The 57671-nt window shown below is 72.1% G+C and carries 47 protein-coding genes and 2 tRNA genes (1 of these 49 running past the window's edge); 29 read left to right on the plus strand and 20 right to left on the minus strand.

What is annotated here, in order from left to right; translation table 11 throughout:
- Window positions 1-59: 59 nt before the first annotated feature.
- Window positions 60-767, minus strand: coding sequence for a nucleoside/nucleotide kinase family protein (locus GJR97_RS04925; RefSeq protein WP_324613172.1), 708 nt, complete (start codon window positions 765-767; stop codon window positions 60-62).
- A 244-nt stretch (window positions 768-1011) separates the two neighbouring features.
- On the opposite strand from GJR97_RS04925, the gene GJR97_RS04930 reads away from it, so the two are divergent.
- Window positions 1012-1740, plus strand: coding sequence for an SDR family oxidoreductase (locus GJR97_RS04930; RefSeq protein ID WP_154345420.1), 729 nt, complete (start codon window positions 1012-1014; stop codon window positions 1738-1740).
- Here the strand turns inward: GJR97_RS04930 and GJR97_RS04935 are convergent.
- The 3 genes from GJR97_RS04935 to GJR97_RS04945 all read right to left on the minus strand — a co-directional run bounded on the left by GJR97_RS04935 (window position 1725) and on the right by GJR97_RS04945 (window position 4271).
- Window positions 1725-2606 (minus strand): alpha/beta hydrolase, encoded by an 882-nt coding sequence (locus tag GJR97_RS04935; RefSeq protein WP_154345421.1) that lies wholly within the window; start codon window positions 2604-2606, stop codon window positions 1725-1727. The genes GJR97_RS04930 and GJR97_RS04935 overlap by 16 nt on opposite strands.
- A 100-nt stretch (window positions 2607-2706) precedes the next feature.
- Complete coding sequence (rhaI, locus tag GJR97_RS04940) at window positions 2707-3873, minus strand: L-rhamnose isomerase (RefSeq protein WP_324613173.1); 1167 nt, start codon at window positions 3871-3873, stop codon at window positions 2707-2709.
- Entirely contained in the window at window positions 3870-4271 is a 402-nt protein-coding gene (locus GJR97_RS04945; protein WP_154345422.1) for an L-rhamnose mutarotase, read from the minus strand. Before GJR97_RS04945 ends, rhaI begins: the two co-directional genes overlap by 4 nt.
- Window positions 4272-4412: 141 nt before the next feature.
- Here GJR97_RS04945 and GJR97_RS04950 point away from each other — a divergent pair, with 141 nt between their 5' ends.
- Complete coding sequence (locus GJR97_RS04950) at window positions 4413-5420, plus strand: LacI family DNA-binding transcriptional regulator (RefSeq protein WP_154345423.1); 1008 nt, start codon at window positions 4413-4415, stop codon at window positions 5418-5420.
- 55 nt (window positions 5421-5475) lie between these two features.
- Here the strand turns inward: GJR97_RS04950 and GJR97_RS04955 are convergent, their stop codons facing one another.
- The 3 genes from GJR97_RS04955 to GJR97_RS04965 all read right to left on the minus strand — a co-directional run bounded on the left by GJR97_RS04955 (window position 5476) and on the right by GJR97_RS04965 (window position 9247).
- The gene (locus tag GJR97_RS04955) at window positions 5476-7131 is read right to left on the minus strand and encodes a M28 family peptidase (RefSeq protein WP_154345424.1); all 1656 of its coding nucleotides are present in this window, start codon (window positions 7129-7131) and stop codon (window positions 5476-5478) included.
- A gap of 170 nt (window positions 7132-7301) precedes the next feature.
- On the minus strand, window positions 7302-8774 hold the full coding sequence (locus GJR97_RS04960; RefSeq protein ID WP_154345490.1) for an MFS transporter: 1473 nt from the start codon (window positions 8772-8774) through the stop codon (window positions 7302-7304).
- 5 nt (window positions 8775-8779) lie between these two features.
- Window positions 8780-9247, minus strand: a complete 468-nt coding sequence (locus GJR97_RS04965) for a MarR family winged helix-turn-helix transcriptional regulator (protein ID WP_154345425.1) — start codon at window positions 9245-9247, stop codon at window positions 8780-8782.
- A 102-nt stretch (window positions 9248-9349) separates the two neighbouring features.
- Here GJR97_RS04965 and GJR97_RS04970 point away from each other — a divergent pair, with 102 nt between their 5' ends.
- Genes GJR97_RS04970 through GJR97_RS04985 form a run of 4 tightly spaced genes read left to right on the plus strand, consistent with a single transcriptional unit; the run spans window position 9350 to window position 13731 of the window.
- The gene (locus tag GJR97_RS04970; RefSeq protein WP_154345426.1) at window positions 9350-11077 is read left to right on the plus strand and encodes a circularly permuted type 2 ATP-grasp protein; all 1728 of its coding nucleotides are present in this window, start codon (window positions 9350-9352) and stop codon (window positions 11075-11077) included.
- Window positions 11071-12000 (plus strand): alpha-E domain-containing protein, encoded by a 930-nt coding sequence (locus GJR97_RS04975; protein ID WP_129233549.1) that lies wholly within the window; start codon window positions 11071-11073, stop codon window positions 11998-12000. The genes GJR97_RS04970 and GJR97_RS04975 overlap by 7 nt, the downstream gene beginning before the upstream one ends.
- Window positions 11997-12842 carry a transglutaminase family protein gene (locus tag GJR97_RS04980; RefSeq protein WP_154345427.1) on the plus strand — a complete coding sequence of 282 codons (846 nt, stop codon included), beginning with the start codon at window positions 11997-11999 and terminating at the stop codon, window positions 12840-12842. The genes GJR97_RS04975 and GJR97_RS04980 overlap by 4 nt, the downstream gene beginning before the upstream one ends.
- Before the next feature lie 40 nt (window positions 12843-12882).
- Window positions 12883-13731, plus strand: coding sequence for an alpha/beta fold hydrolase (locus GJR97_RS04985; RefSeq protein WP_154345428.1), 849 nt, complete (start codon window positions 12883-12885; stop codon window positions 13729-13731).
- A 50-nt stretch (window positions 13732-13781) separates the two neighbouring features.
- On the opposite strand, the gene GJR97_RS04990 is transcribed toward GJR97_RS04985, so the two are convergent.
- A complete protein-coding gene (locus GJR97_RS04990; RefSeq protein ID WP_154345429.1) occupies window positions 13782-14444 on the minus strand; it encodes a histidine phosphatase family protein in 663 nt (220 codons plus the stop codon).
- Window positions 14445-14534: 90 nt separating this feature from the next.
- On the opposite strand from GJR97_RS04990, the gene GJR97_RS04995 reads away from it, so the two are divergent.
- Both GJR97_RS04995 and GJR97_RS05000 read left to right on the plus strand, forming a co-directional pair.
- On the plus strand, window positions 14535-15584 hold the full coding sequence (locus GJR97_RS04995) for a lipoate--protein ligase family protein (RefSeq protein ID WP_154345430.1): 1050 nt from the start codon (window positions 14535-14537) through the stop codon (window positions 15582-15584).
- 82 nt (window positions 15585-15666) lie between these two features.
- Window positions 15667-15987, plus strand: coding sequence for a hypothetical protein (locus GJR97_RS05000; protein WP_154345431.1), 321 nt, complete (start codon window positions 15667-15669; stop codon window positions 15985-15987).
- 54 nt (window positions 15988-16041) lie between these two features.
- On the opposite strand, the gene GJR97_RS05005 is transcribed toward GJR97_RS05000, so the two are convergent.
- Both GJR97_RS05005 and GJR97_RS05010 read right to left on the minus strand, forming a co-directional pair.
- Window positions 16042-16545, minus strand: a complete 504-nt coding sequence (locus GJR97_RS05005) for a hypothetical protein (RefSeq protein WP_154345432.1) — start codon at window positions 16543-16545, stop codon at window positions 16042-16044.
- Between the two features lie 117 nt (window positions 16546-16662).
- Window positions 16663-17283 (minus strand): TetR/AcrR family transcriptional regulator, encoded by a 621-nt coding sequence (locus GJR97_RS05010; RefSeq protein ID WP_154345433.1) that lies wholly within the window; start codon window positions 17281-17283, stop codon window positions 16663-16665.
- Window positions 17284-17406: 123 nt separating this feature from the next.
- Between GJR97_RS05010 and GJR97_RS05015 the strand changes: the two genes are divergently transcribed.
- From GJR97_RS05015 to GJR97_RS05025, 3 genes are read left to right on the plus strand one after another with little or no spacing between them, the layout of a single operon-like run.
- Window positions 17407-18855 carry an APC family permease gene (locus tag GJR97_RS05015; protein ID WP_154345434.1) on the plus strand — a complete coding sequence of 483 codons (1449 nt, stop codon included), beginning with the start codon at window positions 17407-17409 and terminating at the stop codon, window positions 18853-18855.
- Window positions 18837-20579, plus strand: coding sequence for an amidohydrolase (locus GJR97_RS05020; protein ID WP_324613174.1), 1743 nt, complete (start codon window positions 18837-18839; stop codon window positions 20577-20579). The genes GJR97_RS05015 and GJR97_RS05020 overlap by 19 nt, the downstream gene beginning before the upstream one ends.
- A gap of 35 nt (window positions 20580-20614) precedes the next feature.
- Window positions 20615-21529, plus strand: a complete 915-nt coding sequence (locus tag GJR97_RS05025; protein ID WP_324613175.1) for a DNA-methyltransferase — start codon at window positions 20615-20617, stop codon at window positions 21527-21529.
- 15 nt (window positions 21530-21544) lie between these two features.
- On the opposite strand, the gene GJR97_RS05030 is transcribed toward GJR97_RS05025, so the two are convergent.
- From GJR97_RS05030 to GJR97_RS05050, 5 genes are all read right to left on the minus strand, one after another.
- Window positions 21545-22570, minus strand: coding sequence for a LacI family DNA-binding transcriptional regulator (locus GJR97_RS05030; protein ID WP_154345435.1), 1026 nt, complete (start codon window positions 22568-22570; stop codon window positions 21545-21547).
- Window positions 22571-22632: 62 nt separating this feature from the next.
- The gene (locus GJR97_RS05035) at window positions 22633-24114 is read right to left on the minus strand and encodes a GH1 family beta-glucosidase (RefSeq protein ID WP_154345436.1); all 1482 of its coding nucleotides are present in this window, start codon (window positions 24112-24114) and stop codon (window positions 22633-22635) included.
- Window positions 24111-25028, minus strand: coding sequence for a carbohydrate ABC transporter permease (locus GJR97_RS05040; protein ID WP_154345437.1), 918 nt, complete (start codon window positions 25026-25028; stop codon window positions 24111-24113). Before GJR97_RS05040 ends, GJR97_RS05035 begins: the two co-directional genes overlap by 4 nt.
- Complete coding sequence (locus GJR97_RS05045) at window positions 25025-26056, minus strand: carbohydrate ABC transporter permease (protein ID WP_407643574.1); 1032 nt, start codon at window positions 26054-26056, stop codon at window positions 25025-25027. The genes GJR97_RS05040 and GJR97_RS05045 overlap by 4 nt, the downstream gene beginning before the upstream one ends.
- 80 nt (window positions 26057-26136) lie before the next feature.
- The gene (locus GJR97_RS05050) at window positions 26137-27402 is read right to left on the minus strand and encodes an ABC transporter substrate-binding protein (protein WP_154345494.1); all 1266 of its coding nucleotides are present in this window, start codon (window positions 27400-27402) and stop codon (window positions 26137-26139) included.
- A gap of 276 nt (window positions 27403-27678) precedes the next feature.
- Here GJR97_RS05050 and GJR97_RS05055 point away from each other — a divergent pair, with 276 nt between their 5' ends.
- The 4 genes from GJR97_RS05055 (at window position 27679) to GJR97_RS18685 (ending at window position 32259) form a co-directional block, all read left to right on the plus strand.
- Window positions 27679-28413: an amidase domain-containing protein gene (locus GJR97_RS05055; RefSeq protein WP_154345438.1), complete on the plus strand. Its 735-nt coding sequence runs from the start codon at window positions 27679-27681 to the stop codon at window positions 28411-28413.
- On the plus strand, window positions 28413-29213 hold the full coding sequence (locus GJR97_RS05060) for a M15 family metallopeptidase (protein WP_154345439.1): 801 nt from the start codon (window positions 28413-28415) through the stop codon (window positions 29211-29213). Before GJR97_RS05055 ends, GJR97_RS05060 begins: the two co-directional genes overlap by 1 nt.
- Complete coding sequence (locus GJR97_RS05065) at window positions 29206-30543, plus strand: MFS transporter (protein ID WP_154345440.1); 1338 nt, start codon at window positions 29206-29208, stop codon at window positions 30541-30543. Before GJR97_RS05060 ends, GJR97_RS05065 begins: the two co-directional genes overlap by 8 nt.
- 129 nt (window positions 30544-30672) lie before the next feature.
- Window positions 30673-32259, plus strand: coding sequence for an amidase domain-containing protein (locus tag GJR97_RS18685; RefSeq protein ID WP_154345441.1), 1587 nt, complete (start codon window positions 30673-30675; stop codon window positions 32257-32259).
- Between the two features lie 30 nt (window positions 32260-32289).
- On the opposite strand, the gene GJR97_RS05075 is transcribed toward GJR97_RS18685, so the two are convergent.
- Window positions 32290-33489, minus strand: a complete 1200-nt coding sequence (locus GJR97_RS05075) for a polysaccharide pyruvyl transferase family protein (protein WP_154345442.1) — start codon at window positions 33487-33489, stop codon at window positions 32290-32292.
- A 127-nt stretch (window positions 33490-33616) separates the two neighbouring features.
- On the opposite strand from GJR97_RS05075, the gene GJR97_RS05080 reads away from it, so the two are divergent.
- Complete coding sequence (locus GJR97_RS05080; protein ID WP_154345443.1) at window positions 33617-35773, plus strand: glycosyltransferase; 2157 nt, start codon at window positions 33617-33619, stop codon at window positions 35771-35773.
- Complete coding sequence (locus GJR97_RS05085; protein WP_154345444.1) at window positions 35770-37065, plus strand: nucleotide disphospho-sugar-binding domain-containing protein; 1296 nt, start codon at window positions 35770-35772, stop codon at window positions 37063-37065. Before GJR97_RS05080 ends, GJR97_RS05085 begins: the two co-directional genes overlap by 4 nt.
- Here GJR97_RS05085 and GJR97_RS05090 read toward each other — a convergent pair.
- The 3 genes from GJR97_RS05090 to GJR97_RS05100 all read right to left on the minus strand — a co-directional run bounded on the left by GJR97_RS05090 (window position 37014) and on the right by GJR97_RS05100 (window position 40778).
- Window positions 37014-37724, minus strand: coding sequence for a hypothetical protein (locus GJR97_RS05090; RefSeq protein WP_154345445.1), 711 nt, complete (start codon window positions 37722-37724; stop codon window positions 37014-37016). The two genes, GJR97_RS05085 and GJR97_RS05090, sit on opposite strands and share 52 nt — an antisense overlap.
- 77 nt (window positions 37725-37801) lie before the next feature.
- Complete coding sequence (pgm, locus tag GJR97_RS05095; protein ID WP_154345446.1) at window positions 37802-39433, minus strand: phosphoglucomutase (alpha-D-glucose-1,6-bisphosphate-dependent); 1632 nt, start codon at window positions 39431-39433, stop codon at window positions 37802-37804.
- Window positions 39434-39491: 58 nt separating this feature from the next.
- Window positions 39492-40778 (minus strand): DUF445 domain-containing protein, encoded by a 1287-nt coding sequence (locus tag GJR97_RS05100; RefSeq protein ID WP_154345447.1) that lies wholly within the window; start codon window positions 40776-40778, stop codon window positions 39492-39494.
- A gap of 85 nt (window positions 40779-40863) precedes the next feature.
- On the opposite strand from GJR97_RS05100, the gene pheA reads away from it, so the two are divergent.
- A complete protein-coding gene (gene pheA / locus GJR97_RS05105) occupies window positions 40864-41823 on the plus strand; it encodes a prephenate dehydratase (protein WP_154345448.1) in 960 nt (319 codons plus the stop codon).
- Window positions 41824-41827: 4 nt separating this feature from the next.
- On the opposite strand, the gene GJR97_RS05110 is transcribed toward pheA, so the two are convergent.
- Complete coding sequence (locus tag GJR97_RS05110; RefSeq protein ID WP_154345449.1) at window positions 41828-43090, minus strand: diacylglycerol/lipid kinase family protein; 1263 nt, start codon at window positions 43088-43090, stop codon at window positions 41828-41830.
- 93 nt (window positions 43091-43183) lie between these two features.
- Here GJR97_RS05110 and serS point away from each other — a divergent pair, with 93 nt between their 5' ends.
- The 11 genes from serS to treZ all read left to right on the plus strand — a co-directional run.
- Complete coding sequence (serS, locus tag GJR97_RS05115; RefSeq protein WP_324613176.1) at window positions 43184-44452, plus strand: serine--tRNA ligase; 1269 nt, start codon at window positions 43184-43186, stop codon at window positions 44450-44452.
- Complete coding sequence (locus tag GJR97_RS05120; RefSeq protein ID WP_154345450.1) at window positions 44449-45261, plus strand: HAD family hydrolase; 813 nt, start codon at window positions 44449-44451, stop codon at window positions 45259-45261. Before serS ends, GJR97_RS05120 begins: the two co-directional genes overlap by 4 nt.
- Window positions 45262-45353: 92 nt before the next feature.
- A complete protein-coding gene (locus GJR97_RS05125) occupies window positions 45354-46772 on the plus strand; it encodes an LCP family protein (protein WP_154345451.1) in 1419 nt (472 codons plus the stop codon).
- A 151-nt stretch (window positions 46773-46923) separates the two neighbouring features.
- Window positions 46924-47008, plus strand: a tRNA-Ser gene (locus GJR97_RS05130).
- A gap of 50 nt (window positions 47009-47058) precedes the next feature.
- The gene (locus GJR97_RS05135) at window positions 47059-48366 is read left to right on the plus strand and encodes an LCP family glycopolymer transferase (RefSeq protein ID WP_324613177.1); all 1308 of its coding nucleotides are present in this window, start codon (window positions 47059-47061) and stop codon (window positions 48364-48366) included.
- A gap of 102 nt (window positions 48367-48468) precedes the next feature.
- Window positions 48469-48557, plus strand: a tRNA-Ser gene (locus GJR97_RS05140).
- Between the two features lie 152 nt (window positions 48558-48709).
- Window positions 48710-50761 (plus strand): acetate--CoA ligase, encoded by a 2052-nt coding sequence (gene acs / locus GJR97_RS05145; RefSeq protein WP_154345452.1) that lies wholly within the window; start codon window positions 48710-48712, stop codon window positions 50759-50761.
- A 108-nt stretch (window positions 50762-50869) separates the two neighbouring features.
- The gene (locus tag GJR97_RS05150) at window positions 50870-51322 is read left to right on the plus strand and encodes a hypothetical protein (RefSeq protein ID WP_154345453.1); all 453 of its coding nucleotides are present in this window, start codon (window positions 50870-50872) and stop codon (window positions 51320-51322) included.
- A gap of 177 nt (window positions 51323-51499) precedes the next feature.
- On the plus strand, window positions 51500-53707 hold the full coding sequence (gene glgX / locus GJR97_RS05155; protein WP_154345454.1) for a glycogen debranching protein GlgX: 2208 nt from the start codon (window positions 51500-51502) through the stop codon (window positions 53705-53707).
- The gene (gene treY / locus GJR97_RS05160; protein ID WP_154345455.1) at window positions 53704-56214 is read left to right on the plus strand and encodes a malto-oligosyltrehalose synthase; all 2511 of its coding nucleotides are present in this window, start codon (window positions 53704-53706) and stop codon (window positions 56212-56214) included. The genes glgX and treY overlap by 4 nt, the downstream gene beginning before the upstream one ends.
- On the plus strand, window positions 56211-57671 hold the 5' portion of the coding sequence (gene treZ, locus GJR97_RS05165; RefSeq protein ID WP_154345456.1) for a malto-oligosyltrehalose trehalohydrolase. 306 nt of this gene lie beyond the right edge of the window; only the first 1461 of its 1767 coding nucleotides appear in the window; its start codon is at window positions 56211-56213; its stop codon lies beyond the right edge, outside the window. The genes treY and treZ overlap by 4 nt, the downstream gene beginning before the upstream one ends.

Raw genomic sequence — 57671 nt, forward strand, 5'->3', positions numbered from 1 at the left:
ATGCCCGAACTGACGCGAAAGCCCCCGCGCCTGCAGCACCGGAACCGAAGAAGCGATACTCATGCCTGCTCTCCTTCCTGAGGGGCGGAGGACTCGTCCACGCCCGTATCGATCGATGTGACGCGAACGATGAGGTCGGCTCGCTCGCGCGCCCGCTGGACGAGCTCCGCGTTGCGTTCATCGACGTCCCGCACCCAGGCGGCCGCCTCGTCGGCGGGATGCCCGAACGAGCGCCGCCGCGCCAGCAGCCGCTCGCGTCGCTGGTCCGGATCGACGTCGAGGTACCAGACCTCGTCGAGCCGGGAGGCCACCTCGTCCCAGCCGTGCTCGTCGTGCAGGAGGTAGTTGCCCTCCGTGACCACGAGCGGGACCTCGCCGCGCACGGCGATCGCGGAACCGATGGACTCCTCGAGCGAGCGGTCGAAGCGGGGTGCGTAGATGACGCCCTCGCCCTGCACGGACAGTCGACCGAGCAGGGCGACGTAGCCGTCGACGTCGAAGGTGTCGGGTGCGCCCTTGCGGTCGCGCCGGCCGAGTCGCACGAGTTCGGCGTTCGCGTAGTGGAATCCGTCCATGGGGACCCCGACGGCCCGGTCGCCCAGGGCCGCCAGCAGCGCCTCGGAGACGGTCGACTTCCCGGCGCCCGGGGTGCCCGTGATGCCGAGGATCCGGCGCCGACCGGGTTCCGCGAGGGAACGCGCGCGTCGGACGAGCGCCCCGAGGCTCTCGCTGACGGTCTCTGGCGGATTCGAATGGGTGCTGAACACGGCGATGTGATCTTCCTCGGTCGATGCGGAGCATCAGGGGTGCGTCGAGCGACGCCCGGGCCCGGCGGTGGGTCCGCCGTGACCTGTGAAACTACGCCGACATGTCACCGGTGTCAAGGTCTATGGGACAATCGCCATGACACCGGAGACATCCCCGGAATTCTGTGGTAGTCATGTCCCACGGCGGCACCGCCTCTCGCAGTGCGGCCCCACCCATCTCGAACTTGGAACAGGAAGCACTCCCATGACCGATCTCAGCGGCCGTACCATCCTCGTCACCGGCGCCGGCGGAGGCATCGGCGGCGCCACCGTCCGGCACCTCGTGGCCGCGGGAGCCGACGTGCTCGCTGCAGGCCGCACCGCCGAGAGCGTCGCGTCGATCGTCGCCGAGACCGGGGCGACGCCGCTCGTCTTCGACCTCGAGTCGGAGGACGAGATCCGAACCGCCATCGAAGGCCGCGACCTCTACGGCGTCGTGAACTGCGGTGGGTGGGGTGGTGAGATCGCCACCCCGATGGAGACCGACATCTCGGTCTTCGACCGGGTCATGAGCATCAACGCGCGCGGTTCGTTGCTGGTGACGAAGTACGCCTCACGCGAGATGATCCGGGTCGGCAAGGGCGGCTCGATCGTCAACGTCTCCAGCCAGGCGAGCCTGGTCGCGCTCGCGGGCCACATCTCGTACGGCTCGTCGAAGGCCGCGCTCGACAACATCACCCGAGTCTCGGCCCTCGAGCTCGGGGGCTACGGGATCCGCGTCAACAGCGTGAACCCCACCGTCGTCATGACGCCGATGTCGGCCTGGTACTGGGGGCGTCCCGACATCGAGGGACCCTTCCTCGACGCGATGCCGCTCCACCGGTGGGCGACGGAGGACGACATCGCCGCACCGATCGTCTTCCTCCTCGGCGACGGCGCCGCGATGATCACCGGGATCGCCCTGCCGATCGACGGGGGCTACACCAGCCGCTGACCCCCCGGTCGCGCGCCGCGTGCCCCTTCCGGTCGGCGGGGCGCCACGCGCTCCCGATCGAGGTCGTCGATCCAGCGCACGGCGCGGTCGACGGTGGCGGATGCCGCGGGCTCGTCGGGCCGGTTCAGGTGGCCGTGCTCGGTGCCGGGCTCCGTGACGAGCATGACCGGCACGCCCGCGGCGACGAGCGTGGCCGCGAAGGCCTCGCCCGAGACGCGGAGCTCGTCGGCCTCGCCGTTGACCATCAGCACGGGCGGGTATCCCGCGACGTCCTCCGGCGTGGCGCGGCCGGGCACGGCGGGCAGCGGCGCGTCGTCGACGGGCCCGCCGAGGAAGTCCTCGTACATGGCGCGCACGCGCGCGGGCCCGAAGCGGTCGGCGGCGGGGTTCGCGTCGAGCATCGCCCGGAGCGCGGCATCCGGCGCCGGCTGCACGGCGAGGAGGATCGGGTAGGCGAGGAAGACCCCCGCCGGCACGGGCGCGGCTCCGTCGAGCGCGCGGAGCACGGCGCCCGCAGTGAGGTTGCCCCCGGCGCTCGCCCCACCGGCGACGATCCGCGCGGGGTCGATGCCGAGGTGACCGGCGTGCGCGGAGGTCCAGCGCCACGCGGCGAGCACGTCGTCGGACGGGTCGGGGTAGCGGCATCCGCCGCCCGCGAGCCGGTAGTCGATCGAGACGACCGTGACACCGCGCGCGGCGAACGAGCGCGCGACCCAGTCGGCCTCGGGCATGTCGAGGTCGCCCGCGACGAAGCCGCCGCCGTGCGCCCACACGAGCGCGGGCGTGGTCCCGGCGGTCCCGGCGGTCGTGGCGCCGGCGGGGTAGACGCGGACGAGTCCGTCCGCCGAGTCGTACGGATCGGTCATGGTCGCGTCCTCCGCTCTGCTGCGCTCCGGCCGGGGGGTGGTTCGCGGATGCCGGGGCCGGGGGCATCACCCGGCATCCGCGACCGTCTCGGGGGCGGGGTCAGGCGCCCCAGCCGGCCTGCACGCCGCCGACGCGCTCCTCGGCGATCTTCGCGAGGTAGCCCGACCCGGCGAAGGCCGTCATCGGATCGGCCGCGAGGCCGCGCGACTCGCGCCACTCGGCCAGGGCGGGGCGCACGTCGGTGTAGAACGCGTCCATGAAGATGCGGTTCGCCTCGAGCACGTCGCCCGAGACCTGCGCGGCGCGCAGCGCGTCGGTGTCGACGAGCAGCGCGCGGGCGGTCATCTCCTGCACGTTCAGCACCGAGCGGATCTGGCCGGGGATCTTGTCCTCGACGTTGTGGCACTGGTCGAGCATGAACGCCACGTCCGGGTGGTTGAGGCCGCCGCCGCGGGCGACCTCGTAGAGGATGCGGAACAGCTGGTACGGGTCGGCCGCGCCGACGATGAGGTCGTCGTCGGCGTAGAACCGCGAGTTGAAGTCGAACGAACCGAGCTTGCCGAGGCGCAGCAGCTGCATGACGATGAACTCGATGTTCGTGCCGGGCGCGTGGTGGCCCGTGTCGAGGCAGACCATCGCCTTGTCGCCGAGGGCTGCGACCTGGGCGTAGCTCGTTCCCCAGTCGGGGACGTCCGTGTGGTAGAACGCCGGCTCGAAGAACTTGTACTCGAGCACGAGGCGCTGCTCGTCGCCGAGGCGGTCGTAGATGGTCGCGAGCGACTCGTGCAGGCGGTCCTGGCGGCCGCGCAGGTCGGCCTGGCCCGGGTAGTTCGAGCCCTCGGCGAGCCAGACCTTGAGGTCGCGGCTGCCGGTCGCGTGCATGATGTCGATGCACTCGAAGTGGTGGTCGATCGCCTTCTGCCGGACGGCGGGGTCCTCGTGGGTCAGGGCGCCGAACTTGTAGTCGTCGTCCTGGAACGTGTTCGAGTTGATCGTGCCGAGGGAGACGCCGAGGCCCTCCGCGTGCGCGCGGAGGTCGTCGTAGTCGTCGACCTTGTCCCACGGGATGTGCAGCGCGACGGTCGGCGCGAGCTTCGTGTACGCGTTGACCTGCGCGGCGTCCGCGATCTTCTCGTAGGGATCGCGGGGCGTGCCCGGCGTGCCGAACACCTTGAAGCGGGTGCCGGAGTTGCCGAACGCCCAGCTCGGCAGTTCGATCGCCTGGAGCTCCAGCTGGTCGAGGACGGTCTGCGGAATGGTGCTCACGATTCGCTGCTTTCTGTGCGGGTGGTGGCGGATGCCGCGTCTGGGTCCAGCGCGGCGAGCTGGTCTTCGAGGTGGAACACCTCGGGGATTCGGGGGGCGCCCTGGTCGGGGCGTGGGCCGTCGAGGGTCACGAAGAACTCGGCCATCTCGGCCTCCCACCGCGCGGTGCGCGGGTCGTTCGCGAGGGCCGCCTGGGCGTCGTCGTCGTCGTCGACCTCGTAGTAGCCGATGAGCAGGCCGTCCTCGCGGAGGAAGAGCGAGTAGTTGCGTCGGCCGGATGCCTCGATGGCCCGGAGCATGTCGGGCCAGACCGCGGCGTGGCGATCGCGGTACTCGTCGAGGCGAGCGGGGTCGACCTGCAGCTGGAAGCAGACCCGCTGCGTGGTGCCAGTGCTCATCGTCGAGCTCTCCGTTCGTCATGAATCGTTTCAAAGATAGATCAGGTTCGCAGATCCCGCAAGCGCGATGCGCAGGCGGAAGAGGCTTTCCATCATGACCCCGGCGTCCGCCTCGTAGACTCCGACGCGGAGGGGAGTCCGATGGCAGTGAGCGTGCGCGAGGTCGCGGCAGCGGCATCCGTCTCGGTCGGCACCGTCTCGAACGTGCTCAACCGGCCCGAGAAGGTCGCGCCCGACACGGTCGCGCGCGTGCTCGCGGCGATCGACGAGCTCGGATTCGTCCGCAACGACGCCGCCCGCCAATTGCGCGCCGGCCGCAGTCGGTCGATCGGCCTGGTCGTGCTCGACGTGCGCAACCCGTTCTTCACCGACGTGGCTCGCGGAGCGGAGGACCGTGCGGCCGAGGACGGCATGACGATCCTCCTCGGCAACAGCGACGACAATCCCGACCGGGAGCGCGCCTACCTCGACCTCTTCGAGGAGCAGCGCGTCCACGGCGTGCTGATCTCGCCCCGCTCCGACGACCTGCCGCGCCTCGAGCGCGCGCGGTCGCGCGGGGTCCCCGTGGTGCTGGTCGACCGCGAGGCGCCCGACCGTCGCTTCTCGTCGGTCGCGGTCGACGACGTGGTCGGCGGTGCGATGGCCGTGCGGCACCTCGTCGAGTCCGGACGCCGCCGCATCGCCTTCGTCGGCGGGCCCGCGTCGATCCGGCAGGTCGCCGACCGGCTCGAGGGCGCGCGCCGCGCAGCCGCGGAGACGCCGGGTGCGACACTCGAGGTCGTCGAGACGTCGGGCACCACGGTGCTCGAGGGCCGCGCCGCGGGGGAGGCGATCCGCGACCGGGCGTCCGAGCACCGGCCCGACGCGATCTTCTGCGCGAACGACCTGCTCGCCGTCGGCGTGCTGCAGGCGCTCATGATGCTCGGCGACGTCCGAGTGCCCGGCGACATCGCGCTCATCGGCTACGACGACATCGACTTCGCGCAGGCCGCCGTCGTGCCGCTCTCGTCGATCCGGCAGCCCGCGTGGCTCATCGGCTACACCGCGGTCGACCTGCTGCTCCGCGAGGCGCGCGACGGGGCCGACTTCGAGCCCGAGCAGGTGCAGTTCCAGCCCGAGCTCGTCGTGCGGGAGTCGACCGGGCGCTGACACGGTTCGGCCCTCCCGTGACGAGCACGGGAGGGCCGAATGCTTCAGCCGCGGATCAGCGGAACAGGTGGGCGCCCAGGTGGTCGCCGGCCTTCTCCGCCGCCTTCGACGAGGCCTTCGCCGTGCCGTTCACGGACGACGTCGACATCGCGTAGGTGAGGACCGCGTGCGCGACGGCGTCGGCCATGTCGCCGAGGCCCTCCTGGTTGACGTTGCTGATCGTGCCGTCGTACTCGAGGGCACCGCCGTAGGCGGCGTTCAGCGCCTCGTACAGGCCGGCGTCGGCCCCGTCCCCGATCGGGTCGAGGCTGTCGCAGGCCTGGTGGTAGCACGGGTCGTACGACACGGGCTCGCCGTCGAACTCCGAGAGCCCGCCGTAGAGCGCGACCTGGTCGGCGGTCTTCGCGCCCTCAGCGCCCGTGAACAGGCCGCCCGCGGGGATCCCGGCGCTGATGAACGCGTCGTAGTCGGACCGCCCGTCGAACGCCGTCGGCTCGGACGCGACGCCGATCGACTCGAAGAAGTCGCTGAAGAGGTGCTCGATGTCGTCGCTGCCGCTCGGACCCTTGATGCCGAACGCGTCGCCGTCGCCGTCGTACACGAAGTTCGCGTAGTTGGGCGAGCCGACCATGTCGAAGTTCAGGTACAGCTCGATGTTGTTCGCCTGCTTCTTCGGAAGCGAGTCGACGTAGAACTGCGAACCGAGCAGGCCCGCCTCCTCGGCGCCCCACCACGCGAAGCGCACGGCGTTGCGCGGCTGGATGCCGAGTTCGGCCATCTGGAGCGCGGTCTCGAGGATCGCGCCCGAGCCGGAGCCGTTGTCGTTGATGCCCGCGCCGCCCGACACCGAGTCGAGGTGCGCGCCGGCCATGATCACGCGATCGGTCCGACCCGTCGGGGTCTGGGCGATGAGGTTCTGCGTCGGCACGTCGAGCTCGATGAGCGTGTCGGTCTTCAGGTGCATGACGACCTCGCCGGAGGCCAGGAGCGTCGCGAGCTCGTCGCCGATCGCGAACGAGGTCCCGACGACCGGGATGTCGTCGCCGAAGGCGTCGCCGAGGGTCGCGTTCAGCGTCTCCTGGCGGCCGTCCTGGCCCTCGTTGAAGATGATCACGCCGCTCGCCCCGGCGTCGAACGCGTTCGCCGCCTTGTCGGCGAACGCGCACGTGCCGCGCTGGACGAGCGCGATGTTGCCGACCGTGAAGCCGGTGAAGTCGGATGCCTCGCAGCCGCTCGACGAGGTGTTCGCCGACGTCCCGGGCGGAAGCACGAGGTCGACGGCCTCGAGCGGCGCCGTCACGTCGCCGCTGCCCGAGTACTCGGCGGTGACGAAGTCCTCGAAGAGCACGTAGGACGTCGGGTCGGGCGAGACCCGATCCATCTCCGCGTCGCTCAGCTCGGTGAACGAGTTGAAGGTGAAGTCCTGCCGCGTCGTGACGTAGCCGGCCGCGTCGAGGACGCCCTCGATGTAGTCGATCGACGCGCCGTACCCCGGCGTGCCGCTCGCGCGGGTCCCGCCGTTGGCGTCGGCGATGGCCTGCAACTCCTCGAGGTGCGCCATGATGCCGTCGGAGGTGACGGCGTCCTGCAGCGCGGTCGTGTTCGTCGGTACCGCGGCCTGGGCTCCGGTCGCGGTCAGTGCGATCGCCGCGGTTGCGGCGACCGCGGCGAACGTGGCATTCCGAGTTCTTCTTCGCACGGTCTCTCCCATGGGGTGGTCAGAACCGGGGGCACGGTGCCGTCCGGGTCGTCCGGACGCACCGGTAGGGCCCGGCCCGGACGCGTTCCACCCTTGCCCGACGTTCGCAGGAAGGTCAAGGGGTGGACTCCGGCCGCGCACGATGCGATCCGCGCACCCGCGTCCGGCGGCGGAGATCGTCCTCAGGCGCCGGATCGCTGCGCGCGGGGGCGGGTTCGCGCCGAGGCGGCGGCGCTGCCGGAAGGCCGACGCGCCGTGTGCCTGCCGGGCAGGTCGCCCGCGCCCGGAGCGCGGCCGGGCACTTCGATCGGCGTCGTCGACGCGACCAGGTCGATCGGGGACGTGCTCGTCGTCGGCAGGTCGACGGGTCGCGTGATCGGCACGGCGATCGCCGCCGTGGGCGCCTCCGCATACGCGAGCGCGAAGCGCGGCATCCGCCGGCCGACCGGATGGCGCACGACCCGCAGGCCGCGCGCCACGATCAGCCAGCCGAGGCCGATGAGCGCGGCGATGCCCGCCGCCACCGCCGCCACGCCGAGCGCCCAACGCGGGCCCCAGGCGTTCGCGACGGCGCCGACGATCGGGGCGCCGATCGGCGTCCCGCCGGAGAGGATGGCCATGTATAGCGCCATGACGCGACCGCGCAGCAGCGGATCGGTCGTGGTCTGCACGTAGCCGTTCGCGGTCGTCAGCATGGTCACGACCGTGAAGCCGATGAACACGGTGGATGCCGCGAACAGCCAGTAGGTCGGCATGACGGCGGCGACCGCCGACGCGATCCCGAAGAAGGCGACGGCCCCGATGATGACGCGGATGCGGGCGCGCTCGCGCTTCGCCGCGAGCAGTGCGCCGGTCAGCGATCCGATCGCCAGGATCGACGACAGCAGCCCGTACTCGCCGGCGCCGCGGCCGAACTCGACCGCCATCGTCGAGGAGAAGATCGGGAAGTTCATGCCGAACGCGCCGACGAGGAAGACCATCGTGAACACGACGACGAGGTCGGGGCGGCCGGCGACGTAGCGGAAGCCCGCGACGAACGCGCCGCGCTCGCGGGGGGCCCGCGGCATCCGTCGCAGGTTCGAACGCCGCAGCCGCGCGAGTGCGTCGAGGACCGCGATGAACGTGACCGCGTTGATGACGAACACCCAGCCGGTGCCGACGAGCACGATGAGCACGCCCGCGAGGGCCGGGCCGATCATGCGCGCCGCGTTGAACGACGCCGAGTTGAGGGCGACCGCGTTCGACATGTTCGACGACGAGACGAGGTCGGCGACGAAGGTCTGGCGCGCGGGGATGTCGACGGCGTTCACGATGCCGAGCAGCCCGGCGAAGACGTAGAGGTGCCAGAGTTCCGCGTGCCCGAGGATCAGCAGGAGTCCGAGCGCGAGCCCGAGCAGCATGAGCGCCGACTGCGTGAACATCAGGATCTTCCGGCGCTCGAAGCGGTCGGCGATGAGGCCGGTCACGGGCACGAGCAGCAGTTGCGGAGCGAACTGCAGGGCCATCGTGATGCCGACCGCGAGCGCGTCGTTGTCGGTGAGCTCGGTGAGCACGACCCAGCTCTGGGCCGTGGCCTGCATCCAGGCGCCGATGTTGGAGACGAGCGCGCCGATGAACCAGATGCGGTAGTCGACGGAGGCGAGGGAGCGGAACATGGATCTCACTGGTCGGTGAGCCTCCTGAGGATGTCGGTGGCGGCGCCGAGCGTGTCGCGCTCGTCGGGGGAGAGGGTGGCGAACCGCTTGGCGAGCCAGGCGTCGCGACGACGTCGGGTCTCGCGGACGATCTCGTGACCCGCCTCGGTCGCGTGGAGCAGCACCTTGCGGCCGTCGTCGGGCGAGCTCTCGCGCACGAGCAGGCCCGACTCGACGAGGCAGTTCACGGTGCGGTTCATCGACGGGGGAGTGACCCGCTCGAGCTCCGCGAGCCGGCCGGGGGTGAGCGGGCCCTCGCTCGCGGTCCATGCGAGCGCGGCGTACTGCGTGGCGCTGAGCTCGGCGTCGGCGCGCTCCTGGCGGATGCGTCGGGCGAGTCGCATGACCGCGAGGCGGAACTCGGTGCTCTGCTCTGCGAGGGACGGCCGCCGTGTTCGGGGATGCGCGCCCGTCGAGGCGAGGATGTCGGTCATGTCGTTAGCCTAACAAATTAGTGTGCCTAATGATTCCCGCGCGATTTCCCGTAGACTCGCGTCGGTAACACCCTCGAAACGCTCGACTGGAACAGTCAGGACATGGGAAGCCTCTTCGACGGATACGCGGCGACGCGGTCGAGACGGCGGAGTCGTGAACGACCGTGGGACGAGATGTTCCCCTCCGACTCCGTCAGCGTTCGCGAGCCCTACCGGGAGCTCTACCCCGCGCTGGCGCGGATGACCCAGGACGAGCTCCGCGGCCGCACCGACGCGCTCGCGAGCAGCTACCTCGCCCAGGGCGTCACGTTCGACTTCGCGGGCGAGGAGCGGCCGTTCCCGCTCGACGCCGTGCCCCGCGTGATCGCGGCGCGGGAGTGGAACGTGGTCGAGGCCGGCGTCGCGCAACGCGTCCGAGCGCTGGAGCGGTTCCTCGGCGACGTGTACGGCCCGCAGAACTGCGTCCGCGACGGCGTGATCCCGGCGGCGCTCATCAGTTCGTCCAGCCACTTCCATCGGCAGGCAGCCGGGATCGTCAGCGCGAACGGCGTGCGCATCCACGTCGCCGGCATCGACGTCATCCGCGACGAGGTCGGCGACTGGCGCGTGCTCGAGGACAACGTGCGCGTGCCGAGCGGGGTCAGCTACGTGATCTCGAACCGTCGCGTGATGGCCCAGACCCTGCCCGAGCTCTTCACGTCGATGCGCGTCCGACCGGTCGGCGACTACCCGAACCGACTGCTGCAGGCGCTCCGCGCGAGCGCACCCGAGGGGGTCGACGAGCCGAACATCGTGGTCCTGACCCCCGGCGTGTACAACTCGGCGTACTACGAGCACACGCTGCTCGCCCGGCTCATGGGCGTCGAGCTCGTCGAGGGGCGCGACCTGTTCTGCTCGGGCGGCCGGGTCTGGATGCGCACGACCGCCGGCCCCACCCGCGTCGACGTGATCTACCGCCGCGTCGACGACGAGTTCCTCGATCCGCAGCAGTTCCGGCCCGACTCGGTGCTGGGCGCGCCGGGACTCATGCTCGCCGCCCGGCTCGGCCACGTCACGATCGCGAACGCGGTCGGCAACGGCGTCGCCGACGACAAGCTCGTGTACACCTACGTCCCCGACCTGATCAGGTACTACCTCGGCGAGGAGCCGATCCTGCCGAACGTCGACACCTGGCGGCTCGAGGAGCCCGAGGCGCTCGCCGAGGTGCTCGACCGGCTCGACCAGCTCGTGGTCAAGCCCGTCGACGGCTCCGGCGGCAAGGGGCTGGTGGTCGGTCCCGATGCCTCGCGCGGCGAGCTCGCCGACCTGCGCGCCCGACTCCTCGCCGACCCGCGAGGCTGGATCGCGCAGCCAGTGGTGCAGCTCTCGACGCTGCCGACGCTCGTCGAGGACGGCATGCGTCCCCGCCACGCCGACCTGCGCCCCTTCGCGGTGAACGACGGCGAGAACGTCTGGGTGCTCCCCGGCGGGCTCACGCGCGTCGCGCTGCCCGAGGGGCAACTGGTCGTCAACTCCAGCCAGGGCGGCGGGTCGAAGGACACCTGGGTGCTCGACGACTCGGTCACGACCGGCCCGGTCGCGGGCATCGTGCCGAGCCCGAACCCGTCAGGAGCGGGCGTCGGGTCGATCGTCGCGGACCAGGCGACCGCGCCCGTGACCGCCGCCATCCCGCTGCTCGGCGACGGCGCCGCCGCCAGCCCGCACCACCGGCACCGTCCGGAGTCCTCGCCGCAGGACGAGGACGCCCCGGTCCGGCAGCAGCAACAGCAGCAGCAGCAGCAGCAGCGACCGTCGCGACGTCCGACCCGAGGGGAGGCGGAGCCATGCTGAGCCGCATCGCGGAGAGCCTGTTCTGGATCGGCCGGTACATCGAGCGCAGCGACGGCACGGCGCGCATCCTCGACGTCCACCTCCAGCTCCTGCTCGAGGACCCCTGGATCGACGAGGACTCGGCCTGCCGCGCCCTGATGGCGGTCATGGGGAGCGAGCCCAACGACGACGTGAGCCTCGGCCCGCAGGACGTGATCGCGCTGCTCGCCGTCGACCCGCACCATCCGGCGTCCATCGCCCACTCGGTCACCGCGGCGCGCGAGAACGCGCGCCGGGCGCGGGAGATCGTCTCGACCGAGCTCTGGGAGGCGATCAACCACACGAATGCGCGGATGCCCCGCCACGTGGCATCCGACAAGACCCACGAGTTCTTCCGTTGGGTGCGCGACCGTTCCGCGCTCGCGGTCGGCGTCGTCGACTCGGCCTCGAGCCGTGACGAGGCCTGGCACTTCTTCAGCCTCGGCCGAGCCGTGGAGCGGGCCGACATGACCGCACGCCTGCTCGCGACGCGATCGCTCACCGAGGCGAGCGGGCCGAGCTGGACGACCATCCTGCGCAGCTGCGGCGGCTACGAGGCGTACCTGCGCAGCTACCGCGGGGTTCCGTCGACGCTCTCGGCTGCGGAGTTCCTGCTGCTCGACCGGCTGTTCCCGCGCTCGATCATCTCGAGCGTCATCCGCGCCGAGGAATCGCTGCGCGAGATCGACCCGCGTGCGGGCCGCGTCGGCGTCACCGACCAGGCGCAGCGGTTGCTGGGCCAGATCCGCTCCGAGCTCGAGTACCGGCCCATCGGCGACATCCTGCACGACCTCTCGGGGAACATGGAACGCGTGCAGGAGTTCGTCTCGGCCGCGACCGATGCGATCCGCCAGCGCTACTTCCCGACGAGCGCGGTGCCCGTCTGGATCGGGGAGGTCTCATGAGCCGACTTCGCATCGTCCATCGCACGGGCTTCTCGTACGAGGAGGCCGCGACCGCCTCCTACAACGAGGCGCGGATGCTGCCGTACTCGGGCGGCGAGCAGTTCGTGATGCACGCCGCGCTCGACATCCGCCCCGGCGCGACCCAGCACGCCTACCTCGACTACTGGGGCACGCGCGTCTCGACGTTCGAGGTGCTGACGCCGCACCGGGAGCTCTCGGTGACCGCGACGAGCGTGGTCGAGGTGCGTCCGGTGCCCGGCCGCGGCCCCGAGCCGACGTGGGGGGAGCTCGCCGCCATCCGCGTCTCGAGCGTGCCGTTCGTCGAGTTCACGACGCAGACGGATGCCACCGAGCCCCCCGACGAGGTCGCCGCGCTCGCCGCGGAGATCGCCGGCGAGGGCATGCCGGTCGGCGAGACCGCGCTCGAGATCAGCCGTGCCATCGGCGACGCCGTCGAGTACGTCACGGGCGTGACGGCGGTCAACTCCACGGCCCGGGAGGCGTGGTCCGAACGCAAGGGCGTCTGCCAGGACATGGCGCACCTCGTCGTGGGGGCCCTCCGCTCGGTCGGCATCCCGGCCCGGTACGTGTCGGGGTACCTGCACCCCGACCGCGAGGCGCCCGTCGGCGTGACGGTCGCCGGCGAGTCGCACGCGTGGGTGGAGTGGTTCTCCGGCACCTGGCGCGGCTACGACCCCACCAACCTCGCGGAGGCGGGCGAGTTGCACGTGCTCGTCGGGCGAGGACGCGACTACACCGACGTGGCCCCGCTCCGCGGGGTGTACGCGGGCCCGAGTGCATCCGAGCTGTTCGTGTCGGTCGAGGTCACGCGCGAGGCCTGACCTCGCGTCGCCGGGCGCTCGCCGGTGGCAGGATGAGCGCATGCCGACGTTCACCGACCCGCAGGGCGTGCGTATCCACTACCAGCACTGGCGCGTGCCCGAGCCGGTCGCAGTCGTCCAGCTGGTGCACGGCGTGGGCGAGCACATCGGGCGCTACGGCGCCCTCGTCGAGGCGCTGAACGCCGCGGGCTACTCGGTCTGGGCCGATGACCACCGGGGCCATGGCCAGACGGGGTTCGAGCAGCACGGCGGCGACCTCGACCGGATGGGCCGGCTCGGGCCGGGCGGACTGCGCGCGGCGATCCACGACGTGCACCTCTTCACCGGGGTCATCCGCGAGACCGAGGGCGACGGGGTGCCGCTCGTGCTCCTCGGGCACTCGTGGGGCTCGCTGATGGCGCAGATCCTGCTCGAGCGGCACCCGCACGACTGGGACGCGGTGGTGCTCACCGGCACGGCGTATCGAACGCCGATCCACATGAACTCGGGCGACCTGAACCGTCGCCACCGGCACCTCGGGACCACCGGACTCGAATGGCTCTCCCGCGATCCGGCGGTCGCCGAGGCGTTCGTCGCCGACCCGTACACCACCGCGGTGCCGCTGCAGCAGCTGTTCGGGCTGATCGAGGCCGCCCGCCTGCTCGGCCGTCCCGGACGGGGCCTCCCCGAGGAGCTCCCGCTGCTCATCATGGTCGGCTCCGACGACGCGCTCGGCGGCGAGAAGAGCGCACTGAAGCTCGCGAACGCGTACGCCTCGCGCGGCGGCCTCGCCGACGTCACCCTCACCGTCTACGACGGCGCCCGGCACGAGATCTTCAACGAGACGAATCAGGAGGAGGTCCGCGGCGACCTCGTCCGCTGGCTCGACGAGCGCTTCGCGGTCGACTGAGGCGGCCCGGCGGTCGACGTGTCGGCGCACGCGATCGCACCGGCTCCCCGTCAGCGCAGGGCGGGGACGTTGAACCCGATGAGTCGCGGCTGCACCCGCCCGTCGACCCGTTCGAACCGCACCTCGGTCAGTGCGCAGTTCGCGACCTCGGGGAACAGGTCGCGGTAGCGGTCGGGGTCGACGCCCAGCCAGTCGCACAGCAGGAGCCGGAGCAGCGTGCCGTGGAACACCACGAGCACCCGACGGCCGCGCCGGGACGCCGCCGAGCCGCCGACCGTGGCGTCGCCGATCCCGAACTCGGCGACGAGCTCGCGCAATGCGGGTTCGGCGCGCGCGATGCCGTCGAGGCCCGATTCGCCGCGGGGGAGCGGGCTGCGGGCCGGATTCCGGCCGAAGGCCGCCCAGGCCTCGGGCATCCGCTCCTCGAGTTCCCGCGGGGCGAGGCCCTCGCCGTCGCCGAAGTCGATCTCGACGAGCCTCGGGTCGGTGCGCAGTTCCACGCCGGCCGCCGCGGCGGCGGGCTCGGCACTCGCGTGCGCCCGGGCGAGCGTCGAGGACACGACCGCCGAGAGCCTCGCGCGCGACGCCCACTCGGCGAGCTGGTCGGCCTGCGCGAGTCCGTTCGCCGTGAGGTCGATGTCGGACGAGCCCGCGTACCGGTGCTCGCCGTGCCACACGGTCTCGCCGTGTCGTGCCAGGTACAGGGTGGTCATCGCGGCGTCCCCCTCGCAGCCGAACGGATGCTCCGTGGCCGAGCCTACGCCCAGGGACGCATGTCGCCGCGGCATCCGTAGGCTTGGGGCATGCACGGTGAGTACAAGGTCCCCGGCGGCAAGCTCGTGATCGTCGACTTCGACGTCGTCGACGGGGCGATCCGCGACGCGCGCGTCGCGGGCGACTTCTTCCTCGAACCCGACGAGGCGCTCGGCGACCTGAACCGGGCGCTCGACGGGCTGCCCGCGGCATCCGACGCCAAGCAGATCGCGGCCGCGATCACGAAGGGGCTGCGCCCCGACGCGGTCATGCTCGGGTTCTCGGCCGAGGCGATCGCCGTTGCCGTGCGCCGTGCGATGACGGATGCCCGGACCTGGTCGGACTACGAGTGGGAGATCGTGCACGACGCCGCCGTGCCGCCGCGCGTGCACCTGGCGCTCGACGAGGTGCTCGCGACTCGCGTCGGCGAGGGCCGGCGCAAGCCGACGCTCAGGTTCTGGGAGTGGGAGGAGTCGGCCGTCGTGATCGGCTCGTTCCAGTCGGTGAGGAACGAGGTCGATCCCGACGGCGCGTCCCGCTACGGCTTCGACGTGGTCCGCCGCATCTCGGGGGGCGGCGCGATGATGATGGAGAAGGGCAACGTCGTCACCTACTCGCTGTACGTGCCGGCCGAGCTCGTGCAGGGCATGAGCTTCGCCGACTCGTACGCGTTCCTCGACGACTGGGTGCTGCAGGGGCTGCGCTCGCTCGGCATCGAGGCGACGTACCAGCCGCTGAACGACATCGCGAGCCCGGCGGGCAAGATCGGCGGGGCCGCGCAGAAGCGCCTCGGCTCGGGCGGCGTGCTGCACCACGTGACCATGGCGTACGACCTCGACAACGAGAAGATGCTCGAGGTGCTTCGGATCGGCCGCGAGAAGATCAGCGACAAGGGCATCGCGTCGGCGGCCAAGCGCGTCGACCCGCTGCGGTCGCAGACCGGGCTCGCCCGGGCCGAGATCATCGAGCGGTTGAAGGAGACGTTCGCGAGCCTGTACGGCGCGACGCCCGGGGCGGTCACGGCCGACGAGCTCGCCGAGGCCGAGGCGCTCGTCGCCTCGAAGTTCGCGACGGAGGACTGGCTGCAGCGGGTCCCCTGACGGGGAAGCGGCCCGGGGCGGGAGACCCGGTCCTGTGGAAGCCCTGAACGTGAGGGGGAGTCAGGCCGTCTAGAATCGCCGGGTGGACTGGTGGGTCATCCTGATGATCGCCGGCGCGGTGGTCGCGTTCGGCGTCTTCGCCGCGCGCAAGGGGTGGATCGACCTGTCCGACAAGACCAAGCGGGGCAAGCCCAGCGGGTCCGCCGTGATGATGATCGGCGACGAGGTCTTCGCGCCGCGCAAGTACGAGGCGCAGGTCGAGGTCGACCGCCAGGCGCGGCTGCCCGTTCCGGCCCCGGTGCCGGGCGACGGAGACAAGGGCATCGCCTTCGCCGCGGCCGATGCCGACGAGGGCGACCCCGATCGGTTCCGGGGTCGCATCCGGCTCGACGTCGACCGCTGACCGCGCGATCGATCGCTCCCGGTCCCGGGCGCAGGCGGATGCCGCCACGCGGCGTCATGCGTCCGTGAGCGTCGCGCCCCACTCGCGTGCCCGCTCGAGCTCGCCGTCCGCGATCGGACCCGAATAGCCGTGCACGCCGAAGGTCTGGGGCGAATCGACGGGCCGGAACCCCTTGGCGACGAGCGCCTTCATCGCCTTCTTCGCCGCTGATCCCGGGAGGCGCGGATGCACCGTCCGCGTGTCGAACGTCGCGACCGCGACCGCCGTCGACGGCGGCGCGAGTTCGGCGATCCACTCCCTGATGCCGCGCGCCGGGATGTCCGTCGCACCCTGCTGGCGGGCGTTGCTCCGCGACGACGCGGTCGACATCGAGAACGCGTGCGTCGGTCCGCCGACGACCACGAGGTCGATCTCCGGGTCGATCGCGGCGGGAGCCCCGGTCGCGGCGACGAGGTCGACCCGATCGACACCTGCGCTGCCGCGCAGCCCCTCGGCCGCCGCCTCGGCCAGGGCGCCGGTGTTGCCCCAGATCGTCTCGTACACCACCAGTGCGCGCATGACTCCGCTCCCCGTTCGCGCGACGGCGCCCGCCGTGCCGTCGGCCATCACGGTATCCGGGCTCGCTCGCGCCCGGTCGGGACCTAGGGCCGACGACGCAGCCGGCGGTCGCGCGCGTCAGTCCGCTGCGACCTCGGCGACGACGCTCGGGCAGCCCAGGTCGGCGGCCACCGCTCGCATCGCCGCCGATGCCGCCGCGACGGTCATGAGCGCGTTCCCGCCGACGATGTGCAGGCCGTACGCGTCCTCGAGTGCGACGAAGGTCATGGCGAGCTGGTCGTCGTCGAGCCGCGGCGCGAAGGTCCCGCCCTCCCGACCGGCCCGGACGATGCGCCGGTAGGTGTCGAGCTGGCGCAGGTAGAGCTTCTGGACCAGCTCATCGTGCAGCGCCGACTTCCCGGCGAGCACGTCGAACTCGTAGAGGAGGCTCATGAGGGCGTCGTCGGGGCCGCTCGGCAGCCCGCCCTCGATGGCGGCGGAGAGCTGCGCGCGGGGGTCGTCGAGCTCGGCGATCCGCGCGTCGCGGGCGTCGCAGAAGCGCTCGATGCCGGCGGCGTGCGCCTCGACGAGCAGCGCGTCGAGGTCCTCGTAGTAGTAGAGGATCGCGCCTCGCGTGAGCCCCGCCTGGGCGGCGACGTCGGTGAGCGAGAGCGACCTGAGCCCGTGCCGGTGGCCGGCGTCGTACGTCGCCTGGATGAGGGCGTCGCGGCGGGCCCGCTGGTTGCGCGGTCGAGCCATTCCTTGACACTAGCCGATCGCCCTGCCACACTCGTCGAGTTCATTGACGCTAGTGTCAAATAACTGGGTGACCAGCGTCATCGCCCCCGGAACACGACGTGCTCCCGACGAAGAGAGACCGACATGACCACACCGCCCATCCTCGACACCGCCGCCACGACGACGCACGGCGCGAAGCTCTCGCGCTCGCTCGGCGTCGGCGGCAACGTGCTCATCACCCTCTCGGGCATCTCGCCCGCCTCGAGCGTCTTCATCCTCGGCGGCGCCGCCCTCGCCACGTACGGCACCGGCGTCTTCTGGGGCTTCGCACTCGCCGGCGTGATCAGCCTGCTCATCGCCTACTGCTACGCCGAGCTCGGCTCGCGCCATCCGATCGCCGGCGGCGACTACTCGCTGGTCAGCCGGGTGCTCGGCCCGGCGTCCGGCGCCGCCGTGTTCCTCATCAGCCTCGTGACGCTGCCGCTCATCGTCGCGATCTTCGCGCTCGGGGTCGCCGATTACCTCGGCGTCGCGATCGCCGGCCTCGACCCGCTCTGGACGGCCATCGTCGTCATCGTGCTCGCCACGGTCACCGCATGCTTCAACATCCGCGCGAACGCCTGGGTCACCGGCGCCTTCCTCGTCGTCGAGATGGCCGCGCTCGCGCTGCTCGCCGTGCTCGGCCTCGTCCACGTCGAGCGCCCGATCACCGACCTCCTCGACCCGCAGGCGCTCGACGCCGCCACGGGTGGCCTCGCGCCGCTCGGCATCGCCGGCCTGGTGCTCGCGATCACGCAGGGCATCTTCTCGTACAACGGCTACGGCGGCGCCGTCTACTTCGCCGAGGAGACGCGCAACGCCCGACGTTCCATCGCTCGCGCGGTCATCTGGAGCGCCGTCATCACCGTGCTCGCCGAGCTCGTGCCGCTCACCGCGATCCTGCTCGGCGCCGACTCGCTCGAGGAGCTCTTCGGCGCCGCACTACCCGTCGAGACCTTCCTCTCCGCACGCTCGGGCGATGCGATCACGATCGTCGTGCTCGTCGCCGTCGCACTCGCCATCGTGAACGCCATCATCGCGATCGCGCTCCAGTCGGGTCGCCTCCTCTTCGCCGCCGCCCGCGACCGTGCGCTGCCCGAGCCCGTCGCCCGGCCCCTGGCGACGATCTCGCCGGCCACGCGGATGCCCGTCGCGGCCACCGTCGTGATGGGCGTGCTCGCGCTCGCCGCCTGCTTCATCCCGTTCGACGTGCTCCTGAACGCCACCGGGTCGACGCTCGCCTTCAGCTACGGCTTCATCGCGCTCGCCGCACTCGTCGTGCGTCGCCGGTCCGATGCCGCCGCGCGCGCCGGGGAGGACCTGACGGGCACGTTCCGCATGCCGCTGTACCCGCTCGCCCCGGTGGCCGCGCTCATCGCGATCGCGTCGATCTTCGTCATCGGCATCCTCGACCCAGCGCAGTGGGTGAGCCTCGGCATCGCGATCGGGATCGTCGTCGCCGGGTTCGCGTACTACGCCCTGTACCTCCGCCGGAACCCCGGCACCGCGCACCTGCTCGCGGCCGAGGACGACGAGTGGGAGCCCGCGAAGTGAGGCTCGACCTGCTGATCACCGGGGCGCGCGTGCGCACGTTCGACCCGCGCGCCCCGTGGGCGGGGGCCGTCGGGGTCCTCGACGGCCGCATCGCCTGGGTGGGCGACGCCGCCGACGCACCCCGCGCGTCCAGGACGATCGACGCGGCCGGCCGGCTCGTCACGCCCGGCGTGGTCGACAGCCACAACCACCTGCTGCTCGGCTTCGACGAGGACGCCGTGTCGCTGGAGGGGGCGTCGACGCTCGACGAGGTGCGCCGGCGCATCTCGGCGTTCGCCGCCCGCCGGCCGGACCTCGAGTGGATCTGCGCCGAGAATGCCGTGTACTCGATCGTCGAGGGTCGCCGGCCGAACGCCGACGACCTCGCGGGGCTCGACCCGCTCGGCCGGCCCGTGTTCGTCACGACCTACGACCAGCACTCGGTCTGGCTCGACGCCGTCGCGCTCCGCGCCCTCGGCGTCGCCGACGGCGGCGACCTCGCCTGGGGTCGTCCCGAGCGCGACGCCGACGGCACGGCCACCGGCTGGGTGACGGACTTCTACACGAGCGCGATGACGGTCGCCGGGCTCGCGGCGCTGCAGCGCGACATCCCGATGTACTCGCCCGAGCGGCGGTACCGGAAGCTCCGCGGCAGCATGCGCATGGCGACGTCGCTCGGCATCACGACCGTCGTCGAGCCCCAGGTGCCGCTGGCGGAGCTGCCGCTCTTCGAGCGCGCGCTCGCCGAGGGGGTGCTCACGTCGCGCGTGATCGCGGCGCTGTTCCATCCGGTCGGGGCGGATGCCGCGTTCCGGGCGGAGCTCCGCGGCGCGGTCGACCGCGCCGCGGCCGAACCCGACCCCGACGGGCTCCTGCGGCTCGGCCCGCTGAAGCTCTACGCCGACGACGTCATCGAGCCGCACACCGCGCTCATGCTCGACGACTACGCGAACCGGCCCGGCGTACGCGGTCGGCCGTCGTACCCCGGCGACGCCGGGCGTGAACTCGTCGACGTGATCACCGAGCTCGACCGCATGGGCTTCCAGACCCACACGCACGCGACGGGGGACGGCGGCATCCGCCTCGCGCTCGATGCGATCGAGCAGGCATCCCACGCCAACGGCACGATCGACCGCCGACACGGGATCGTGCACGTCGAGTGCATCCATCCCGACGACCTGCCGCGCTTCGCCGCGCTCGGCGTCACCGCGGCGATGCAGCCGCGGCACTGCTCGCCCGACCTGGTCGCGGGCACCTGGATGGAGAACGTCGGCGAGGACCGGTGGAGCCGGGCGTGGCGCTTCCGCAGCCTCATGGAGTCAGGCGCGACGGTCGCGTTCTCGAGCGACTGGCAGGTGGGCGAGATGGATCCGCTCGTCGGGCTCTACTCCGCCGCGACGCGCGCGGGGCTCGACGGCTCGGCCGCGTGGACGGCGCCCGAGCGAGTGGGCCTCGACCGCGCGCTCCAGGCGTACACGGTCGGCGGCGCGCGCGCCTGGCACCTCGAGTCGTCACGCGGTCGCCTGGTGCCCGGCATGGACGCCGACCTCGTGGTGTGGTCCGGCGACCTGTACGACCACGCGAACGATCCGTCGGGCCTGCTCGACGAGCACGCCGAACTCACGATCGTCGGGGGCCGTGTCGCGCACTCGGCGGGCGCACTGTCGGACGCGGTCGGCGTCGTCGTGGGCGTCGACCCGGTCGCAGCGGCGCCCGGACGGGACCGACACGTGCACGTGCACTGAGCCGCACCGTCGGGGAGCGCTGGCAGACTTGAGCGGTGTCCGCCGATGAACCCGACCGCGTCATCCACGCCGACAACCTCGACGTGCTGCGGGCGTTCCCCGACGGCCGGTTCACGCTCGTCTACCTCGACCCGCCGTTCAACACGGGGCGGTCGCAGGCGCGGCAGTCGCATCGCCACGTGCGGCAGGGCGGGGCGGATGCCGCGGCCGGGGCATCCGTCGCCGATCCCGTGTCCGGGGCCGAGCCGGCAGCGACCCGACGGCTCGCGGTCACCGGCTTCGCCGGCAACCGCTACGAGCGGATCCGCGGCGACCTGCTGCGCTACGACGACCGGTTCGACGACTACTGGGGCTTCCTCGAACCGCGGCTCGTCGAGGCGTGGCGGCTGCTCGCCGCCGACGGCACGTTGTACCTGCACCTCGACTATCGCGAGGCGCACTACGCGAAGGTGCTGCTCGACGCGCTGTTCGGCCGCGAGTGCTTCCTCAACGAGCTGATCTGGGCGTACGACTACGGTGCGAAGTCGAAGCGGCGCTGGCCGACCAAGCACGACACGATCCTCGTCTACGTGAAGGACCCCGAGTCGTACTTCTTCGATTCCGACGCCGTCGATCGCGAGCCCTACATGGCGCCCGGGCTCGTCACGCCCGAGAAGGCGGCGCGCGGCAAGCTGCCGACGGATGTCTGGTGGCACACGATCGTCTCCCCGACGGGCCGCGAGAAGACCGGGTACCCGACGCAGAAGCCCGAGGGCGTGCTGCGGCGCATCGTGCAGGCCTCGAGTCGACCGGGCGACTGGGTGCTCGACGCGTTCGCCGGCTCGGGGACGACCGGCGCGGTGGCCCGCGCGCTCGGTCGCCGCTTCGTGCTCGTCGACGAGCACGCCGATGCGATCGAGGTCATGCGCCGGCGGTTCGCGGATGCCTCCGACATCCGCTTCGACGCCTGACGACCGCCGGTTCGGCTACGCCGACTGCCGGCGCACGAGGCGCGTCGGCATGATGTTGCGGTGCGGCACGTCCTCGCCGGCGAGCAGCCGCACGAGCAGGTCGGCCATCATGTAGCCCATCTCCTCCGACGGCTGGTGCACCGTCGTGAGCGGGATCGCCGACGAGGTCGCGGCGGGGCTGTCGTCGTAGCCGACCACGGCGACGTCCTCGGGCACGTGCCGGCCGCGCTCGCGCAGCACTGCGAGCGCTCCGGTCGCCATGAGGTCGCTCGCCACGAAGATGGCGTCGACGTCGGGGACACGGTCGAGCAGGCGCCGGGTCGCGGCGACCGCGCCCGCGACCGTGAAGTCGGCGCTCTCGACCGCGTCCGCGGGCATTCCGGCGGTGGCCATCGAGCGCCGGAAGCCCTCGAGGCGGTCGACGGCGGCGGGCATGTCGAGCGGGCCGGTGATGGTGCCGATGCGCTTGCGCCCGATCGCGAGCAGCCGCTCGGTCGCGGTCATGCCGCCCTCGAGGTTGTCGACGTCGACGAAGACGTCGTACTCGGAGATGTTCGGCGGCCGGCCGCCGAACACGATGGGCATGTCGTGCGCGGCCTCGTGGAGCTGGTGGTCGCCCTCGTGATGCGACACGACGAGGGCGCCGTCGACGACGCCGGAGCGCAGGTAGCGCACGGTCTTGCGGTTGGGGTCGCTCGTCGACAGCAGCAGGTTCAGCAGGTACTCGCTGTCGTCGAGCCGTCGGGAGATGCCCTGCACGATGGCGGCGAAGTACGGGTCGCCGAAGAACATCCGCGTGTCCTCGGGAACGACGAGCGCGATGGCCCCGGACGTCCGGCTGGCGAGCGATCGCGCCGCCCGGTTGGGCACGTAGTTGAGCTTCGCGATCGCCGCGTTGACGACCCGGACGACCTCGGGCGACACCTTGGGCGAGCCGTTGACGACGCGGCTGACCGTCGCGCGGGACACGTTGGCCTCGCGCGCCACCATCTCCAGGGTCGGCGCGGACGAACGCGCCCCGGATCCGATCGTGCCCGTCATGCTCGTCAGTCTATTTCCGTGCGGCTCGCGTTGCGGTTCCGTGGCGGTGTGGTCCGCAGCGGTCAGCCGGCGGATGCCGCGGTCAGGCCGCGCTCGCGGATGACGCGCTGGTACGCCAGCCCGCTGTCCTTGATGGTGCGCTCCTGGGTCTCGTAGTCGACGCGGACGAGGCCGAATCGCTTGTCGTAGCCCCAGGCCCACTCGAAGTTGTCGAGGATCGACCAGTAGAAGTAGCCGTGCACGGGCGTGCCCTCGTCGATCGCGTCGAGGATCGCGTCGAGGTGGCCGAGGAGGAACTCCGTGCGGTCGACGTCGTGCACGGCGCCGTCCGCCGCGACCTCGTCGTCGTACGCCGCGCCGTTCTCGGTGACGAACAGCCGCACGCCGGCCGGCCCGGAGTACTCGCGGTGCACGCGGCCGAGCAGCTCGCGCAGGCCGTCGGGCTGGACCTCCCAGCCCATGCCCGTCTGCGGCAGCCCCTGCGAGTGGAAGTGCACGCCTTCGGCGGCGGGGTATGGCGACCGGGTCGGCCGATCGGTGGGCGCCTGCCCCTCGAGCGGCTGCGCCGCCGCTCGGTCGCTGACGTGCTCCCCGTGGTAGTAGTTCACGCCGAGCGCGTCGATCGGCGTCGAGATGATCTCGAGGTCGCCCGGCTGGATCGCGTCGCGCAGCCCGAGGTGCCCGACGTCCGCGAGCAGGTCGCCGGCGTAGTGGCCGCGGAAGATGGGGTCGAGGAAGACCCGGTTGAACTGTCCGTCGATGCGGCGGGCGGCGTCGACGTCGCCCGCGCTCGCGGGGTCGACGGGCTTCGCGACCGTGAGGTTCAGCGTGATGCCGAGCTCGAGCGACGCATCGCGCTCGCGGAGCGACTGCACTGCCAGGCCGTGGCCGAGCATGAGGTGGTGCGCGGCGCGGAGGCCCGCCTCGACGTCCTGCCGGCCGGGCGCGTGGGCCCCGCCGATGTAGCTGAGGAACGACGAGCACCACGGCTCGTTGAGCGTCGTCCACACCTTCACGCGGTCGCCGAGCGCGTCGTGCATCGTCAGCGCGTAGTCGCGGAACCGGAACGCGGTGTCGCGGTTCGCCCAGCCGCCCCGCTCCTCGAGCGCCTGCGGCAGGTCCCAGTGGTACAGGGTGAGCCAGGGCAGGATGCCCTGCTCCAGCAGTTCGTCGACGAGGCGCGAGTAGAAGTCGACGCCCTTCGCGTTGACCGGCCCGCCGTCGGGGTGCACGCGCGCCCACGACGTCGAGAAGCGGTAGGTGTCCAGTCCGAGCTCGCGCATGAGTGCGACGTCGTCGCGGTAGCGGTGGTAGTGGTCGCACGCGACGTCGCCGTTGTCGGCGTTGACGACCGCGCCGGGTACGCGGCTGAAGGCGTCCCAGATCGAGTCGGTGCGGCCGTCCTCGTGTGCCGCGCCCTCGATCTGGTACGCGGCGGCGGCGGCGCCGAGGAGGAAGCCCTCGGGGAAGCGGCGCACGGCCGACGGCGCGGCGGCGGGCGCGGCGTCCGGCGTCGTGGCGGTGATGGGCTGGATGGTGGTCATCCCTTGACGGCTCCTTGCATGATTCCTGAGACGAGCTGCTTGCCGGCGACGACGAACAGCAGGAGGAGGGGAATGGTCGACAGCAGCACGCCCGCGAGCACGATCGAGTAGTCCACGAAGTGGTTCGACTGCAGCAGCGAGAGCGCGACGGGCAGCGTCGGGTCGCTGCGGTCGAGCACGATGAACGGCCAGAAGAAGTTGTTCCAGGCCGTGACGAAGGTGAAGAGGCCGAGCATCGCGGCGGCCGGGCGGGCGGCGACGACGCCGATGGTCCAGAACGTGCGGATCATCGATGCGCCGTCGACTCGCGCGGCCTCGATCAGCTCGTCGGGCACGGACTGGCGGAGGTACTGCGTCATCCAGAACACGCCGAACGCGCTCGTGATCGCCGGGACGATGATCGCGCCGATCTGGCCCGTCCAGCCGAGGTCGGCGAACAGGATGTAGAGCGGAACGACCCCGAGCTGCATCGGAACGGCCATGGTGGCGACCACGAACACGAGCAGCGGCTTCGAGCCGCGGAAGTGCAGCTTGGCGAACGCCCAGCCCGCGAGCGTCGAGGTGACGACGACCGCTGCGGCGATCAGCGCGGAGCTGTAGATCGAGTTCCACAGCGCGGGCCAGAAGTTCACGGCCGGGTCGGTCACCACCGTGCTCGCGTTGGCGAGGAAGTTCCCGCCCGGCCACCACGAGAAGTCGGGGTCGTTGATCGTGGTCGAGTCGCCCGAACCGATGAGGAAGGACCAGTAGAAGGGGAAGAGCGACCCGATCAGTACGACGACGAGCCCGGCGTACACCCAGAAGCCCGCCCGGCGGCCCTTGATCCGGGTCGTCCGGTTGTGCCTGCGCTTCGGCGTGTCCGGGATGCTCGACTCGACGATGGACAGTGCGGCGGGGGAGTTGAGGGAGCTCATGCGCGCACTCCCTTCTGCTTCTTGCCGGCCTTCGGGGCTCGGGTGCCCTCGTCGCGGACGAGGGTGCGGGTCACGGCGAGGTTGATCAGGCCGATGAGGATGATGATGAGGAACAGGATCCACGCGAGCGCCGCGGCCCGGCCGAAGTTCCATTCGCCCCAGCCGATGTTGTAGAGGAACAGCGTGATCGTGAGCCACTGCTGGGCGGGACCGCCCTCGCCGGTGTTGTCGAACATCCGGGGCTCGTCGAAGATCTGCAGCCCGCCGATCGTCGAGGTGATGATCACGAAGATGAGCGTCGCCTTGAGCGAGGGCAGCGTGATGTGGACGAACTGGCGGAACGCTCCGGCGCCGTCGACGGTGGCCGCCTCGTAGTAGTCGCGCGGGATCGCCTGCATCGCGGCGAGGAGGATCAGCGTGTTGTAGCCCGTCCAGCGGAAGTTGACCATCGTGGCGATCGCGACGTGGCTCCAGAAGGGATCCTTGTGCCAGGGGACGGCGGGCAGGCCGAGGTCGGTGAGGACGCCGTTCACGAGGCCGTGGACGTCGCCGAACATGTTGCTGAAGATCAGGGCGACCGCGACCGGTGCCATGACGAAGGGCACGAGCACGCTCATGCGCCAGAAGGTCTTGGCGCGGATGTTGCGGTCGAGCATCGCCGCGATGAAGATCGCGACGATGAGCTGCGGCACGCTCGAGAGCACGAAGATGCTGAACGTGTTTCGCAGCGCGGTCCAGAACTGCGGGTTCTGCAGGATCCAGACGTACTGGTCGAACCCGATGAACTCGCCGGAGTTGCGGACCAGGTCCCAGTCCATGAGCGAGATGACCGCCGTGTAGCCGATGGGGAAGAGCCCCACGATGGCGAACATGACGAAGAACGGCGAGATGTACAGGTACGGCGAGAGCTTCAGGTCCCACCGGCTGAGGTTCTGGCGGAATCCGAGCACCCGGACCGGGCGGGCGGCGGGCTCGGCGGCGGCCGGCTCAGTCGCCGGCGCCGGGGGGCGCGTTTGCGTCGTGGTCACGATGGCTCCGAATCGGTGGATGGATGCGTCGGGGCGGGTGGTGCGGGCCGGCCGTGGCCGACCCGCACCACCGTCAGGGCCTAGAAGGCCTCGACCTCGGCGACCCAGGTGTCCCACGAGGACTGCTCGTCCTCGGAACCGTCGAACACGCGGTTGACCGCGTTCTGGAGCGCGTCGTGGTACTTGAAGTAGTCGGCGTCCTTGTAGGGCGCGACCGACACGGCCGCGGCGCGGTTCGAGAGGATCTCACCGCTCGGCGCGTCGTTGAAGTACTCGTTCGTCGCGCTCGCGAGCTCGTCGCCCTCGAGGGCCTCGAGCTGGCTCGGGAACGTGCCCGCGTTCGCGAAGGCCTTCATCTGCGTCTCGGGGCTGGTCAGCCAGTCCGCGAGCTCGAGGGCGGCCTCGACGTTCTCGCCGTCGGCGGGGACGGTCAGGTACGACCCGCCCCAGTTGCCGCCGCCGTTCGGGAAGACGTCGGCGATGTCCCAGCCCTCGACGTCCGCGGCGCTGCCGGAGATCACGCCGAGCATCCAGCCGGGGCAGAGCATCGTGGCGAATTCGCCGTTCGCCATCGAGGCGAACCAGTCGTCCGACCACTGGCCGGAGTACGCCGAGTTCGGGATCGCGCGCTCGGTGACGAGCTGGTACGCGTCGGCGATCTCGGGGTTCTCGGTGGCGATGACCGTGCCGTCCGGCTCGGTGTACGTGTACTCGATCTGGTTCACGATGCCCTGGAGCACCGAGTTGGCCGAGTCGATCATGGGCTTGCCGGTGGCCTCGCGGTACTGGTCCGCCACGTCGAGGAAGTGCTCCCAGTCGCCGTCGAACAGGTCGGCGACCGACTCGCGGTCGCTCGGGAGTCCTGCGGACTCGAACAGGTCGGCCCGGTAGCAGATGCCCTGCGGGCCGATGTCGGTGCCGAAGCCGATCAGGCGGCCGTCGGCATCCGTCGCGGCGGCTTCCTTCCAGTCGAGCCAGCGGCCCTTGACGCTGTCGGGCGCCTCGGCGAGCAGGTCGGAGTACTGCATGGCCTCGGCGAACCAGTCGATCTCGACCGCCTCGACGTCGGCCAGGCCGCCCTTGCCGAGCTTCTGGAAGTAGTTGGCGCGGGCGTCGCCGGACTCGGCGGCGACGTTGTGGACGACCGTCACGTTCGGGTGCTCGTCCATGTACTCCTGGAGGAGCTCGTCGGTGTAGCCGAAGTTGTTGAACGTGGCGACGGTCAGCTCGATCGGGCCGCCGTCGTCCGAGGCGCTGTCATCGCCCGCGGCGCAGCCGGTGGCGATGAGGGCGAACGATGCGGCGCCTGCGAGGGCGGCGATCGCCTTGGTGCGTCGTGAAAGCATCACGGTCACTCCCTTGTGTGCGTGGGTGGAATCGGATTGCGGGCGCGTCGCTCGAGCGCTTCCGATCTCCGGTGAGAGCGCTCTCACGATGCGGTTCACGATGCTAAGCAGTCATGCGTCGGTCTGTCAAGAGAGCGCTCTCACATTCAGGCGATCGTGACCGCGGCGTGATCCCTCGCGGGCGCCTCGACTGTCGCACCTGCCTCATCGGAGATGCACCGCTCGCACGCAGCGCGCTCCCGGCGTCCTCCGAGGCGCCGAGGTTAGCGTGACCAGGTGCCACGTACCCGAACCTCCCGACGTCGCGCCGTGGCGACCCTCCTCGGCGTCACCGCGTTGGGTGCGCTGTGCCTCTCCGGCTGCGCAGGGATCCCGCCGCTGCCGCCGCAGGTGGCGTCGGCCGACTCGGCATCGCCGACGCGGGGAGGCGGGTCCGACCTCGAGGACCGCGACGACGGCGAGGCGGCGGACGAGGGCGCGGGTCCGGATGCCGCCGGCGCCGACGCGGACCTCGTCGCCGATCGGACCAGCGACCCCGCGGTGCTGGCGCAACTCGACTACGCCCTCGCATACTGGTCGGACTACAACGTCGAGGAGTGGGGTGTGCTGGAAGGCAACGATTGCGTCAACTTCGCCAGCCAGGCACTGGTCGCTCGCGGATGGGAACAGACCGACGAATGGCACCACGGCGGTGACCCGTACTCGTCGACCGCGTCGTGGCGGAGCTCGACCGCGATGCACGTCTGGCTCTCCGCGCACCCCGAGCTCGCGACGCCGCTCGACGACGGGGACCGTGACCAGGTGCGCCTCGGCGACATCGTCCAGTTCGACTGGGACCGCTCGGGCGACCGCGACCACACGGGCATCGTGACGCGCATCGAGCGGGGCGACGGCGAGGTGCGCATCTCGTTCGCCGGCCACACGAAGGACAGCGCCTACCGCGACGTCGACGTGGCCATCACCGAGGAGCACCCCGGCGCCGAGGTCTACTACTGGAGGCTCGCCGGGTGATGTCGTCCGGAACCGGACCGTCACCCCGCGTCCGCCGCAACCGCCTGATCGCCGCCCTCATCGGCATGGTCCTCGTCGCTGCCCTCGCCGTCTGGGCGATCGTGGCGTTCGCCCCCTCGGCCGACTCCGCGGGCGCGTCGGCGACGCCGACGCCCACACCGACCGCGACCCCCCGTCCCGCGCCGACGGCGACGTCGACCCCGACCCCGGTCGACACCTTCGACAAGGCCGCGCACTCGATCGACGACCCCGACAGCATCTGGGTGGTCGTCGACAAGCTCCGGCCGTTGAACCCGACGGACTACGAGCCGGCCGACCTCGTCGTCGTCCCCGTCCCGCACACGTGGGAACCGCTCATGCGCGCGGAGGCGTCCGACGCCGTGGTGAAGATGTTCCAGGCGGCATCCGCCGAAGCCGGACTCTCGCTCGCATCGAACAGCGCGTACCGGTCGTACGAGGCCCAGGAGCGGATCTACGACAACGACGACGAGCTGACCGCACGTCCGGGCTTCAGCGAGCACCAGACCGGCCTCACGATCGACATCGGGCCGGAGTCGGGCAACTGCTCCCTCGCCGTCTGCTTCGCCGACACCCCCGAGGGGCAATGGCTCCGCGACAACGCGTACCGGTTCGGCTTCCTGCTTCGCTATCCGGCCGACAAGGTCGAGGTCACCGGCTACCAGTTCGAGCCGTGGCACTTCCGCTACATCGGCACCGACCTCTCGAATGAGATGCACGAGAAGGGCGTGACGACGCTCGAGGAGTTCTTCGGCCTCCCGGCGGCGCCCGACTATGCCTGACGCGATCGACGGCGCGTCCGGGCCGGGCACGCCCGGGGCGGCATCGTCCGGGGTGAACGACTCGGGTGCGGCCGCTCAGGTGCCGGTGCCGGAGTCGCCGCCGCGCCGGGCCGGGCTCCAGCTCGGCCTGCTGATCGTCAACCAGCTCCTCGCGGGCATCGGCGTCGCGACCGGCATGGCGCTCGCGGCGATCCTCGTCGCCGACCTGACCGGCGTCACCGCCCTCGGCGGCCTCTCCCAGTCGGCGAGCGTGTTCGGTGCGGCGATCGCGGCGATCCCGCTCGCGCGGATCGCGGTGCGGTCCGGCAGGCACGTCGCCCTCGCGATGGGATACGCCTCGTCAGCGGTCGGCGCGGTGCTCATCGTCGTGGCGGCGTCGACGGGCGTGGTGCCGGTCGTGTTCCTCGGGCTCGCCGCGTTCGGGGCGGGCACCGCCGCCGGCCTGCAGGCGCGCTTCGCGGCGACCGAGGTCGCCGCGCCCGGCTTCGAGGCTCGGTCGATGTCGCTCGTGCTGTGGGCGACGACGATCGGCTCGGTCGCGGGCCCGCTGCTGTCGTCGACCGGCGATGAGCTCGGCCAGGCCGCGGGGCTCCCCGCGCTCGTCGGGCCGTTCGTGCTCTCGGGCGCGGTCTTCGCGACCGCGACGCTCATCGCCGCGGCCGTCCTGCGGCTGCCGCGGGCCGGCCGGCTGGTCGCCGACACGAGCACGTCGGGGTCGAGCGAGCGCGTCCGGTCGTGGCCGGCGTTCCGCGCCGCCTTCCGCGACCCGCGCGGCCGGCTCGCGATCCTCGCGATCGTGTGCGCGCACACCGTGATGGTGGGCGTGATGGTCATGACGCCCGTCCACATGACCGGGCACGGCGTGCCGATCGCCATGGTCGGCGTCGTGATCAGCATCCACATCCTGGGCATGTACGCCGCGAGCCCGCTGATGGGGTGGCTGGTCGACCGGATCGGTGCGCCGCGCGTCATCGCACTCGGTGGCGCGATCCTGCTCGTGGCCACACTCATCGGCATCTTCGCGCCCGGCGACTCGCTGGTCCTGATCCCGGTCGCGCTCGGGTTGCTCGGCCTCGGCTGGTCCGCGTCGCTCATCGGCGGCTCGACGCTGCTCACGAAGTCGGTCGAACCCGCGTCGCGGGTGGCGCTGCAGGGGGCGACGGATGCCGCGATGAACGTCGCCGCGGCCGCTTCCGCGGCACTCTCGGGCCTCGTGCTCGGGCTGGCCGGCTTCGCGGGCGTGAACCTCGTCGCGATGGTGGTGCTCGTGCCGCTGGTGCTGGCGGGCGTCGCGATGGCGCGACAGGCGCGCCGTCGTCGGTCCGCGTGAGCCGGCCGCGCGACGGGGCGGATGGTCGCGCTCCCACGGTCCTCCCAGTGGGCGCGAGGGATCCTCACAAGATCGCGTGATGGACTCCGGTGTCCCCCGAAATGCCGACATGGAACACCCCCACGCCCCGTGCCACGAAACTTCCTCCTGCCTGCCCACCGTCGATCCACGTACCGAGCCCCCGAGCCGGATGCCGCGCGCGACTTCGACCTGACGCAGCCTCCGGGCAGCGCCGACTCCGACGAACGTCGCAGCGCGGCGCTCGCCGCCGTCCGCGCCGAACTCGACCTGCCCGCGCCCGAGATCGCGGCGCTGTCGGCGACCCGGCCCGAGACCGCGCGGTCGACGTTCACCGCCGCGTCGACCGCCGACGCCTCCGCTTCCGACTCGACCGTGCCCGATCCGGCCGAGCCGGTGCCCCCTGTCGTCGAGACCCCGATCGCCGACACCGCCGTCCCCGGTTCCCCGACCGGGGGCGACCAGGTCCCCGGTCCCCCCGCCGGGGACCTCGTCGTGGACGATCCCGCCGCGACCTCCGTCGACTCGACCGTGCCCGATCCGGCCGAGCCGACGACCCCCGACGCCGGCGGCGCGGACGCCGGGGCTCGTGCCGACGGCGTCCGCACCCTGGGCGGGGGCTACCGCTTCCCGCGCCACCGTGCCGACCGCCGCGGCAACCGTCGCCCGTCGAGCGGCTCCCGACGGCCCCTGATCGCCGCCTGCGCCGCCTTCCTCCTCGGCGGCGCGATCGGCGGCGGCGCACTCGTGAGCGGCATGGACGACCCGGCCCGGGCGGACGCCTCGGCACGAGGCGCCGCGATCGACGAGCTGGCGGCATCCGCGGCGGACGACGTCGTGATCCCCCCGGTCGTGCAGGACGATCGGCCGGTCGTGACGAGCGAGCTCTCGGCGAGCGAGGCGCCCTTCACGGGCGGCACCGAGGTGACGGTCCGGGGCCGCAACCTCGACCGGGTCGCCCAGGTCAGCGTGGCCGGCACGCCTGCCGAGATCGTCGACGCCGATGCCGTCGCGATCACGTTCGCGGTGCCGGAGGTCGACGACTCCGTCCGCGGCGGCGTCGACGTGGTCCTCGCCGAGGCGGACGGTTCGGTCGTCGACGTCGAGGTGCCCGTGGCATCCGCCCCCGCCTCGGTCACGACGTCGGTGCAGGGCATCGTCGAGGCGTCCGCGCCGCTCGCGGCCGACGAGGTCGACCGAGCGGCGCTCTCGATCACGTACACGGACGACCCCGGCATCGAGGCGCAGGTGTCCTACGTCCTCGCTCACTGGTCGGACTACAACACCGCGCAGTACGCCGTGCTGAGCGGCGTGGACTGCGCCAACTTCGCCAGCCAGTCGCTCATCGCGCGCGGCTGGACGATGGACGCGGCGTGGAACTACGATCGCGGCACCGGGCAGATGACGAGCGCGTGGTCGAGCTCGACCGCCCTCCGCGACTACCTGCGCACGCGCACCGACGTGGCGACCGAGCTCACCGACGCCGAGCGCGCCCGGGTCAAGGTCGGCGACATCGCCCAGTTCGACTGGGACGGCTCCGGCGACCGCGACCACACCGCCGTCGTGACCCGAGTCGAGCACACCGACGCGGGCACCCGGGTCTGGGTCGGCGGGCACACCAAGGACGCGGACTACTGGGACGTCGACGTCGCGCTCGCGACCGGCGGCGGCTCGGTCTCGTACTTCTCCCTCAGCTGAGCCCTCGTCGCGCCGTGCCGCGTGCCGGCCTCAGTCCGTGAAGGCCAGGAAGGCGCGGTCGAACCACTCCTCGGACTCCGCCCGCGCCCGAGCATGCAGGGCCAGTGCGGCGGCTCGCGCCTGGGCGCGCCGGTCCCACACCCGTGCGAGCGCGGCGCCGCCCGCCGCCGCCGAGACCGCACCGAGCGACATGACGTCGCGCTGCCCCCACCACCCGGTCGCACCGCGCAGCTTCACGTCGGTGTACTCGTCCGCCGACACTGCGGCGACGGGGACGCCCAGCGGCGCGGCGAACACGGCCGGATGGTACCGGCTGGTCACGAGCATCGCCGCCTCGCGCGCGAGCCGTGCCGCCGCCCGTGGATCGCCCGGCTGAAGGAGGTCGGCCGGCGTCCGCATGGCGTCGCGCACCGCTGCGTGCAGCACCTCGTCGCCCGCGTCGACGGACGGATCGAGCGAGCCGTAATGGGGGTGGAACCGCACGCGAGTCCCCGATCGGTCCGCCAGCCCGTCGAGCGCCGCGGCGAGGCCGCCGATCGTCTCGTCGCGGGGCCGGCCGCCGAGGTGGATCGACAGGCTCGCGAGCACGTACGGCTCGCATGCGCCGCCGTCGGTCTCCGGATCGTCGACCCCGAGGAAGCTCGCGTCGTCGCGGTTGGCGGCGAGCCGCTCCGGAGGCACGCCGATCGCATGCGCCAGTCGCAGCGAGGCGTGCTCGCGCGTCCCGACCAGCCGGGCCGACCGCAGCAGCCCGGACACGAGGTCGCGATCGGCGGCGTCGAGCCACGGACCGATCGTCTGGCCGGAGACCACGAGCGGGCGGCCGAGCCGATCCGCGATCGCCCCCAGTGCCGCGCGCTCGAAGACATGGGCCGGCCAGTTCGATGCGAGGTTGCCGCCGCCCGCGATCAGCACGCCGTCGGCCGCCGCGACCGCTTCGATGACGGCCATCGCCGGATCATCGCCCGCGAGGGTCCGTGCACCACCCGCGGCCGACCGCACCGCGTCGAGGCGCTGCCGCATGGCGCTCCGCGTGCCGGTGAACCCGATGCGTCCGATCGCTCCGACGCCGAACCTGGAGGCGCTGTCCGCCGGCGCTGCGGAGATCGCCGTGACCTCCCGGACGCCTCTGCGGCGCAGCGCCTCGACCGCGGCCTCGAACATCGCCTCGTCGCCGATGTGCATCATGCCGTCGACCACGCCGACATCGCCGATCGCCACGACGTGCACGCGGGAACCCCTCTCAGCGGACTGTCAACGGGGTGACAGGAAGCTCCATCCTGTCGAAGTATCATCCAGATCGCATGCGTCGTCGCCGGCATCGTCGGCATCGGGCGCGTCGGGCAGGGGGAGCGCCATGGGGGTCCGGACCGCACTCGACGCCGTGCTCACGGCGCCCGCGATCGTCGACGCGATGCGCGCGGCCGACGATCTCGCGTTCGAGGCCGGACGGGAGCCGGGCGCCCGCACCATCCGGACCCTCGAACGCGTCGCCGGCGGCGACGACGAACTCGCCGCGATCGCCGCCACGCACGCGCTCGCGGGCATGCTCGACGACGAGGCATCGCGCGTGCTGGTCCGCCTCCTCGGCGACGACCGGGAGTTCCAGCGCGAGCACGCCGCATGGGCCCTGGGGTCGGGACTACCGCGCCACGCGGCCATCGGCGGCCTGCTGGGCATGGTGGTGCGGGGAGGGTTCGCGGGCATGCTCGCGCAGCGATCGCTCGAGCAGTGGTCGGGTTTCGAACCGGTGCCACTCGTCGCGGGCATCGAGGGCGGCCTGCTCGGCATCGGGGAGGCGGAGGCGCGAGCACGGCTCGTCGAGACGCTCGGACTCGTCCGCGACCCGCTCGCGACCGCCCCGCTCGTGCGACTCGCCTCCGACGCGGACGAGCCGAACGCGGTCCGCGTCGCCGCGATCGCGGCGCTGGGCCAACGGAGCGACCCGGCCGCGGTCGCATCGACGCTCGAGGCGATCGCGGACGCCGACGGGCACCTCGGAGCCGTCGCCCGACTCGCGCTCGTCGACCTGTCCGCGACGGGACCGATGCATCGCCGCGACGGTTCCGGCCTGACGGTCGCCCAACTGTTCCTCCACGCGGACATCGACCCGGGCATGCGATCGGCGGGCGCCGGCGACAACGGCGGCATCGCGACCCTGCTCGTCCGCCTCGGCGACGCGTTGGTCCGCGATCCCGAGTCGGCGGTGGACCGCGTGATCACGCTCTCCCGCGGTTCGGTCGCCGGAGCGCTCGCCGACCTCGTCGCGGTGGAGGCGTCGGAGCGAGGCCACGACTACGGACGCATCCCGCTCCTCAGCGACCCGGTGCCCTCCGCTCGGGCCTGGCCGCTGCGCGTGGCGACGCGTCGCGGGATCCGCCGGATCCTGCGTGCTGCGGGCGGTGCCGACGTCCTGCACCTCCGGATGGCGGATGTCGGCAGTCTCGCCGCAGCGGATGTCGCCAGGGAACTCGGCCTGCCGGTGGTCTTCACGCTCGCGCCCGATCCCCACGCGGTGATCGACTCGCTCGACCGCGCCGGGCGGCTCGGGCGCGGCGACTTCGGGCGCATCGACGTCGTCGAGCACTTCTGGTTCCGCACGCGGCTCGTCCACCGCCTCGCGGCGAACGCGGCGCACACGGTGCTCTTCCCGCGCCCCAGGCTCGAGGAGGACCTGCGACGACTCGTCGGAGTCGATCCTGCCGCGGACCCGTCGCACCGGACGATCGTGCCGGAGGGCGTCGACACGGAGTCCATCGATCGCGCGATCGCCGAGGCGGACGCGCACCGGCGGGGTGCGGAACCCGGGCCCGCGCTCGACGAGCTGCGCGGGCTCGTGGCGCGGCTCGACGCCGACCGCCGGGGTCGGCCGCTGATCCTGAGCGTGGGGCGCCTCCACCGAGTGAAGGGCATGGCCGCGCTCGTCGAGGCCTGGGCGGCGTCGCCGGTCGCATCGCGTGCGAACCTGCTCATCGTGGGAGGGGATCTCGCCGCGCCCTCGGACGACGAGCTCGAGCAGCTCGATCGCATCGAATCCCTCGTGCCCGCCGCGGAACGCGCACGACGCGGCCTCCTCCTTCCGGGCCACCGCCCCAACGACGTCGTCGCGCGGTGGTCGGCGGCCGTGCGGCTGGGAGTGCCCGGCGCCGTCGCCCCGGCCGGCATCTACGCGTGCGCCAGCCTCAAGGAGGAGTTCGGGATCGCACTGCTCGAGGCGATGGCCACCGGGCTGTTCGTCGTCGCGCCGGACGGCGGAGGACCGGCGACCTACATCGACGACGGTCGCACCGGCCTCCTGACCGCGACCTGGGATGTCGAGCGACTGTCGACCGCGCTCGGCGAGGCCCTGACCGTCGCTCAGGCCGAGCGTGACGACGACCGCGCCGAGCGGGCGCGTGCGATGGTTCGGGAGCGGTTCACGGTGCAGCGGATGGCGAGGGTCCTCGGAGGCGTGTACGGGTCCGTCGCGCGCGAGGAGGCGGAGCCGCTCGAGCCCGCGGAGCGCATGCGATGACGCTGCTCGTGATCAGCCCCGACTATGCGTCCCACCTGCTCCCGCTCGCGACGCTGGCGACGGCCTGGCGGGACCGCGGCGAACGCGTCGTCGTCGCGACCGGACCGGCGACCGCGGGGATCGTGGACGCGTTCGGGTTCGAACGCCGCGACCTCCGGCTGGGTCGCGGCTCCAACCCCGGGGTCATCGCGGCGGGGGATCAGCCTCCAGACGAGGGGGATTCGCTGCGCGGCTTCTTCCGTGCCACCGCGGAGGGCGCGCTCGCGACGCTGCGCTACCAGGCGCGGGAACGGCTGACCGACCTCATGTGGGACCCGGTGGGTCGGGCCAGGGCGACCGCGCGGATCGTGGAGGAGCTCGCACCGGAGCACGTCCTCGTCGACCACCTCGCGTTCAGCGCACGACTCGGCCTGCTCGGTGCGGGCACGGCCCACGGCGACGTCGTGCTCGGCCACCCGAGCGCGCTGCCCGTCGGCGCGGAGGTCTACGGCGTGCCGCCCGCCTGGCCCTCGGCCTTCGACCCCGACCCGGGCGGGCTGGAGGAATTGCGGCGGCTCTGCCGGACGGTCTCCGAACGATTCTCCGACGAGTGGAACCGCGCGGCGAGCGTCCTCGACCCGGCGCATCACGCCGTCGACGACGCCTTCGCCGAGCACGGCCCGCTCGTGCTCTACAACTATCCCTCGGAGTTGGTGGACGACGACCGCCGCCGACTGCTCCCGCCGCATCGATTCCTTGGCTCTGCGCGACGCTCCGAGCCGGCGGACGCGGAGGTCGAGGCCTGGCTCGCGCACGGTCGGCGGTTCGTCTACGTGAGCTTCGGGAGCTTCCTCTCGGTCCGAGGCGACGTCCTCGCGCGCATCGCCGACGCCCTCCGTGCGCTCGGGTGGACGGCCGCGATCGCGACCGGCTCGACCGATGCCGCGGAACTCGGCGACCTGCCGCGCGACTGGCTGGTGCGCGGGTACCTGCCGCAGGTGCGACTGCTGGGCGAGGCCGCCGCGGCCGTCACGCACGGCGGGAACAACTCCGTCACCGAGGCGATCGGCTCGGGCGTGCCGTTGGTCGTGCTGCCCTTCTCGACCGACCAGTTCGCCGGTGCCGCCGCCGTCGAGGCCGCAGGGTTCGGGGTCGTCCTCGATCCGAACACGGCGACCGCGCAGGAACTCGCGGACGCCCTCCGTCGCGTGATGGACCCGCCTGCGGATGCTCGTGGACGACTCGACGCCGTCGCGGCGGGTCAGGCCGCGAGGCCCGGGCCGGAGGTCGCGTTCGACGCCCTCACGGCCTGAGCCTCCGCGATGAGCGCGGCCATCGCGTCGACGTCGCCCTCGGCGTCGCGGTAGCGCGCCATCAGGGCGGCGTTCCGGTCGTACTGCTCGCCGGCGCGGACCTCGGGTTCGTGCGAGAGCGCGTAGACGGCGCCCCCGTGCCGGTGCGGCTCCATGCCGAGCATGGTCTCGTGGGCGAGCCGCCACGCGGAGTCCTCGAACCCCCACCCGCGGAAGCGCTCGTCCTGCCCGCCGTGGGCCGCCCACGTCCGCGCCGTCGTGACGTAGACGCCGGAGCACGCCCCGCGGACGAGCACGTGCGAGCAGTCGGCGAGCGGCACCCCGGCCTCGAGTTCGGCCGTGCCCTCGGGGCCGAGCCAACGGTACGTCGTGTACGGCAGGTGCACGCGCCCGCTCGCTCCGGCCTCAGCGACCGCCTCGCGCAGGGCGGCCGCCTCCGGCAGCGTGTCGGCGTCATTGATCACGACGACGTCGTCCGGTTCGGCGAGCCGGGCGACGGCCAGGTTGCGCGCGCGAGCCAGCACGAACACGTCGTCGTCGCTGTCGATCGTCTCCACCCGGAACTCCGGCAGTTCGGCGCGGTACCACGCGAGGACGCGATCGAATGCGGGGATCCGCGAGGGCGCGGGGCGCCACGGGATCACGACGAGGTTGGTCACGTCGACATGCTAGGCGTCGGAGATCGGCCGCGCCCCGGCTTGACACGGGGCGCGGCAGCACGCCCGCGCCGGCGCCGCTACGCCGACCCGAGCGCCGCGTCGACGATCCGCTTCGCCTCGGCCTGCACCTCGGCGAGGTGCTCGGGGCCGCTGAACGACTCGGCGTAGATCTTGTAGACGTCCTCCGTGCCGCTCGGCCGGGCCGCGAACCACGCGTGCTCCGACGCGACCTTCACGCCGCCGACGGCGGCGCCGTTGCCCGGCGCGTGCGAGAGCTTCGCCGTGATCGGCTCGCCCGCGAGCTCGGTCGCCGAGATCGCGTCGCCGTCGAGCTTGCCGAGCGCGGCCTTCTGCGCAGCGGATGCCGCGGCATCCGTGCGCTCGTAGGCCGGCGCGCCGAAGCGCGCGACGAGCTCGGCGTACAGCTCGCTCGGCGACTTGCCGGTCACCGCGCGGATCTCGGAGGCGAGCAGGCACAGCAGGATGCCGTCCTTGTCCGTCGTCCAGACGGTGCCGTCCTTGCGGAGGAACGAGGCGCCGGCGCTCTCCTCGCCGCCGAACGCCACCGAGCCGTCGATGAGTCCGGGGACGAACCACTTGAAGCCGACCGGGACCTCCCAGAGGCGGCGACCCAGCGACTCGGCGACGCGGTCGATCATCGAGCTCGAGACGAGCGTCTTGCCGATCGCGGCATCCGCCGGCCAGTCGGGCCGGTGCGTGTAGAGGTACTCGATCGCGACCGCGAGGTAGTGGTTCGGGTTCATCAGGCCGCCGTCGGGCGTGACGATGCCGTGCCGGTCGGCGTCGGCGTCGTTCCCCGTGAGGATGTCGTAGCCCTCGCGGTTCGCGAGCACCGAGGCCATGGCGTTGGGGCTCGACGGGTCCATCCGGATCTTGCCGTCCCAGTCGAGCGTCATGAACGCCCAGCGCGTGTCGACCTTCTCGTTCACGACCGTGAGGTCGATCCCGTACTCGTCGCGGATCGCACCCCAGTAGCCGACCGACGCCCCGCCGAGCGGGTCGGCGCCGATCCGGATGCCGCTCGCCTTGATCGCGTCGAAGTCGATGATGCTCGCCAGGTCCGCCACGTACCGGCCGCGGAAGTCGTAGGTCTCGACCGCGCTCGGCTCGGCCTGGTTCACCTCGCGGCATCCGCCCGCGATGATCTCGTTCGCCCGGTTCGCGATCCAGCTCGTCGCGTCGGAGTCGGCCGGCCCGCCGTGCGGCGGGTTGTACTTGAAGCCGCCGTCCTGCGGCGGGTTGTGGCTCGGCGTGATCACGATGCCGTCGGCCTCGCCCTCGGCGCGCCGCTCCGGGTCGTTGTTCCAGCTGAGGATCGCGTGGCTGAGGGCGGGCGTCGGCACGTAGTCGTCGTACTCGTCGGCCAGCACGCGCACGCCGTTGGCGACGAGCACGTCGAGCGCCGTCGTCTGGGCGGGTCCGCTCAGCGCGTGCGTGTCGGCGCCGATGAAGAGCGGCCCGGTGATGCCCTGGCTCGCGCGGTACTCGACGATCGCCTGGGTGATCGCGAGGATGTGATCCTCGTTGAACGCGGTGTTCAGCGAGGAGCCGCGGTGGCCCGACGTGCCGAACACGACGCGTTGCTCGGGGATCGAGACGTCCGGATGCAGGTCGTAGTAGGCCCTCAGCAGGGCCTCCACGTCGATCAGGTCGGATTCGGTCGCCGGGGTTCCTGCTCGCTCGTGCATGCCCCCATCCTGCCCCCCGCGGCGTTCGCGCGACACCCCCTCACGGCGGGCTCGGAGGTCAGGCGAGGGCGCCGATCGCGGTCGCGATCGAGTGGATCGCGAGGCCGGCGAGCGCACCCACGACCGTGCCGTTGATCCGGATGTACTGAAGGTCGCGCCCGACCTGCAGCTCGATCTTCTCGGTCGTCTCGGTCGGATCCCATCGCTCGACGGTCTCGGTGATGACGCCCGCGATCTCGTGGCGGTACCGGCCGACCACGTAGGCCGCGGCATCCGTCACCCACACGTCGACCTTCGCGGCGAGCTCGTCGTCGGCGGCCAGGCGTGCCCCGACCTCGACGAGTGCCGATCGCAGGCCGGCGCGCAGCTCGCTTCCGGGGTCCTCGAGCGACGCGGCCAGCGACACCTTGACCGAGTCCCACACCTCGCCGGCGAACTCGCGCAGGCGCGGGCTCTCGACCAGGTCGAGCTTCAGCCGTTCGATGCGCTCGATCATCGCGGGGTCGTGCTGGAGGTCGTCGGCGACCTCGGCGAGCCAGCGGTCGATCGCCTGGCGCAGCGGATGCCGCGGCTCGTCGCGCACGGACCGCGCGAACGCGAGCACCTCCCGGTACGCGCGGTCGTCGACGAGTCCGCCCACGAAGCCCGGGACCCACTTCGGCAGTCGGCTCGAGACCATGGTGCCGAACGCCTCCGGATGCGCGGCGAGCCACGTCTCGACCTTCTCGAGCACGGCGTCGACCGCGGCCCGCTGCTGGTCGGCGGCGATGAGCCGGGCGCCGACGCGTCCGATCGCCGGCCCCCACTCGGGCTCGAGCAGGTGCCGCCTGGCGAGCTGCTCGATGACGTCGGCCACGTCGTCGTCGCCGAGCAGGCCCAGCACGCCGCGCCCGGCGACGGACGCCTCCGCGGTCACGCGCTCGGCGTTCGCGGGATCCCGCAGCCACTCGCCGAGTCGCCGGGCGACGCCCATCGAGGCCAGCTTGCCGCGCACGACGGCGTCCGAGAGGAACTCGTCCTCGACGAAGGCGCCCAGGGTCGCGCCGATCTCGTCCTTGCGGCGCGGGATGATCGCCGTGTGCGGGATGGGCAGGCCGAGCGGATGCCGGAACAGCGCCGTGACCGCGAACCAGTCGGCGATCGCACCGACCATGGCGCCCTCGGCGGCGGCGCGCACGAAGCCCATCCACGGCACGGTCTCCTGCAGGGGGAACGCGACGGCGAACACCGCCGCGGCGACGAGCAGCAGCCCGAGGGCGATCCGCTTCATGCGCCGCAGCGCGATGCGCCGCTCCTCGTCGGTCGGAACCGTGCGGCGCGCGGCCGCGGCATCCGTCGTCGTCATGCGCCCACCCCCTCGATGCGATTCTGCCCCGTCGGGATGCGAGGGGTCCCCGAAACACGACGACCCCGCGCCGTAGGCTTGCGGCATGACGGATGCCGCGCAGCCACGCCCCGACGAGACCTACTCGTACCTGGGCCCGGCCGGCACGTTCACCGAGGCCGCGCTGAAGCAGGTGCCCGAGGCGGAGGGCAAGCACTGGCGCAGCGTCAACAACGTGGGCGAGGCGCTCGCCGACGTCGTGGAGGGCCGCTCCACCGCAGCGATGATCGCGATCGAGAACTCGGTCGACGGCGGCGTCTCCGCCACGCAGGATGCGCTCGCGACGGTCGCCGGCCTCCGCATCGTCGGCGAGTACCTCGTGCCCGTGAACTTCGTGCTCGTCGCGCGCCCCGGCACGAGGCTCGACGAGGTCCGCGTCGTCAACGCCCACCCGGTTGCCTACGCGCAGTCGCGCGGATGGCTCGAGCGCGAGCTCCCCGACCACGCCCACCTGCCGTCGACGAGCAACGTGCAGGCCGCCGCGTCGCTCTTCGACGACGGCCTCGCCGACGCCGCGGTCGCGCCGCCCGGCATCGTCGACCACCTCGACGTCGAGGTGCTGGCAGAGGCCATCGGCGACAACCCGAACGCCATGACCCGGTTCGTGCTCGTGAGCCGCTCGCGGGCGATCCCGGCGCGCACGGGCGCCGACAAGACGAGCGTCATCGTCGAGCTGCCCGACGACGAGCCGGGCTCGCTGCTGGCGATGCTCGAGCAGTTCTCGACGCGCGGCGTGAACATGTCGCTGCTGCAGTCGCGCCCCATCGGCGACGAGATGGGCCGCTACCGGTTCGTGATCGACCTCGACGGGCACGTCGAGGACGAGCGGGTCTTCGACTCGCTGCTCGGCCTGCGGCGCTTCAGCCCGAAGGTGATCTTCCTCGGTTCCTACCCGCGTGCCGACCGCCGCGAGGTCGAGTACCACTCGAAGTACGACGACGAGATCTTCATCGAGGCGCGCGACTGGCTGCGCGGCATCCTGAGCGGGGAGCCCGAGGAGGGCTGAGCTCCTACCGCGCTTCGGTCGCTCCGGGCTCCGTGCTCGCGTCGGGGGCGGCGTCCGCCGCGGCGAGCTCGGACGTCGACAGCTCACCCGTGAGGGGCTGCGTCGCCTTGGCCTCCTTCGCGGCGGCCTCGGCCTCCTCGAGCTCGGCCTCGTCGAGCTCCGAAGCCGGATTCCCGTCCTCGGAAGCCGTCGCCGGAGCGCCGGGCGCCGACGCGACGTCGGAGCGCTGCCGTCCACCGCCGGGAGCGCGCGGCGCGACCTGCTCGGGCACGCGGACCACGAGCGCCTCCGGGTCGATCGCGAACCGCGCGGCGGTGATCATCCCCATCTCCTCGCCGTCGATCTCGAACTCCTGCGGTTCGCCGTCGATCACGATGTCGACCGTGGCACCGCTCGCGTAGACGACCTCGCGGCGCTTGTTGCCGCCCGTGAGGTCGATGAGCTGGCGTCCGAGCGCCGTCTTTCGGAGCACCCGGTTCTCCCAGGCGACGCGGCGCCACACCATCAGCCACTCCCACACGTTCCGCGGCTGCAGGCGCACCACGTCGAGCCGACCGTCGTCGATCTCGGCGTCGGGGATCAGCTCGATGTTGCCCGGGAGGTAGCCGAGGTTCGCGACCAGGATGCTCGAGACCTTCGAGCGGTGCGTCCGTCCGTCGTCCATCCGATGGGCGACCCGGAACGGCTCGGAGCTCGGGATGGCACGCAGCCCGGCGTCCACGTACGCGAGCCACCCGACTCGCTTCTTCAGGTCGGCGTCGGTGTTGGCGATCATCGCCGCATCGATGCCGATGCCGCTCATGACGAGCGAGACCTCGGTCTCGGTCGAGTCGTCCTCGCGCCGGACCCTGGCGCGGAGCACGTCGACGGCGCGATCGCGACCCGTGAAGGCGAGCTTCGCCGCGCCCGGGATGTCGTTGACCGGGATGCCGATGTTCCGGGCGAACAGGTTGCCCGTCCCGAGCGGGACGATGCCGACCGGGATCGGCTCGCCCTCCAGGCCCTCGGCGATCGCGCGCACGGTCCCGTCGCCGCCGGCGGCGATGATCAGGTCGACACCGTTCCCGCGCGCTTCGCGGGCCTGCCCCGTGCCCGGGTCGTCCTCGGTCGTCTCGATCCACTCCGCGGCGGCATAGCCGTGCTCGGTCGCCAGGCGCTCCACAGCCGGCCGCAGCTGCTCGATGCCCTGCTTCACCGGATTGAAGATCACGGCGACGCGCCGGTCGCCGCCCGCGGCCTCCGCCTGTTCGGTCTCGCCCCCACTCATGCGTCGAATCTAGGGCATGCCGGCCCGCGGAGCCCGAGGATCGGCCGAGGACGGCCGCCGGGCCCCCCGGATGCCCCGACTACACTGGCTCGGGTGATCGACCCCGTGCTGCTCCGCGAGAACCCAGGCCTGGTCAAGCGCTCGCAGGAAGCGCGCGGCGAGTCCCCCGCCTTCGTCGACGATGCCGTCGCCGCCGACACCGCCCGCCGGGCCGCGATCTCGGCGTTCGAGTCGCTGCGCGCCGAGCAGAACGCGTTCGGCAAGCAGGTCGCCAAGGCGCCGAAGGAGGAGAAGGCGGTGCTCGTCGCGCAGGCGCAGGAGCTCGCCGCGAAGGTCAAGCAGGCGAACGCGGATGCCTCGGCCGCCGAGGAGGCGTTCACCACCGCCGTGCAGCGCATCGGCAACGTGGTCGTCGAGGGCGTGCCCGCGGGCGGCGAGGAGGACTTCGAGGTCCTCCGCGAGGTGGGCGAGATCCCGGCGTTCGGCTTCGAGCCGCGCGACCACCTCGAGATCGGCGAGCTGCTCGACGGCATCGACATGGCCCGCGGCGCCAAGGTGTCCGGCGCCCGGTTCCACTTCCTCAAGGGCGTCGGCGCGCGCCTGCAGCTCGCGATCATGAACATGGGCCTCGACAAGGCGATCGGCAACGGCTTCACGCCGCTCATCACGCCGACGCTCGTGCGCCCCGAGATCATGCAGGGCACCGGCTTCCTCGGCGCGCACGCCGAGGAGGTCTACCACCTGCCCGCCGACGACCTCTACCTCACGGGCACGAGCGAGGTCGCGCTCGCCGGGTACCACGCCGACGAGATCCTCGACCTCACGAACGGCCCGATCCGCTATGCGGGCTGGTCGACCTGCTACCGGCGCGAGGCGGGCAGCCACGGCAAGGACACGCGCGGCATCATCCGCGTGCACCAGTTCGACAAGCTCGAGATGTTCAGCTACGTCGACCCCGCCGACGCCGAGGAGGAGCACGAGCGCCTCCTCGCCTGGCAGGAGGAGATGCTGCAGGCGCTCGGCCTCACCTACCGCGTGATCGACGTCGCCGCGGGCGACCTCGGCTCGAGCGCGGCCCGCAAGTTCGACGTGGAGGCGTGGGTGCCGACCCAGCAGGCGTTCCGCGAGCTCACGTCGACGTCGAACTGCACCACGTTCCAGGCGCGCCGCCTCGACATCCGCCACCGCACCGAGAGCGGGAGGACGGCGCCCGTCGCGACGCTCAACGGCACGCTCGCGACGACGCGGTGGATCGTCGCGATCCTCGAGACGCACCAGCAGGCCGACGGCTCGGTGGTGGTGCCCGAGGGCCTTCGCACCTGGCTCGGCGGCCTCGAGGTGCTCCGCCCCGTCGAGCGATGACCGCCGCCACCGACGAGCGCTGGTTCGTCGCCCTCGACGTCGACGGCACCATCATGCACGAGGACGAGTCGATCGACCCCGTGGTCGTGGAGGCCGTCGGAGCGGCCGCCGATCGCGGACATCTCGTGACGCTCGCGACCGGGCGCTCCTGGTCGACCACCCGGCCCGTGCTCGAGCACCTCGGGCTCGAGCCCGAGTACGTCGTGACCGCGAACGGCGCGATCACGATGCGCCGCGACCCGTCCTCGCCCGACGGGTGGTCGCAGGCGCACGTCGAGACGTTCGACCCGACCGACGTGCTCATGCGCATCCGCGACGAGCTTCCCGGCGGGCGATTCCTCGTCGAGCTCGCCGACGGGTACCGGCTGTTCACGCGGGGCATGTCCGACTGGAACCTCGAACGCGCACGGGAGGTGGAGTTCGAGGGGCTGCTCGGCCAGCCCGCGACCCGTGTCGTCGCGACCTCGGTCGATCACGACCTCGACGAGTTCTTCGGCCTGGTCGAGCGGATGGGCCTGCACCACGTCAGCTACGCGATCGGGTGGACCGCATGGCTCGACATCGCTCCGGACGGCGTGAACAAGGCCACCGCGCTGGAGCGGGTGCGCGGTTGGCTCGGGGTGCCGCTGCGTCGCGTGATCGCGGTCGGCGACGGTCGCAACGACATCGAGATGTTCCACTGGGCGGGCGCCGCGGGCCGTGCCGTCGCGATGGGCCAGGCGCCGGCCGAGGTCGTCGCGGCGGCGCACGAGCGCGCCGGACGGATCGAGGAGGCGGGCCTGGCGGCCGTCCTCGACTCGCTGCCCTGAGGTCCGCCCGCGATCGGCAGGGGCCGACCCGCGGGACCACGTTCCCGCCCTGACCGGGGAAGTCGTGGTTAGGATCGCGATCGGGGGCATGCGTGAGCGACCTGATCGACGCACCGCAGGGCGACACGCCGACGGACGACGACGGCGTGTCGGACGGGCATGTCCGCCTGCCCGCGGTCATCCCGCCGCCCGCGCCGCCCGCGCCCCGGCTCCCGCCCGTGCTGATGGAGGCGACGGTGCCGCCCGCCCACCACGGACGGCTCCCTCGGCGCGGCGCAGGCCGCGCGCTGGCGAAGGGCGTCGGGGCGATGCTCGCCGTGGCGCTCGTCGCCTCCGGTGCGATCGCCGCCTACGCGGTGAGCTCGATCGTGACGCCGGTCGCGGCGAAGCCGAGCGTGAAGTTCGAGAGCGAGCAGGTGCTCGAGAGCGTGCCCGACATCGGGGCGATGGAGGGCGGCCTCAACTTCCTGCTCGTCGGGAGCGACAAGCGGCCCGCGAGCGGCGCCTTCGGCGACCCGGACATCGAGTCGGGCGTGCTCAACGACGTGACGATGCTCCTGCACATCTCGCAGGACCACTCGCACGCCGAGGTCGTGAGCTTCCCGCGCGACCTGCTCGTCGACGTCCCCGAGTGCCCGGACCCCGAGGATCCTGAGGGCTTCGGCTACTCGGCCCGGTACGGCGTCAAGATCAACACGATCCTGAACGACGGCGGGATGGGCTGCATCGCCAAGACCCTCGAGCAGATGCTCGGCATCACGATCCCCGTCGGCGGCGTGGTCGAGTTCGACGGCGTCGCCGCGCTCTCCGAGGCCGTCGGCGGCGTCGAGGTGTGCGTGGTGGACCCGATCGACGACGCGTACACCGGGCTCGTGCTCGACCCGGGCTCGCACGTCATCAAGGGGTACGAGGCGCTCGCGTTCCTCCGCACCCGGCACGCGGTGGGCGACGGCAGCGACCTGGCCCGCATCTCCAGCCAGCAGACGTTCCTCGCCTCGCTCGCGCGCACGTTGCAGTCGGCTGGCACGCTCGGCGACCCGGTGAAGCTCTACGGCATCGCGCGCGCCGTCGTGACGAACATGACGCTCTCCTCGGGGCTGCAGGACCTCTGGCGCCTCGTCTCGGTCGCACGCGCCCTGCAGTCGACCGACCTCGACCGGATCGCCTTCATCCAGTACCCGACCGTGTACACGGACGACCTCAGCGCGGTCGTCCCCGCGGCATCCGCGAGCGTCGTGGCATCCGCACTGCAGCAGGACATCGCCGTGCAGTTCGACCCGACCGCGACGGATGGCACCCCGTTCGGGACGGTCGATCCGAACGCGACGGACGACCCGGCCGAGGAACCCGTCGGCGAGCCGTCCGCCACGCCCGAGGCGGGCGACCCGGCCGCACCCTCGGGGACGGCGACACCGGCGCCGAGCCCGGAGCCGACGACCGAGGCGCTCCCCGGCGACGTGAGCGGGCAGACCGCGGCGGACGTGCGCTGCGCCGCGGCGAATACGGGCTGATCCGGCATTTCGCAGGAGCGTCCGTGCGGGTGGTTCAGCACGCTCACAGCCGCGACGTGGAAACCTGTTGCGAATACGGGTCGGCTAGAATCAGGGCCTGTCCAGCCCATCGACGTGCCGCGGAGACGCGGTCCGGCGGCGTGCCGGGCGAGGAGGGCTGTCCGAGCGGCCGATGGAGCTGGTCTTGAAAACCAGTGGGCAGCAATGCCTCGTGGGTTCGAATCCCACGCCCTCCGCCGAGTACACCACGACCCAGAGACCGACCGAGACCCCGAGAGGAGACCGAGTGAGCCGCCCCTCCCCGCAGCAGCCCTCGCGACCCGACGCCGCCTCGAGCACCCGCCACGGGCGCCTCCGGCGCAACGGTGTCTGGGCAACCGTGACGAAGGCCCTGGCCTCGGTCGTCGCAGTCGTCCTCACGTCGGGGGCCGCCGTCGCGGCCTACGCGGCGTTCGACCTCGCCGCGACCGCGAAGCCGACGGTCACGCTCGGCAACGAGGAGGTGCTCGACGGCGTGCCCGACGTGGGTGCCATCGAGGGCGGCGTGAACCTGCTCGTCATCGGCAGCGACAGCCGCGCGGGCCAGGGCACGGGCTTCGGCGACCCCGACGAGGAGACCGCGGTCCTCAACGACGTGACGATGCTCATGCACATCTCGGAGGACCACTCGCACGTCGAGGTCATCAGCTTCCCCCGCGACATGTTCATCGACGTGCCCGCAGGATGCACCGACCCCGAGTCGGGCGACGAGCTCTGGGAGCAGTACGACGTCAAGATCAACACGGTGCTCTCCTACGGCGGCGTGCCGTGCGTCGTGAAGACCGTCGAGCAGCTCACGGGCGTGACGATCCCGTTCGCGGGCGTCGTGCAGTTCATGGGCGTCGCAGGGCTCTCCGAGGCCGTGGGCGGCGTCGACGTCTGCGTCGCCGAGCCCATCGAGGACGAGTACACCGGCATGTTCCTCGATGCCGGCACCCACACCCTCGCGGGCATCGACGCGCTCCAGTTCCTCCGCACCCGGCACGGCGTCGGCGACGGCTCCGACCTCGGCCGCATCTCGAACCAGCAGGTGTTCCTGTCCGCGCTCGCGCGCAAGCTGCAGAGCGACGGCACGTACACCGACCCGGTGAAGCTCTACGGCATCGCGAAGGCCGCCCTGGCGAACATGCAGCTCTCCGACAGCCTCACCGACCCGACCCGCATGGTCTCGATCGCGAAGGCACTGAAGGACACCGACCTCTCCAAGATCGCGTTCGTCCAGTACCCGACCGGCTACGTCGACGGCGGGGTGGCGCCCACCGAGTCGGCCGAGGTGGTCAACCTCGCACTGCAGAACGACACGCCGGTCGCGTTCGACCCGAACGCGGGTGCGGAATCGACGTTCACCTCGACCGGTGACCCGAGCGCGACGCCGGGCGAGCAGCCCGTCGCCGAGACGCCGACGGAGGAGACTCCCGCCGAGGAGCCCGCGACCGACGCTCCCGCCGAGACGACGGCCCCCGAGCCGACGCAGCAGGCGCTGCCGAGCGACGTCACGGGTCAGACCGCCGCCGAGACCCGCTGCTCGGCCGGCCGCACGCTCGCCGACCAGTAGCCCGTCGCGCACCGCGCACCGCGGCACCGGGATCGGCCGAATCGTGTTTTCGGCGGGATGCCGGTTATGATGGCAGTCGCGTTCGCCTTCGGGCGTTCACGAGGAGACGTCGCATAGTCCGGTCGAGTGCACCACCCTGCTAAGGTGGAGTCCCCGTAAGGGGACCGCGGGTTCAAATCCCGCCGTCTCCGCTCAGAGAACACCGGTGACGGCCGCGAGCATCGCGGCCGTTTCGCATGTCCGCGCTGCGTGCTGTTACGCCGTGGGACGCGGCCGCCGGGCGGCACGTGCCGTGCCGGATAGCGTCGAACGGGTCCGTGCACCGATCAGTGGAGCCGCCCGCATGTCGCATCCCGCACCTCCGACCGCGCCCGACGAGACCGCCGGCGGAGCGGTCGAGCGCCGCAGCCCGGCGATCACGACCCTCGCAGCCGAGGCCGCGGCGATCCCGCCGCCGCCGGCGTTCGCGGCACAGGCCAACGTCGACGCCGGATTCGTCGAGTCGGCCCGACGCGACCCGATCGCGTTCTGGGCTCGCGAGGCCGAGCGCCTCGACTGGGCGACGCCGTGGCACACGGCGCACGAGTGGCGGCCGACGGATGCCGCGGGGCAGGAGGTGCCCGAGGCGACCTGGTTCGCGGGCGGCCGGCTGAACGCCGCGGTGAACTGCGTCGACCGTCATGTCGCGGCGGGCCACGGCGACAGGGTCGCGTTCCACTTCGAGGGCGAGCGCGGCGATCGGCGCACCGTGACGTACGGCGAGTTGGAGCGCGAGGTCGCGCGCGCGGCGAACGCGCTCGCGGCGCTCGGCGTGGGGAAGGGCGACCGCGTCGTGCTCTACCTCCCCGTGCTCGTCGAGACCGTCGTCGCGACGCTCGCCGTCGCTCGGCTGGGCGCCGTCCACTCGCTCGTGTTCGGCGGGTTCTCGGCCGAGGCGCTCCGGTTCCGCGTCTCGGACACGGGGGCGAAGGTCGTCGTCACGAGCGACGGCCAGTTCCGGCGCGGCGAGGCGGTCGCCGTGAAGGCCGCGGTCGACGAGGCCGTCGACGGCCTCGAGCACGTCGAGCACGTGCTCGTCGTGCGCCGGACGGGCGATGAGACGCCCGGCATCCCGTGGACTCCGGGCCGCGACGTCTGGTGGCACGACGCGGTCGACGCGGCATCCGCCCATCACGAGGCGGAGGCGTTCGACGCCGAGACGCCGCTCTTCATCATCTACACCTCGGGCACGACGGGCCGCCCGAAGGGCCTCGTGCACACGACCGGCGGCTACCTCACCCACGTCGCGAGCACCTTCCACTCGGTGTTCGACGCGAAGCACGACGACGTCTACTGGTGCACGGCCGACCTGGCGTGGGTCACGGCGCACAGCTACGTGCTCTACGGGCCGCTCGCGAACGGCATCACGAGCGTGATCTTCGAGGGCACGCCGAACACGCCGCACCCGGGTCGGCACTTCGAGATCATCGAACGATACGGCGTCACCACCTACTACACGGCGCCCACGCTGATCCGGTCGTTCATGGGCTGGTTCCCGGGCGGGGTGCCGGGCGGGTACGACGTCTCGAGCATCCGGCTGCTCGGTTCGGTGGGCGAGGCGATCAACCCGGCAGCCTGGGAGTGGTTCCGCCGGGAGGTCGGCGGCGGCACCGCGCCGATCGTCGACACGTGGTGGCAGTCCGAGACGGGCGGGGCGGTCATGGCGCCGCTGCCGGGGATCTCGCACCTCAAGCCCGGGTCGGCGCTGCGCGCCCTTCCGGGGCTCACGACCCGCGTCGTCGACGAGCACGGCGACGAGGTCGCGCGGGGCGAGGGCGGCTACCTCGTGATCGACGGCACCTGGCCGGGCATGGCCCGCACGGTCTGGGGCGACCCCGAGCGATACCGCGACTCGTACTGGGCGCGCTTCGCCGATCGCGGCTACTTCTTCTCCGGCGACGGCGCACGCGTCGACGCCGAGGGCGACATCTGGCTGCTCGGGCGGGTCGACGACGTGATCAACGTCTCGGGTCACCGCCTCTCGACGATCGAGATCGAGTCGGCGCTCGTCGGGCACCCGGAGGTCACCGAGGCCGGCGTCGTGGGGGTGAGCGACGCCCGCACCGGCGAGGCGGTCGTCGCGTTCGTCGTCGGCGACGGCGTGGCCGGGCGTAGCGAGGGCGGCACGGATGCCTCGGCACGGGCCGCGGCGCTGCGGGCGCATGTCGCGGCGGCGATCGGGCCGATCGCGAAGCCCCGCGACATCCACTTCGTCCCCGACCTTCCGAAGACGCGATCGGGGAAGATCATGCGGCGCCTGCTCGTCGACCTCGCCGAGGGGCGCCCGTTGGGCGACACCACCTCGCTGCAGGACCCCGCGGTGCCTGCCCGGATCGGCTCGCTGATCGGGGGCTGAGCCCGTCCGGGGCGCGAGCCCGGGACAGTGGAGGGATGTCGCCGCCGGGGACTATGCTCCACCTGTTCCACACGAAACAGGGGGAGTTTCAGAATGCGACGTTTCACCATGCCCGCAGCACTGGTCTTCGCCGGTGCGCTTGCGCTCACGGGCTGCGCGTCCGGCGGCGGCGACACCGCCGCGACCGGTGAGGAGAGCTGCTCGTCGATCTCCGCGCAGGTACGCGACATCTCGAACGGCGTCCAGAACAACCTCGCCGCGCCGTCTTCGCTCGAGGGGCTCCAGGACTACCTGGGCGAGGCGTCGGAGCGGACCGACGCGCTCATCGAGGAAGCCGGTGACAGCGACGCGCTGATCGACGCGCTCGGGGGTTTCCAGACCGCGCTGAACGAGGTGTCGACGTACGCCGACGGCCTCGCCGAGGTGCCCTCCGAGGAGGACCCGTCGGCGATGACCATCGAGCAGGACCCCGACGAGCTCGCCTCGGAGCAGGCTGCGCTGCAGGAGGCGTCGGCCGCGGTCGCCGCGTCCTGCGACACGGACTCCGACTCCGACGAGTAAGGGCCGACCGGAGCGGGATCGCTCCATGACGGCCGGGACGCGGCGTGAACCCGTCCCGGCCGTCATCGCGCCGGCCGGCTCCCGACGCACCGGGCGGGTGGCGTCGATGACGTCGTCGGATGCGGGCCCGAAACATCCGCCCCCTACGATGGCCGGAGGCTCACCGTTGGGGGATGCATGCACAGTTGGCCCGGCTCCACGTACCCGCTCGGGGCGACGTTCGACGGGAACGGCACGAACTTCGCGCTGTTCAGCGAGGTCGCCGAGAAGGTCGAGCTCTGCCTGTTCGACAACCGGCGGCGCGAGAAGCGCGTCGAGCTCATCGACGTCGACGCATACATCTGGCACGCCTACCTGCCGCAGGTGCAGCCCGGCCAGCGCTACGGCTATCGCGTGCACGGGCCGAACGATCCGGCCAAGGGCCTGCGCTGCAACCCGAACAAGCTGCTCCTCGACCCGTACGCCAAGGCCGTCGACGGCGAGCTGACCTGGAACCAGTCGCTGTTCGGCTACCCGTTCGGCAATCCCGAGGGGCGCAACGACCAGAATTCGGCCAGGAGCATGATGCTCGCCGTCGTCACCAACCCGTTCTTCGACTGGTCCGGCGATCGGCATCCGCGGACCCCGTACGCGGCCTCGTTCATCTACGAGGCGCACGTGAAGGGCCTCACCCAGACGCTGCCGGGCGTTCCCGAGGAGATCCGGGGCACCTACGCCGCCGTCGGCCACCCGGTCGTCATCGAGCACCTGCGCAGGCTCGGCGTGACGGCCATCGAGCTCATGCCCGTGCACCAGTTCGTCAACGACGGCACCCTCCAGGAGAAGGGCCTGTCGAACTACTGGGGCTACAACACCATCGCCTTCTTCGCGCCGCACAACGCGTACGCCGCGGCGGGCCAGCGCGGCGAGCAGGTCCAGGAGTTCAAGGCGATGGTGAAGGCCCTGCACGCCGCCGGCATCGAGGTGATCCTCGACGTGGTCTACAACCACACCGCCGAGGGCAACCACCTCGGGCCGACGTTGTCGATGCGCGGCATCGACAACGCCGCGTACTACCGGCTCGTCGACGACGACCCCCGGTACTACATGGACTACACGGGCACGGGCAACTCGCTGAACGTCGGCCACCCGCACGCGCTCCAGCTGATCATGGACTCGCTCCGCTACTGGGTGCTCGAGATGCACGTCGACGGATTCCGGTTCGACCTCGCCTCGACGCTCGCTCGCGAGTTCTACGAGGTCGACAAGCTGTCGACGTTCTTCGAACTCGTGCAGCAGGACCCGGTCGTCTCCCAGGTCAAGCTCATCGCCGAGCCCTGGGACGTCGGCCCCGGCGGCTATCAGGTCGGCAACTTCCCTCCGCAGTGGACCGAGTGGAACGGGCAGTACCGCGACACCGTCCGCGACTTCTGGCGCGGCGAGCCGGCGACGCTCGGCGAGTTCGCGTCGCGGTTCACGGGCTCGGCCGACCTCTACGAGCACTCGGGGCGCCGGCCGGTGGCATCCATCAACTTCGTGACCGCCCACGACGGCTTCACGCTGCGCGACCTCGTGTCGTACGACGAGAAGCACAACGAGGCGAACGGCGAGGACAACCGCGACGGCGAATCGCACAATCGCTCGTCCAACCTCGGCGTCGAGGGTCCGACCGACGATCCCGAGATCCTCACCCTCCGGGCCCGCCAGCAGCGCAACTTCATCGCGACGCTGCTGCTCTCGCAGGGCGTGCCGATGCTCTCGCACGGCGACGAGCTCGGGCGGACCCAGGAGGGCAACAACAACGTCTACGCCCAGGACAGCGAGCTCAGCTGGATCGACTGGGAGCACGCCGACCAGCCGCTCGTCGAGTTCACCGCCGCGGTCGCCAAGCTCCGCGCGGAGCACCCGACGTTCCGTCGCAGCCGGTTCTTCGACGGGAGGCCGGTGCGGCAGCCCGAGGGCGGGCCGGTGCCCGACATCGTCTGGCTCCGGCCGGACGGCACCGTGATGGCTCCGGAGGACTGGGATGCCGGCTTCGGCAAGGCGATCGGGGTGTTCCTGAACGGCGAGGGAATCCGCGAGCGCGACCGTCGCGGCGAGCGGATCGTCGACCGGCACTTCACCATCCTGTTCAACGCGCATGACGATACGGTCGAGTTCACGATCCCGAAGCACGAGTTCTCGCCCGAGTGGGAGGTGCTCATCGACACCGCCGGCAACCGAGCCGACAGTGCGCCGATCCAGCCGGGCGAGACGATCCCGCTCGAGCAGCGCTCGCTCGTGGTCCTCCGCCAGCACGACCCGTCGCCGGACGAGGTCGACCACTCCGTCGCGGCGTCGCTCTCGGCGATGGTCGCGGCCGCGAAGGACGAGGCGCCCGCACCGAAGGCGGAGGCGGGGAGATGACGGATGCCGCGGGGCGGACGGGGCGCGGGCCGGCGGCTCGGGCGCCGCGGTCGACGTACCGGCTCCAGATCCGTCCGTCGTTCGACCTGCACGACGCCGCATCCGCGGTGGGCTACCTCGACGCGCTCGGCGTCGACTGGCTGTACCTCTCGCCGATCCTGCCGTCGCGCGCCGGCTCCGACCACGGCTACGACGTCGTCGCGCACGACCGGGTCGACCCGGCGCGCGGCGGCGAGGGCGGCCTCGCGGCGGCGGCGGATGCCGCGCACGGGGCCGGTCTCGGCATCCTCGTCGACATCGTGCCGAACCACGTGGGCGTGGCGGATGCCGCGCAGAACGAATGGTGGTGGAGCCTGCTGCAGCACGGCCCCGACTCCCCGAACGCCGACGCGTTCGACGTCGACTGGGAGTTCGCCGGAGGCAGGGTGCGCCTGCCGGTGCTCGGCGGTTCGCTCGAGGAGGCGGCGGCCGCCGGCGACCTGCGCGTCGAGCAGGGCGAGCTGCGGTACTTCGAGCACCGGTTCCCGCTCGCACCGGGCTCGGCCGGCGACGACGACGCCGCGGAGGCGGGCACGACCGACGTGCTCGCGGTGCACGCCCGACAGCACTACGAACTCGTGCACTGGCAGCGGGCCGATGCCGAGCTGAACTACCGACGATTCTTCGCCGTCAACGAGCTCGCCGGCGTCCGGGTCGAACTGCCCGCCGTGTTCGATGCGACGCACGAGGCGATCGTCGGCTGGATCCGCGACGGGCTCGTCGACGGGCTCCGCGTCGACCACCCCGACGGCCTCGCGCGGCCGGGCGCCTACCTGCGCCGACTGGCGGATGCCACGGGCGGCGCGTACGTCCTCGTCGAGAAGATCCTCGAGGGCGACGAGCCGCTGCCGCCGCACTGGCGCACCGAGGGCACGACCGGGTACGACGCGCTCGCCGACGTCGACCGGGTCCTCGTCGATCCGGACGGCGAGGCGCCGCTCGACGCCCTCGACGCCCGGCTGCGGGCCGAGACCGGCGTCCCCGGCCCGACCGACTGGCCCGACCTCATCCACGGCACGAAGCGCGGCATCGCAGATGGGATCCTGCGCAGCGAGGTCCTCCGGCTCGAACGGATGCTCCCAGCGCCGCGCCCCGCGGGCGCCGCCGATGCACTCGCCGAACTGCTCACGTGCTTCCCCGTGTACCGGTCGTACCTGCCGGCGGGCGCCGAGCACCTCGAGGCGGCCGCACGCCTCGCGCGCGAGCACCGGCCCGACCTGGCGGCGACGGTCGATGCGCTCCTGCCGGTGCTCGGCGACGCCGGCCACCCGGTCGCGGTGCGCTTCCAGCAGACGAGCGGCATGGTCATGGCCAAGGGCGTCGAGGACACGGCCTTCTACCGGTACACGCGGCTCGGCTCACTCACCGAGGTCGGCGGCGACCCGTCGGAGTTCGCGATCCCCGTCGACCGGTTCCACGAACGGCAGGTGCGCCGTCACGCCGCATGGCCGCACTCGATGACCACGCTCTCGACCCACGACACCAAGCGCGGTGAGGATGTCCGGGCGCGCATCGACGTGCTCGCAGAGATCCCCGAGCGGTGGTCGATCGAGCTCGACGGTCTCCGCGCGACCGCGGGATCGACCGGCGACGGCCCGTTCGACGCGCTCCTCTGGCAGGCGATCGTCGGCGCCTGGCCGATCGAGCGCGAACGGGTGCACGCCTATGCCGACAAGGCGGCGCGCGAGGCATCCGTCTCGACGACGTGGACGACGCCCGACGCCGCCTTCGAGGCGCGCATGCATGCGGTGATCGACCGGGCCTACGACGACCCCGCCGTGCGCGGGCGGCTCGACGCCTTCGTCGCGTGGCTCGCACCCGCGGGCTGGTCGAACTCGCTCTCGGCGAAGCTCCTGCAGCTCACGATGCCCGGCGTCCCCGACGTGTACCAGGGTAGCGAGCTCTGGGAGACGAGCCTCGTCGACCCCGACAACCGCCGGCCCGTCGACCTCGCGCTGCGACGGCGGATGCTCGCCGACCTCGACGACGCCGTGCTGCGCGGCGACCTGCCGGCGACGGATGCCACGGGCGCCGCGAAGCTCCTCGTGACCTCGCGGGCGCTCCGCGCCCGTCGGGAGCATCCCGAGTGGTTCACGCGGTACCGGCCCCTCGAGGTCGCGGGCGAGGCGGCGCGGCACGCGATCGCGTTCGACCGGGGCGGTGTCGTGACCGTGGCGACACGGCTGCCCGTGGGGCTCGCCGCACGGGTCGGTGCCGACCCGGCGTCCTCCGCCCCGGACGGAGCGTGGGGCGACACGGTGGTGCTCACCGCGGGCGGGACGGTGGTCGACCTGCTCACCGGGCGGCGGTTCGGTGACGACGCCGACGGCGGGGCGACGGGCGGCGAGCTCGGGCTCGCCGAGGTGCTCGCGACGTATCCGGTCGCACTGCTCGCGCCCGCGACATCCGCCCCCGACGCACCCTGGCCCGACGGCCCGCACGGCCACGACGAGGAGGTCGCCCGATGACGCTCGAGCTCTGGGCCCCGAATCCGACCCGGGTCGCGCTGCGGCGACCGGGCCGCCCCGACCTGCCGATGGATCGCGACGAGCGGGGCCGATGGCACGCCGACGTCGAGCTGGCGCCCGGCGACGAGTACGGCTTCGTACTGGACGACGACCACCGGGCGCTGCCCGACCCGCGCTCGCTGCGCCAGCCGCTCGGCGTCCACGAGCCGAGTGCGGCGTTCGACCTCGGCGCGCACGAGTGGGCGGACGCCGACTGGACGGGCCGCCAACTCGCGGGCGGCACCGTGTACGAGCTGCACGTCGGGACGTACACCCCCGACGGCACGCTCGACTCCGCGGTCGAGCGCCTCGACCACCTCGTGGACCTCGGCATCGACTTCGTCGAGCTGCTGCCCGTCAACGCGTTCAACGGCACGCACAACTGGGGCTACGACGGCGTGCTCTGGTACGCCGTGCACGAGGGCTACGGGGGCCCCGCCGCGTACCAGCGGTTCGTCGACGCCTGCCACGCGCGCGGCCTCGCGGTCATCCAGGACGTCGTCTACAACCACCTCGGTCCGAGCGGGAACTACCTGCCGAGGTTCGGCCCGTACCTGCGCACGGCCGAGCGCAACACGTGGGGCGACTCGGTGAACCTCGACGAGCCCGAGGTGCGGCGGTACATCCTCGAGAACGCGATGACGTGGCTGCGCGACTTCCACGTCGACGGGCTCCGGCTCGATGCGGTGCACGCGCTGCGCGACCGGTCCGAGCGGCACATCCTGCGGGAGCTCGCCGAGCACGCCGACGCGCTCTCGGCGCACATCGGCCGACCGCTCACGCTGATCGCCGAGTCCGACCTGAACGACCCGACGCTCATCATGCCGCGCGAGGCGGGCGGCTACGGCCTCACGGCCCAGTGGAGCGACGACCACCACCACGCGATGCACGTCGCGCTCACGGGCGAGACCGCGGGCTACTACGCCGACTTCGCGCCGCTCGACGCGCTCGTGAAGACGACCACGCGCGGGTTCTTCCACGACGGCACGTACTCGTCGTTCCGCGGGCGCGACCACGGCCGGCCGATCGATCCGGCCGTGCCCACGTGGCGGCTCGTCACGTTCGCCCAGGACCACGACCAGGTCGGCAACCGCGCCGCGGGCGACCGGCTCTCGCCCGAGCTCGGCGAGCGCAGGCTCGCCGTCACGGCGGTGCTCAACCTGACGACGCCGTTCACGCCGATGCTGTTCATGGGGGAGGAGTGGGGCGCGTCGACGCCCTGGGCGTTCTTCACGTCCCACCCCGAGCCCGAGCTCGGACGCGCGACCGCGGAGGGCCGGATCGCCGAGTTCGCCCGGATGGGATGGGACGAGGCGCTCGTGCCGGACCCGCAGGACCCCGAGACGTTCCGGCGCTCGAAGCTCGACTGGTCGGAGCCCGCCGACGCCGGCGGTGCGCACGGGGGACTGCTCGACCTG

Source organism: Agromyces kandeliae (assembly GCF_009674665.1).
Classification (GTDB): domain Bacteria; phylum Actinomycetota; class Actinomycetes; order Actinomycetales; family Microbacteriaceae; genus Agromyces; species Agromyces kandeliae.

What these genes read in the sequence shown, in the direction of transcription:
- GJR97_RS04950 (WP_154345423.1), top strand. Translation starts at nt 4,413, where the DNA reads ATGGCAGTGAGCGTGCGCGAGGTCGCGGCAGCGGCATCCGTCTCGGTC.
- GJR97_RS04970 (WP_154345426.1), top strand. Translation starts at nt 9,350, where the DNA reads ATGGGAAGCCTCTTCGACGGATACGCGGCGACGCGGTCGAGACGGCGG.
- GJR97_RS04985 (WP_154345428.1), top strand. Translation starts at nt 12,883, where the DNA reads ATGCCGACGTTCACCGACCCGCAGGGCGTGCGTATCCACTACCAGCAC.
- GJR97_RS05060 (WP_154345439.1), top strand. Translation starts at nt 28,413, where the DNA reads ATGTCGTCCGGAACCGGACCGTCACCCCGCGTCCGCCGCAACCGCCTG.
- GJR97_RS05080 (WP_154345443.1), top strand. Translation starts at nt 33,617, where the DNA reads ATGGGGGTCCGGACCGCACTCGACGCCGTGCTCACGGCGCCCGCGATC.
- GJR97_RS05035 (WP_154345436.1), bottom strand. Translation starts at nt 24,114, where the DNA reads ATGACCACCATCCAGCCCATCACCGCCACGACGCCGGACGCCGCGCCC.
- GJR97_RS04975 (WP_129233549.1), top strand. Translation starts at nt 11,071, where the DNA reads ATGCTGAGCCGCATCGCGGAGAGCCTGTTCTGGATCGGCCGGTACATC.
- GJR97_RS05010 (WP_154345433.1), bottom strand. Translation starts at nt 17,283, where the DNA reads ATGGCTCGACCGCGCAACCAGCGGGCCCGCCGCGACGCCCTCATCCAG.
- GJR97_RS05110 (WP_154345449.1), bottom strand. Translation starts at nt 43,090, where the DNA reads ATGAGTGGGGGCGAGACCGAACAGGCGGAGGCCGCGGGCGGCGACCGG.
- pgm (WP_154345446.1), bottom strand. Translation starts at nt 39,433, where the DNA reads ATGCACGAGCGAGCAGGAACCCCGGCGACCGAATCCGACCTGATCGAC.
- GJR97_RS05040 (WP_154345437.1), bottom strand. Translation starts at nt 25,028, where the DNA reads ATGAGCTCCCTCAACTCCCCCGCCGCACTGTCCATCGTCGAGTCGAGC.
- GJR97_RS05065 (WP_154345440.1), top strand. Translation starts at nt 29,206, where the DNA reads ATGCCTGACGCGATCGACGGCGCGTCCGGGCCGGGCACGCCCGGGGCG.
- GJR97_RS04990 (WP_154345429.1), bottom strand. Translation starts at nt 14,444, where the DNA reads ATGACCACCCTGTACCTGGCACGACACGGCGAGACCGTGTGGCACGGC.
- GJR97_RS04980 (WP_154345427.1), top strand. Translation starts at nt 11,997, where the DNA reads ATGAGCCGACTTCGCATCGTCCATCGCACGGGCTTCTCGTACGAGGAG.
- acs (WP_154345452.1), top strand. Translation starts at nt 48,710, where the DNA reads ATGTCGCATCCCGCACCTCCGACCGCGCCCGACGAGACCGCCGGCGGA.
- GJR97_RS05050 (WP_154345494.1), bottom strand. Translation starts at nt 27,402, where the DNA reads ATGCTTTCACGACGCACCAAGGCGATCGCCGCCCTCGCAGGCGCCGCA.
- pheA (WP_154345448.1), top strand. Translation starts at nt 40,864, where the DNA reads ATGACGGATGCCGCGCAGCCACGCCCCGACGAGACCTACTCGTACCTG.
- GJR97_RS04955 (WP_154345424.1), bottom strand. Translation starts at nt 7,131, where the DNA reads ATGGGAGAGACCGTGCGAAGAAGAACTCGGAATGCCACGTTCGCCGCG.
- GJR97_RS05150 (WP_154345453.1), top strand. Translation starts at nt 50,870, where the DNA reads ATGCCCGCAGCACTGGTCTTCGCCGGTGCGCTTGCGCTCACGGGCTGC.
- glgX (WP_154345454.1), top strand. Translation starts at nt 51,500, where the DNA reads ATGCACAGTTGGCCCGGCTCCACGTACCCGCTCGGGGCGACGTTCGAC.
- GJR97_RS05085 (WP_154345444.1), top strand. Translation starts at nt 35,770, where the DNA reads ATGACGCTGCTCGTGATCAGCCCCGACTATGCGTCCCACCTGCTCCCG.
- GJR97_RS05030 (WP_154345435.1), bottom strand. Translation starts at nt 22,570, where the DNA reads ATGACGGGCACGATCGGATCCGGGGCGCGTTCGTCCGCGCCGACCCTG.
- GJR97_RS05005 (WP_154345432.1), bottom strand. Translation starts at nt 16,545, where the DNA reads ATGCGCGCACTGGTGGTGTACGAGACGATCTGGGGCAACACCGGCGCC.
- GJR97_RS05100 (WP_154345447.1), bottom strand. Translation starts at nt 40,778, where the DNA reads ATGACGACGACGGATGCCGCGGCCGCGCGCCGCACGGTTCCGACCGAC.
- GJR97_RS04945 (WP_154345422.1), bottom strand. Translation starts at nt 4,271, where the DNA reads ATGAGCACTGGCACCACGCAGCGGGTCTGCTTCCAGCTGCAGGTCGAC.
- treY (WP_154345455.1), top strand. Translation starts at nt 53,704, where the DNA reads ATGACGGATGCCGCGGGGCGGACGGGGCGCGGGCCGGCGGCTCGGGCG.
- GJR97_RS04965 (WP_154345425.1), bottom strand. Translation starts at nt 9,247, where the DNA reads ATGACCGACATCCTCGCCTCGACGGGCGCGCATCCCCGAACACGGCGG.
- GJR97_RS04935 (WP_154345421.1), bottom strand. Translation starts at nt 2,606, where the DNA reads ATGACCGATCCGTACGACTCGGCGGACGGACTCGTCCGCGTCTACCCC.
- GJR97_RS05120 (WP_154345450.1), top strand. Translation starts at nt 44,449, where the DNA reads ATGACCGCCGCCACCGACGAGCGCTGGTTCGTCGCCCTCGACGTCGAC.
- GJR97_RS04995 (WP_154345430.1), top strand. Translation starts at nt 14,535, where the DNA reads ATGCACGGTGAGTACAAGGTCCCCGGCGGCAAGCTCGTGATCGTCGAC.
- GJR97_RS04960 (WP_154345490.1), bottom strand. Translation starts at nt 8,774, where the DNA reads ATGTTCCGCTCCCTCGCCTCCGTCGACTACCGCATCTGGTTCATCGGC.
- GJR97_RS05015 (WP_154345434.1), top strand. Translation starts at nt 17,407, where the DNA reads ATGACCACACCGCCCATCCTCGACACCGCCGCCACGACGACGCACGGC.
- GJR97_RS04930 (WP_154345420.1), top strand. Translation starts at nt 1,012, where the DNA reads ATGACCGATCTCAGCGGCCGTACCATCCTCGTCACCGGCGCCGGCGGA.